We start from the raw sequence: 57,010 nt of genomic DNA on the forward strand, positions 1-57,010 counted from the left end.
CCGTAACTGAGGACGCTGGTGATCCGCCAGGTGCCATCCTGCTTCGCCCAGACCATAACGAACTTGGCGATCCCTTCGCATCGTCCTGTCGCCAGTTCACAGAAGCGGTGTTCGCCTTCCTCGATCGCGCCGTAATCCTTGATCGGATAGACGCGGAACGTCGCCGGGATCAGCTCGCGCTTCACCTTTCCGCAGATGTATTTGCGGACGCCGTCCACCATCGCATCACGCTCGAACGTCGCGCCGCCAGTGTCGTGGTAGAAGGCGACCTTCGGATCGAAATAGCCGGAGAAGGTCGGCAGGTCGCAGCGATTGTAGGCGTCGAACACCTTCGCATCGAGCGCGCCGATCTCCGTCGTCAACGGATCGGCCGGGGGCGGCACGGGTGTCGCCAGCAGCGCTGCGGCAACGGCGATGGCGGTCATCATGGCTTTGGTCCCGTCAGTTCATCTGGCCGCGTAAGAAAGCGATCAGCTTCGGATCGCTGCCGGTGCGTTCGAGGATGGGCAGGATGATCCGCCACCCGTTGTCGCTGTTGGTCAGGATGACGATGCCGTCACCGCTCGCGCGATCGATCGCGGCGAAGGTGAACGCCCCTGCATCCTTGCCGGTGTGGAGCATCGTCGTGCCATCGGGAAAGCCAAGGAGCTGCCAGCCGAGGCCAAAGCCGGTCCAGGGCGGACAGCTGGCCGCCTTCGTTCCGGCACATATTTCAGGCGTCAGGTCGGCCTGCGATTTGCTGCGCTCCGCCGCTAAAGACGTGACCAAGCCCCGGTCGTTGCGGGCATCGATGAGGAAGCGCGCATAATCACGCGCGGTCGCATGCGCCAGATCGGCAGCATTGTATCGCGTCACCTGCTCGACGGGCAGCGGCTTGCCTGCGTCGTCGTATGGCACGGCGATCGGCACCGTCTCGCCTTGCGCCGACACATAGCCCGAGGCGCGCATATTGGCGGGGGCGAACAGCCAGCGATCAGCAAGCGTCTCGAACGATTGCCCGGTGCGGTGCTCGGCGTAGCGCGCCGCGTATTGATATCCCTCGCCCGAATAGCCGATCGTCGTGCCGGGATCATGATCGAACGCCAGCCCCTTCGCATCGCGCCAGTTCGGCAACCCGGTGCGATGGCTCAGCGCCATGCGGACCGTCAGCTTCATCCGCCGGGGATCGCGCGACAGGTCGGGGTCGCTCCAGTAGCGATCCATCGGCTCGTCGAGCGACAGCTTGCCGGCCGACACCAGTCGCAGGATGACCTCCGCCGTGAGCGGCTTCGTCAGCGAGGCGAGATTGTAGGGCGTGGAGGCAGTCGCCGCGCGGTTCGGCCCCGCCATGCCCCAAGCCCCGATCGAGACGATCCCAGGGCCTGCCAGTCGACGTCTTCTCCCGGCTCCACGAACCAGTCGCAGGATGACCTCCGCCGTGAGCGGCTTCGTCAGCGAGGCGAGATTGTAGGGCGTGGAGGCAGTCGCCGCGCGGTTCGGCCCCGCCATGCCCCACGCTCCAGCAGACACAATCCGTCCGTCGCGGATCAGGGCGATCGACGCGCTCTCCACGCGCTGTTCGCGGAGGGTTGTAGTCATATCCGGGAGCGTGAAGTTCGTTCTGGCGTTCGCCACTGAGGCGGAAGCCACCAGCACGCCCAAACCGCCGTAAACTGCCTGCTTCAGCACACTGACTGTATTACTCATATGCAACAGCTAGCGGTGTATGAGCGTGGCCGCAATCTGGATCGTATCACCCATCGAGGTGACGGACATGAGAACCGCGGTAGCATTTTCGAAATGCCACCCTTTTCTAGAAGCTCTCGGGTCGGCGAGCAGGTCGAAGGCTCAGCTCCTCCTCCGCGACCAACATGAACGGATGGCCGAAAGCGGGGAGCTGAAAAGATGCCGCGAACGACCGGATATGATGACGTGGACGGCTCTCCAACCCTCTCGCAGAATGATCTGCGGAGAGCCGGAAGGAGAGTCACTGTGGGGAACGTCACGACTGTAGGTCTCGATATCGCGAAGAACGTGTTTCAGGTGCACGGCGTTAACGCTGAAGGTGCGGCGGTGGTCCGGCAGCGGTTGAGCCGCGGGCGCATGCTAAAGTTCTTCGCCAAGCTGCCGCCATGTCTGGTCGGCATCGAGGCGTGCGCAACCTCGCACTACTGCGCGCGCGAGCTTGTCGCGCTCGGTCATGACGTGAAGCTTATGCCGGCGCAGTACGTGAAGCCGTACGTCAAGCGCGGTAAGAACGATGCAGCCGATGCCGAGGCGATCTGCGAGGCGGTGACACGGCCGACGATGCGCTTCGTCGGCATCAAGTCGCCCGAGCAGCAGAGCGCGATGATGCTGCATCGTGTCCGCCTGATCCTCAACCGCCAGCGGACGCAGCTGTCGAATGCGATGCGAGCGCACTTGGCCGAGTTCGGGATTGCAGCGCCGATCGGGAGGAACGGTATCGAGCAGCTCCTCGACGTAATTGCCGACCCGACCGACAATCGAGTGCCGGCCGATGCACGGTTCTGTCTGGAGATGCTGGCGGCTCAGTTGCGCATCGTAAAAGAACAGATCCTTGAGAACGACCGCCGCATCTTGGCCAGCGCGCGCGAGACCGAGCTTGGCCGTCGGCTGATGGAGATACCCGGCGTGGGCCCACTGCTCGCCAGCGCCATCGTCGCCACCGTGCCTGACCCGGCAATCTTCCGTTCGGGCCGTAACCTGGCTGCCTGGATCGGGCTGGTACCGCGGCAGAACTCGAGCGGTGGCAAAGAGCGGCTCGGCGGCATAACCAAGGCCGGGCACCAGTATCTGCGCCAGATGCTGATCGTCGGCGCCATGGCGGTAGTGCGCTTTGCCGAGCGGAACGGAGCCAAACGGCCGTGGCTTGTCCAGCTACTTGCCCGGCGGAAGACGAAGGTCGCGGCGGTCGCGCTCGCCAACAAGAACGCCCGCATGATCTGGGCGATGATGGCCAGCGGCGAACGGTATCGGGAGCCGCAGGTCGCGTAATTAGGATACGGAGCGGGCAACCGCGCCGCACGAGGTTGGAAAGGGCGAACAGGAGCTAATGCAACAAGCCGGTTGAACCGCCGGATCGGGAAAACCCACAATGACCCAAGCACCTCGAGTGCGCGGATGTGATCGGGACCCGAGACGCGCGAATGGCATTACGGCCAGCGGCTACATGTCGCACCAACAGGTCGGACACATGGCCGCACCAACCAGCAATGCTAGGCGAATGTCGTACTTGCCAACGGAGGGCCGTCCACACATGGGTCAATCGCCACCGCCTGGAAGACGATACGTGTTGACCTCGGTAAACCGTCCCTCTCACCCGCGGGGCAGCGAAATTATCCAATAATTTGAGTGCCCATCTTTGTCGTCTAAAGGGCACCACTAACTAAAACCGCGCAAATGCTCGGTTTCGTGAGACCCCATAGAGGACTGTCTGAGAACTGCGCGCACGGTTGCCGCAGCGAGCACGCCGCCGCTGTGTGAGATCGGCAAAGGCGCTTTCACCGTCTGGGCCTTTGAAATCGCCGCTACGCGCTACCGGGTCTGTGGTTCACTTCGCGAAAGCAGGCATGGTGTTGCCGCTGCAGTGCAGACAATGACGATCCATGCGAACGCCTTCATCGGCGTACCGGGGAGCGCGACGGTCCCCTTGCTGCCTAACGTTGCGCCGGTTTCGCCGGATCGATGTGTCGCGCCTGTAGCGTCTGTTTAAGAATCTCGCGTAAATCGAGGCGATCCGAGAGGCTGATCGTCGCGCAAAAAGGCGCCGAGCGATACTGACGATCCTATTATCTCTTTCAGCCGATAATCGCGACAGAATGCGATAGGCGCTAAGCTATCTCTGGGAGCCCATCGAGGTGCTTCTCCAGCGTTACCGGATAGTCACGAACCCGCACGCCGGTCGCGTTGTAGACGGCGTTGGCAATCGCGGGCGCCACGCCCGACAATCCGAGTTCGCCAACGCCCTTCGCCTTGATCGGCGACATCGTTGCATCGACCTCTTCGATGAAATGCGCGTCCAGGTGCGGGACGTCGGCGTGGACGGGCACTTCGTAGCCGGCGAGGTCGTGATTGACGAAGAAGCCGAAGCGGGTGTCGACCGCCATCTCCTCCATCAGCGCGGCACCGATTCCCATCGTCATGCCGCCGACCACCTGGCTACGCGCGGTCATGGGGTTCAGGATACGTCCGGCGGCGCAGACCGCCAGCATCCGCCGGACACGGACGATGCCGGTATAGGCGTCCACCGCGACCTCGGCAAAATGCGCGCCGACGGTCTGCTGTGCATAGCGACTGGCGAGATCGCCATATTCCATCGCGTCCTCGGCGACGATGTCGCCGTCCCTCGCGGCGTCGGCCAGCGGCACTGACCGGCCCGCCGAGACGACCTGCCCGTCCGCGAACGTCACGTCCGCGGTGTTGAAGCCCAGCCGCTGCGCGACCAGCGCGCGCAGTTTCGCGCAGGCGGCATAGACCCCCGCGGTCGCCGATGCCGCGCCCGCCTGACCGCCCGAACCGGGGGTGACCGGGAACGTGGAATCGCCCAGCCTCGCGGTGACGCGGTCGAGCGGTACGCCCATCATCTCGGCGGCGGTCTGAGCCACGATCGTGTAGCTGCCCTGGCCGATGTCGGTCATGTCGGTTTCGACCGTGACGTGGCCGTCCTTGCCGAGCCGCACGCGTGCGCCCGCCTTCATAATCGGCGCACCGCGGATTGCACTCGCCATGCCCATGCCGATCAGCCACTTGCCGTCGCGCCGACTGCCCGGCTTCACCTGCCGCGCGCCCCAACCAAACTTTTCCGCGCCTTCGGTCAGGCACTGGATGAACGGCCTGGTCGAGAAGCGGCGCTCGGGCTTTTCGGGGTCGACCTGGGTGTCGTTGGCGATGCGCAGCGCGACGGGGTCCATGCCCAGCTTTTCTGCCAGCTCGTCCATCGCCACTTCCAGCGCCATCATCCCCGGCGCCTCGCCCGGCGCGCGCATCGCATTGCCCTCCGCCAGGTCGAGCGTCGCGAGATAACGGCGCAGCAGGCGGTTCTCGCCCGCGTACATCAGCCGGGTGGGAAGCGTGCACGGCTCGGTCCGGCCGCCGGGCAGATTGCCGGACCAGCAGTCGTGGCCGATGGCGAGCAGCCGCCCGTCCTTCGCCGCGCCCAGCCGGACTCGCTGAATCGTCCTGGGGCGATGAATGGTGTTGTTGAACATGATCGTGCGTTGCAGCACCACCTTTACGGGACGGCCCGTCACCCGCGCCGCGATCGCGGCGAGCGCGAGATCGCTCTGCGTCGTGCCTTTGCCGCCGAAGCCGCCACCGATGAAGGCGGAGTGGAGGCGGATCTTGTCCCTCGGCGTCCCGATGATGAGGCCAAGGTCGCGGCATCCCCAGTCCATCGACTGGATCGCGGTCCAGCAGGTCAGCCGGTCGCCGTCCCAGCGCGCGATGGTGGCGTGCGGCTCCATCATCGCATGGGCCTGATCGGGAACGGCGTAGGTTTCGTCCACCCTGACCGGAGCATCCGCGAACGCGGCGGCGAAGGCACCGACCGAAACCTCGGACGCGCCGCCGAACGGCTCCTGCGCCGCGATCGGGGCCGATGGCTTCTGCGCGACGAGATCGAACTGGCCCTTGGCCCGCGCGTAATCGACGCGGACCAATGCGGCGGCGGCGCGTGCCTGTTCGAACGTGTCGGCGACGACGACGGCCACCGCCTGGTGATAATGATCGACCATCGGCCCCGCCAGGACGCGCTGCACGTAGAACTTGCCGACGCCGACGGGGCCGGCATTCTCGTGCGTGACGACCGCACGGACGCCGGGTGCGGCGCGGGCGGCGGCGGTGTCGATCGCGGTGATCCGACCCTTCGCGATCGCCGCGCCCAAGATATAGCCATAGGCCGCATCGGGCGCGGCATCGTGATGCTCGGCGGCGTAGCGCGCGGTGCCGGTTGTCTTGAGCGGCCCTTCCACGCGCGGATGGGCTCGGCCGACCACGTCCAGCCGGTCGATCGGCGTCGTGTCGGCGGGGGTGTCGAACTTCATGGCGTCGTCTCCAGTTCGGCCAGGAAGGCGTCGTGCGTCAGCGGGCGGGAGAACATCGGGAAGGTTTTCGTCACCGACGCCGCCTGTTCCTCCGCGCTCAGCGTGGCGGTGCAATCGGTCAGCGTCACGACGCGGAACCCGCGCTCATAGGCGGAGCGCATCGTCGATTCGACGCAGCAGTTGGTCAGGAAACCGGCGATCGCCAGATCGGTGATGCCGCGCTGGCGCAGGATGAAGTCGATGTTGGTGCTGGCGAAGCAGTCAAGGCCGCGTTTGCCCTCGATCACGATGTCGCCGTCGACGGGGGCCATCGCGGCGGCGATCTCCGCACCCCAGCTGCCCTTGCGGAACGCCTGCGCCTGCACGATCCCGGCGAGGATGCCGTAAGCGTCGGCGGGGATCTCGGGATAGCCATCGGCAAAACCGATCGGCGCGTGCATCACGGTGACGCCGCGATCGCGGGCGGCGGTTGCGACCGCGCGGCTGTGCGCCAGCATGTCGGTGTCGGCCATCACCGCCTTCACCGCATCATGCTGGGCGCCGCCTTCGCTCACGAAGTCGTTCTGATACTCGATCAGCAAGAGGGCGGTCTTTTCGGGTGTCATCTTGCATTCTCCCATTTGGCCCGTTCCGAAGGTGGCTCACGCCACCGCCGGCAACCGGTCGAGATGCTTGTCGAGGGTCAGCGGATAATCGCGCAGGCGCACGCCGGTCGCGTTGTACATGGCATTGGCGACCGCCGCGCCGACGCCGCACAGGCCGAGTTCGCCGATACCCTTGGCCTTCATCGGATTGGCCTTGTCGTCGGCCTCATCGAGGAAGATCACCTCCTGGTGCGGGATGTCGGCATGGACCGGCACCTCGTAGCTGGCGAGATCGTGGTTGACGAAGAAGCCGAAGCGCCTGTCGACCGCCAGTTCCTCCATTAGCGCCGACCCGACGCCCATCGTCATCGCGCCGATCACCTGGCTGCGCGCCGTCTGCGGATTGATGATCCGCCCTGCGGCGCACACCGCCAGCATCCGGCGCAGCCGGGTCGCGCCGGTGTACATGTCCACGCCGACCTCGACGAAATGCGCGCCGAACGTAGACAACTGCCATGTCTTGTCGAGCGTGCCGAACTCGATCTTGTCCTCGGCCACCAGTTCCCCTGCGGCGGCGGCGCGACTCAGGTCTGCGGACCGGTTGCCGCTGGTTACCTTGCCGCCCTCGAACACCGCATCGGCCGAATTATAGCCGAACCGCTGGGCGACGGCCTCGCGCAGCTTGACGCAGGCGGCATAGACGCCCGCGGTCGCATTGGCCGCACCGAACTGGCCGCCCGATCCGGCGGAAACCGGAAAGGCGGAACTGCCGAGTTTCACGACGACCGAGTCGAGCGGCACGCCCATCATCTCCGCGGCGGTCTGCGCGATAATCGTGTAGCTGCCGGTGCCGATGTCGGTCATGTCGGTCTCGACCGTGACGACGCCGTCCCGGCCCAACCGGACGCGCGCGCCCGATGGCATGTTCATGTGATTGCGGAAGGCGGAGGCGACACCCATGCCGATCAGCCACTTACCGTCGCGGACCTGTGCCGGCTTCGCATTGCGACGCGACCAGCCGAACTGCTGCGCGCCTTCGGTCAGACAGCGGACGAGCTGGCGCTGCGAGAAACGCCGCTTGGGGTCCTTGGGGTCTACCTGCGTGTCGTTCTTTACGCGAAAGGCGATCGGATCCATGCGGAGCTTCTCGGCCATCTCGTCCATCGCAACTTCCAGCGCCATCAGGCCCGGGGCCTCACCCGGCGCGCGCATCGCATTGCCCTCGGGCAGGTCGAGCACGGCAAGCCGCATCGACGTCAGCCGATTGGCACCCGCATAGAGCAGCTGCGTCTGCAGCACCGCGGCTTCGGGACCGCCGTTCGGCTGATCCCCCGAACCGCTTTCATGCGCGATCGCGGTGATCGTCCCGTCCCGGGTCGCACCGATGCGGATGCGCTGGCGCGTGGCGGGGCGATGCGTCGTGTTGTTGGCCATGAACGGCCGGCTCATCGCAACCTTCACCGGGCGACCGGCAGCCTTCGCGCCAAGCGCCGCCAGCACCGCATCGCTGCGCAGGAACAGTTTCCCGCCAAAACCGCCACCGACATAGGGCGACAGAAACGTCACCTTGTCCTTCGACATGTTCAACGTGGTGGCGAGATCGGTGCGGCCCCAGTCGATCATCTGGTTCGACGTCCACACCGTCAGCGCGTCGCCGTTCCACGCGGCGATCGATGCGAACGGCTCCATCATCGCATGGCTGTGATCCGGCGTGGTGTATTCGGCATCGAGCTTGACCGGCGCTGATGCGAAGGTCGTCTCGAACGTGCCGACCCGGTCTTCGCCCTTGCCGGGCTTCTCCGCATCGGTCAGCGGGGCCGTCTTCAACGCGGCGTCGAGGTCGAATCGGCCCTTCCCGCGGGCATAATCGACGCGGACGAGGCCGGCCGCTGCGCGCGCCTGTTCGAACGTCTCGGCGACCACGACCGCGACCGCCTGATGATAATGATCGACATCGGGTCCGGCCAGCAACTTGACGGTGTTGTACTTGCCCTTGCCAAGCTTGCCCACGTCGGCCGCCGTCACGATCGCAATCACGCCGGGCGCAGCCTTGGCGGTGGCCGTGTCAATCGCGTTGATGCGTCCCTTGGCGACGGCGGCACCGACGACATAACCGTACGCGGCGTTCTCGATCTCGCCGTGACGTTCATAGGCGTAGGGTGCCAGACCGGTGGTCTTGAGCGGACCGTCGATCCGGGTCTGCGCACGTCCGACGACCCTCATCCGGTCGATCGGGTTGGCGGCGGCGGGTGTTTCGAACTTCATGAGCCTATGCCTTCGCTTCGGCGAGGACCGAGGCAAGCGCGCGGGTGGCAAGCGGCAGCTTGAACGCATTGTCCTTGGTCGGCGTCGCGCCCTGGAACGCGCGCGCGGTCACGGCGGCGGCACCGCGTGGCAGCAACGCATCCGCCGCCTCGACACGCCACGGCTTCGGCGCCACGCCGCCGAACGCGACACGCCCGGTGCCGTCGGCCTGAATCACCGCCGCGACCGATACCAGCGCATAGGCGTAGGACGCGCGGTCGCGTACCTTCTCGTAGAAATGCTTGCCGCCAATCGGTCGGGGCAGGGTCACTGCGGTGATCAGCTCGCCCTGCTTCAGCACGGTATCCTGCTGGGGCGTGTTGCCCCACAGCCGATGGAAGTCGGCGATCGGGATCGAGCGGCGCTGGCCGGTCGCGTCGACCGTCTCGATCACCGCGTCGAGCACGCGCATCGCCACTGCCATGTCGCCCGGGAACGTCGCGATGCAGCTGTCGCTGACGCCGATCACGCCCAACTGGCGCGAATAGCCGCCGATCGCGGCGCATCCCGAACCCGGCTTACGCTTGTTGCACGCCATGTTGGTGTCGTAGAAATAGGGGCAGCGTGTCCGCTGGAGCAAATTGCCCGCGGTCGACGCCTTGTTGCGCAACTGGCCCGAGGCGCCCGCGACGATCGCGCGGGTCAGAACGCCGTAGTCGCGGCGGATGCGCTCGTCGGCGGCGAGATTGGTATTGGTCACCAGTGCGCCGATGCGGAGACCGCCGTCAGCGGTCGCCTCGATCTTGTCGAAGCCGAGATCCTGCACGTCGACCAGATGCGTTGGCGTCTCCACCTCGATCTTCATCAGGTCGAGCAGGTTTGTCCCGCCCGCGATGAACTTGGCGGTCGGATTGCCTGCAACTGCGAGGGCCGCCGCCCCGGCATCCTTGGCGCGTTCGTAGGTGAAGGCCCTCATGCGTCTGCTCCCGCGACTTCGGCCATCGCATCGGCGATGTTGGAATAGGCTCCGCAGCGACAGATGTTACCGCTCATCCGCTCGCGCATCTCGATGTTCGTCGCGGTCGGCTTCGCATTCAGGTCACGCTGTACGTGACTAGGCACGCCGCGCTTGATCTCGTCGAGCATCGCAACGGCGGAGCAGATCTGGCCGGGGGTGCAATAGCCGCACTGGTAGCCGTCGTGCTTGATGAAGGCCGCCTGCATCGGATGCAGCTTGTCCGGTTTGCCCAGGCCCTCGATCGTAGTGATCTCGTTGCCGTCGTGCATGACCGCCAGGCTCAGGCAGGAATTGATGCGCACGCCATCGACCATCACGGTGCAGGCACCGCACTGGCCATGATCGCAGCCCTTCTTGGTGCCCGTCAGCTGCAGATGCTCGCGCAGCGCGTCGAGCAGGGTCGTGCGCGGATCAAGATCCATTTCCCGCTTTTCACCGTTGACCACGAATCGCACGGGCAAGGTCGGAGAGGCCTGCGGCTGGGGCGGTGATGCGGCGAGCGCGCTTCCCGGTGAAGCGACGACCACGGCAGTCGCCGCGCTGCCAGCTAGCAGACCGCGTCGTGAAAGCTCAATTTCTGATGTGTGGGGCATGGATTTTGCGCTCCTTTCGCCCCAACGGGCACCTGCGATAGAATTTCGATCCGCGTCATTGCCGTGGGACCATCTTAACGCGTCAACCGCCGCTGTAGTGCGTGCGCAATATTCAACGAGGTGATGAGTGCTGCTCACCGTCGTATGCGACGACGAAGACGGTCGACCTGACGCTCAACTGCGCTCCTTTATCTGCAACGTGACCGGCCCGGGCGTATCGAACATGCTTACGTCGCCGTTGACCCGGCCGAGGACGACGATCCCGGGCGATGGAACGCGGCCATTCCGGTAATAGATGACGAAATCATTCGTGCCCCAGAGCCCGATCGTTCCAGCCGAGAAGTCGGTCTGCCGCGGCCCCCCGGGCAAAAGGGCGGGCAACGGTCCGGTCTTCTCCTGTCGGAGATGGTCGCGCATCTCGACGGTGAGCGGGAGCCTCGCCAGCAGCGCCCGAGTGGCGGGGCTATCGACGAGGTCGGCAGTGATCCGGCCTCGTTCGGAGGATATCACGATGCCTCCGCCAACGACCGCACGCGTCGCCGGCGAAGTATCGCTGTCGCCGTTCGCCACCGCAACGTCTCCATTACTTGTGCTGGCTGCATCACCGGGGTGGTCCTCGGCGGCGCACCCGGATGCCAGACTGCCCGTCATGATTAGCATTGCCATCTTGATCCCGGTTTTCACTTTCGCCGCCTTCCACAAATGCGTTTGCGGGCATCTTCACTCGGCTGATGGATGCCGGATCGACCTCGGCACCCATCGCTCCTGCGGAGTTCACGGCTTGCCGCTGTCCGTGCCGGGACCGGCGCGATATTGCGCGTCGGTCACCTGCTCCATCCACTTGACCGGCGAGCCGTTCAGCGATTCCTGGATCGCGATATGGGTCATCGCCTGCGTGGGGGTGGCGCCGTGCCAGTGCTTGCGATCGGGCGGACACCACAGCACGTCGCCCGCCTGAAACTCGATCGTCGGACCGCCTTCGACCTGCGTCCACCCGACCCCTTCCGTCACGATCAGCGTCTGACCGAGTGGATGGGTATGCCACGCGGTACGAGCGCCGGGCTCGAAATGGACCGTCGCGCCGCCGACCCGGGAGGGCGAGGGACGCTGGAACTGCCCGCTGATGGTCACCTTGCCGGTGAAATACTCCGGCGAGCCGTCGGTCGTTTTTTGATCGGCCTTGCGCGTGACTTCCATGGTGGATCTCCTGTCCTGGGCCTGAGCAGAGTGCGAAATGGTCATGGTCATGATTGCCAGCATTACGCCGCGGATGGTCGTCGAATCGATGGTCTTCATTGCGTCATCGCCCTTGCGAAAATTGTTGCTGTGGAAGGGTGCTCGGTCGGTGTGCATCAGAACGTTGCCGTGGATGACCGGTCGGTGGTCCTGCTTCCGGCGTGGCCGAGCAAAGCCGAGCCAAGCAGAACCAGCGCCGCGGCAAGGAAGGTGGCGCTTGGTCCGAAAGCATCGAACAGCAAGCCACCCCCGGCGGCCCCCAGCGTGATCGCGAGCTGCACCACGGCCACCATCAGCCCGCCCGCCGCTTCCGCATCCTCGGGCAGCGTGCGGCTCAGCCATGTCCACCAGGCCACCGGCAGCGCGGTGCCGACGAAGCCCCACGCGCCCAGCAGCAGAGCGACGGCGACGGGGATAGAACCAAGCGCGATCAGGGCGAATGCGATCCCCGCCATGATGACCGGAGCCGCGACCAACGTAACCGACAGGTTCCAGGCGACGAAGCGGCCGATCAGCCAGGTGCCCGCAAGGCCTGCCGCGCCCATGCCGAGCAGCATGGCCGAGAGGAGCGAGACGCTGACGCCCGTGACCTGCTCGAGGAACGGACGAAGATAAGTGAACAGCGCGAACTGCCCCATGAACAGCAGGCCGACCGCCCCCATGCCGATCCGCGCTTCGGGCCGACGCAGCACACCGAGCGAACCGGTCGCACCGGATGCGCGATTGGGCGCCATCGACGGCAGCGTCGCCCATTGCCACGCGAACGTCGCGACGGCGAGCGGAACGACGATGAAGAATGCGCTGCGCCAGCCGATATACTGGCCCAGGAAGCTGCCGAGTGGGGCGGCGATCGTCGTAGCCAGCGCATTGCCGCCGTTCAGCAAGGCCAGTCCCTTGGGAACTTGTTCGGTCGGCACTAGGCGCATGACCGTCGCCGTCGACATCGACCAGAACCCGCCGATGGCGATGCCCAGCAGCGCGCGACCCGCGACCAGTACGAGGTAGGTCGGCGCGAATGCCACCGTCAGTCCGGAGACCAGCATCAACAGGGTCAGACCGAGCAGCAGATGGCGCCGGTCGATACCCGCTGCCAGTGACGCGATCGTCAGGCTGGTCACGACCGCGAAGATCCCGGACACTGAAATCGCCTGTCCGGCCGCCCCTTCGGTGACGCGCAGGTCGGCCGCGATCGGCGTCAGGATGCTTACCGGCATGAACTCGGACGCGATCAGCGTCGACACGCATAAGGTGAGCGCCAGGACCGCACCCCAGCGCGCCGTTGATGCCGCCGGCGGGAGATGCCGGGCGTCGGTGTTTGCCATACTGGTCATGCCTGTGTCCCTCTGGTCCTGTCGGGCCTTCGAGACACGATTATGGGGGCGGGAGCGGCACAGGGTTAGCGGGTGTCTGATCCATGCCACGATGAGCAAGGCTCATCATTGCGACCGGTCATGACCCGAGCGGATGGATTTCCCTGATGAGCTCGATGAGCAGGCGAAGCCCCGTCGGCACCTGTCGCCGGCCCGAATAATAGATATGAAAACCCTGACCGGTCGACACCCAGTCCTCAAGGACGGCGTGCAACTCGCCGCTGTTCACGAGTGATGCGACCGTGGGTTCGGGAAGATACGCTAACCCGACGCCGCGCCGGACGAGGCTCAGCCCGAACTGGGTTTCATCGAAAGTGATCGGCCCCGGAACATCCAGCTCGAACGTCTCGCCTTCCTTGTCGAACTCCCAATGATAGATGCTGCCGTCGCCCAGGCGGATCCGTAGGCAGCGATGGTCCTTCAGGTGAAGCGGATGCGTGGGGACACCGTGCCTCGCCAGATAGGCTGGCGAGCCGACGACGACCCAATGGATATCAGGCGACAGTCTTTGAGCGATCATGTCCTCGGGGACGGTGCCGCCATAACGAATGCCGGCATCAGCCCCTTCCGAGATGACATCGACCAGATGGTTGGTGACGGCCACGTCGATCTGGATCTCGGGATACCGCTCCACGAAGATCGGCAGGACCGGACCCAGCAGCAGCGTGGCGGCATGTTCGAGGATGTTCAGGCGGATGCGACCGGAGGGCTCGTCACGGTAGCGGTTGAGGGCCTCCGCGGCGGATCCGATTGCCTCGAACGGCTCGACGATCTTGCCCAGAAGCTCCTCTCCCGCGGCCGTCAGCGTGACGCTTCGGTTGGTCCGGTTCAGCAGCCTGACGCCCAGCCGGGTTTCGAGGCCCTTGAGCGAATGGCTTAGCGCCGACGCGCTGACACCAAGATCAAGCCCGGCACGCCGAAAGCTGCGATGGTTGGCGATCGCGAGGAAATAGCTGAAATCGGCGAGGTCGGTGCGGCTGATCTTCATGGCCGCATTCTGCTCGCTATGCCCATTGGTGGCAATTTCGTCCGGCGATCGGCGGGAATCGTCCTGCGAAAACCGCCGTCGCGTCAGCATATCCTAGCCGCAGCCCCTACATTCGCCCGGCCCGGCGATCCACGAGGCCTTCATCTTCGGCCGTCCCTCGGGACGCAAATTCTCCAATGATCTGAGTGCCCAGTTTTGTCTCCTGTGGGGCACCACTCTCCCCTACATCACGCGGCTTCGCCGCTCCCGCCCAGTTTCCAGTAGGTCGCATAGCGTTCGTGCGCGATGCGGTGGTAGGGGATCAGCCGCACCGGCGCACCGTCGGCGGCGGGGATCGTGAATTCCAGCGCCCCCGGGCCGGGGCGGATCGCCGCGACCAGTGCGTCTGGATCGCCGGCAAGGACCGGGACCGCGACCGGCGTGTCGTTATACTCGCCATATCTGCGTTCGTTGACGATGATGTCCGCGCCGGGCGCAAGACCCTGCCGCCCGAGCGCTCCGGCCAGCACCAGCGGGCCATGAGTGAAGGCGACGATGTCGGGCGCGGTCGGCGCGACATGGACGGCGGAGCGCATGACCAGGCGCAGTTCGACCTCGTCGCCTTTGCGCCACGTCCGCCGCACGTCGATATAGCGGCCGGGCATGGTCGAGCGGACCGCCTCGACACCGTTGACCAGCACGGTGGCGGTGGCGCTCCATTGCGGATGGCGCAGTTTCAGCGTGGCATCGACCGGGCGGGGCGAGGACCAGCGCAGTCGCGTGTCGGCGGTATCGGGAAACTGCGTGACCTGCGTCACCACCGCGTCCTTCGCCTGCCAGCGCACCGTCGAGGGGATGAACAGGTTCACATAGAGTGCGTCGTCACCCTGGAAATAGATCGAGTCGCGATATTTGACATGGTTTTCCATGCCGGTGCCGGTGCAGCACCAGAACGAGTCCTCCGGCGTGTGATAGAGCTTCATGTAGCCCGGCCGCGCGCCCTGGAAATAGGTCGCCATGCCGCTGTCGGGGTCCTGCGAGGCGAGGATGCCGTTGTAGAGCGTGCGTTCGTAATAATCGGCATAGGCGACCTGCGGATCGTGCAGGAACAGCGCGCGGGTGAGGCGCAGCATGTTGTGCTGGCAACAGGTTTCCGATGCCTTGGCCGAAAAGACATGGTCGGCGATGTCGGCGGCGGCGAAGAAATGTTCGTTGTCGCCATGCCCGCCGGTCACGAACGACCGGGTCTGCGCGACGGTGCGCCAGAAGAAGGTCGCGGCGCTGGCATACTCGGCCTTGCCGGTCACTTCCCACAGGCGGTGATAGCCGATGATCTTGGGGATCTGCGTGTTGGCGTGCAGCCCGTCGAGATGATCGCGTTCCTTCGCCAGCGGCGCGAGGATCGCCTTTTGCGCGAAGCGTTCGGCGGTAGTGCGATAGTCGGCGTTGCCGGTCATGACATAGAGGTCGGCGAAGATCTCGCTCATGCCGCCGTGTTCGGTTTCCAGCATCGTTTCGACCTGCGCATCGCCCATCGGCCGGGTGGCGACGACCGCCCAGTCGGCGAAGCGCAACAGCACCGCGCGGGCGCCTGCGCTGTCGGCCAGCAGCGCGGCGTCACGCAGGCCGGCATAGAGTTTGTGCAGCGTGTACCACGGCACGCCGGTGATCGGATCGCCGCGCAGATGGGCGGCGATCAGTGCCGCGCCGCCCGGAAAGGCGCAGACGAGGCCGGAGTTCGCCGCCTGCTGGCACGCCGCCAGCTCGCGCGCGATATGGTCGATCCGGTGGCGATAGTCGGTGTCGCCGGTCGAGCGCCACGCCAGCGCGCAGCCCGACAGATAATGGCCCAGCGTATGGCCATGGCAGTTGATTTCGGCCCACGCCGGTTCGGATTCCCAGCCGCCATAGACCGGTGCCCTGGGGGCGAGGCCCGCGTTCCTGCGGAAATTGTGGAGCATCCGGTCGGGCACGAGCGACCGGAGATAGGCTTCGGTCTTGTGCTGCGCGTGGAGGAACGGGCTGTCGGCCAGCGTCACGTCGGCGAGGTCGAATGGCCGTAGCTTCGCCACCGGACCCTGCATCGTTGCGGGAGGTGGCGCTGCGACGGCCTGTCCGGCGGTGGTCAGAAGCGGACCGGCGGCCAGCGCGCCGCTCCCCGCATGCTTCAGGAACGCGCGACGTGACGCGCCGGTGCAGCAGGAGTCGGCCAATCCACTATCCTTCACCCAAGTATGTTATTTTGTCCGACTAATATCATGCCACGCTTCCCGGCAAAAGATGGCGAACGACCGGTGGCGTCGGAGCCGCCGAACGGTCCCAAGCCGGATCGGCATTCGGCTCTTCCGGTGCAGTCCGTCGTCGAAAACACCACCTTCCTTCGTCACCCCGGACGTGTTCCGGGGTCCACCTGGCCGCGAACGCTGTCGCAAGTGCTTCGAACGGCATCGATCGCTGCACCGTGGACCCCGGAACGAGTCCGGGGTGACGGAAATGGTCTTTGCTGGCGTCACGGCCGGCTGAATGTCGATCGGCCCTAAGCGGTTGAGGGGGCGGGACGCTTCGCCCATAAGGGTCGCCATGCGTATCCTGTTGCCCTTCGCTCCGCTCGTCCTGCTCGCCGCCTGCGTGCCGCCCGCCGCGCCGCCGGCGGCGATGCCCGATCCCGTTCCGCCGGTACGACCAGTGGCGGTCGTCGCGCCGCCGCCTGTCGCCGGCGACTGGCGCGATGATGCGGTGACGCCGGGCGACTGGCAGTATCGTGGTCTGGGCAACGGATCGGTCGCGACCTATGGCGCGCGCGGCGGTGCTACCCTTGCGACGCTGCGCTGCGACGCGGGCGCCGGTCAGGTGACGCTGATGCTGGCGAGCAGCCGTCCCGCCCCCGGCACGATCACGATCCGCACGTCGAGCACCCAGCGCAGCATGGCCGTGCGGCCGGTCGCGGGCGGCGTGGCGCTGACGCTGCCCGCCGGCGACCGGCTGCTCGATGCGATCGGGTTCAGCCGGGGCCGGTTCGTGATCGAAGGGGCGGGCGTCGGCCGGCTGGTGCTGCCGGCATGGGCCGAGATCCTGCGCGTGACCGAGGACTGCCGCCGGTGAAGACCGGCACGGCGTCTGCGCTGGCGCTGCTGCTCGCCGCCTGTTCGGGCGAGCCGACGCCCGCGCCATCGCCGACGCCGACCCCTGTCGCGACGCCGACCGTCATCGCCAGCGCGCGAACGCTGGCTCCCGGCGAATTGCCTACGCCCGAACTCGACGGTGCGGCACCGCTTGCCGGAACATGGCGGTTTCAGGCATCGGCCAGTGGCAGCGCCGCGCGCTACGACAGCGGCGAGGCGCTTCGCTTCGCGGTCCGCTGCGATTCCCAGGCGCGGCGAATCGTCTTCGTGGCGGCGGGGGAGGGCAGCGCGATCCGCCTGTTCACCCCCGATGCCGCCGCGACCTTCCCGGCCAAGCGGATCGACGGCACGCTGGAGGCGGCGGTGACGACCGGACAGACCTTCCTCGACGCGCTGGCCAAGGCACGAACGATCGGAGTCGGCGGTGGCGACGGCCCGATCGGGCGGCTGCCCGGCGACCGGTCGATCGGCGATGTCGTGGCGCGCTGCCGTCCCGGCGGCGGGCGATGATCGGTGCAGCATGCGCGTAATTCAAGGCTTGTAACCATCGCGGCAATGGCACACATTCGGCGCGCGCTACCAGTCGGGGCGTAACGGCTTTAACTAGCGAAAGGAGGTGATCCGATGTCTCATGGTTCAGCAGTGGGTTCGGTTCAGTTCGTTCGGGAGACGCGCCGCTAGGCACAACGGATCGTGCGGGGAGTATCCTCTCCCAGCCAACGCACGGTTCGGCCACAGGCGGTTCGCATGGTCTCCCGGGCTGGAACTTCCGGCCGCTGACCATGCTTGAGGTCGTCGGGTGTCGAGAGACCCCGGCGGCCTCTTTCATGTCGGCGTACCCTGACGCAGCTTGCGATGCCCCGCCGCCAGTACGATCGCGACCACCGATCCGCCGAGGATGTTGCCGAGCGTCGCCAGCGCGACGTTGAACGCCGCCGCGCCGATCGGCACCGCCTGCGGATCGATGCCCCAGGCGATCGGCAGCAGCGACATGTTCGCCACCGAATGTTCGAACCCCGCCGCGACGAACAGCGCGACCGGCCCGATCACGGCCGCGATCTTGCCGCCGATCGACTTGGCACCCGTCGCCATCCATACGCCAAGACACACCAGCATGTTGGCGAGCATGCCCGAGGCGATCAGCTCGACCCAGTCCTTGCCGAGCTTGGTGGTCGCGGTCTTGAGCGCCGCCGCGCCGACCGCGCCGTCGATCGCTTGCGGCCCGCCCGCCGCCACGAACAAGGCGGCGACCGCGATGCTGCCGACCAGATTGGCGATCCACACCACGCTCCAGTCGCGCAGCGTCTCGCCGATGGAAAGCCGGTCCTGCGCGGCGGGCAGGACGAACATGGTATTGCCGGTGAACAACTGTGTCCCCGTCACCATCACCAGCATCAGCCCGACCGAAAAGGCGACGCCCGACAGCAACTGCACCGCGCCACCGGGCGTGCCGCCAGCCTGCGCCACCAGATAGCCGATACTGCCGAAACCGATCTGCGCGCCCGCCGCAATCCCGAGCAGCGCCATCGCGCCGAGCGGCGGCCGGGTCTTGGCCAGCATCGCATCGTCGATCGTATCGGCCAGTTCGGCGGCGGTGGTATCGGCCATGGAACGCTCCCATCGGTTTGGGAACGTAACGATGCCGAGGGGTGTCGGGGTCCGCCACACGAAAAACGGCGCGGTTCGTGTCGAACCGCGCCGTCTGTTTTGCCGGAAATGATCCATCGACCTTGCAACAACCGTCATCCCAGCGAAGGCTGGGATCTCCTGGCCGTGGCGCGCGACAAGAACCGCTTGAGGCCCCAGCCTTCGCTGGGGCGACGTTTCCGTTCAGGTGGATCAGAGTCTAGTGATTGTCGCGCGGCAGGCCCTGCGTCTGGGCGATGCGCTGATACGCTTCGGCCCCTTCCAGAATCGCACCGGTCGACATCTGGCCGACCACCGAACGCTGGATTTCCTGCCATGGCGTCTGCGATGCCGGATAGCGATACCCGCCAGCGGCTTCCAGCTCCTGACGGCGAACCGCCAGTTCCTCGTCCGACAGCAGCACGTCGGCGCTGCCCTTGCCCAGATCGATCCGCACTCGGTCGCCGGTGCGCAGCAGCGCGAGGCCACCGCCCGCCGCCGCTTCGGGGGATGCGTTCAGGATCGATGGGCTGCCCGACGTCCCCGACTGACGCCCGTCGCCGATGCACGGCAGCGCGCTGACGCCCTCGGTGATGAGATACGCCGGCGGCCGCATGTTCACGACCTCGGCCGCGCCGGGATAGCCGATCGGCCCGGCACCGCGCATGAACATCAAGGTTTCGGGGGTGATGCCGAGCGCGGGATCGTCGATCCGGTGGTGATAATCCTCCGGCCCATCGAACACGACCGCCGGCCCCTCGAACGCTTCGGGGTCGTTCGGGTTGGAGAGATAGCGCTGGCGGAATTCGGGGCCGATCACGCTGGTCTTCATCACCGCCGCGTCGAACAGATTGCCCTTGAGGACGATGAACCCGGCCTCTTCCTTGAGCGGCTGGTCGAACGGGCGGATGACCTTTTCATCCTCGATGGTGGCCGAACGGCAATTCTCGCCGATCGTCTTGCCGTTCACCGTCATCGCATCTTCCGCGATCAGGCCCTGACCCATCAACTGGTTGATGACCGCCGGCACGCCGCCCGCGCGGTAATAATCCTCGCCGAGATATTCGCCGGCGGGTTGCAGGTTCACCAGCAGCGGAATCTTGTGCCCCTGCTCCTGCCAATCCTCGATCGGCAGGTCGATGCCGGTGTGCCGGGCGAGCGCCGCCAGATGGATCGGCGCGTTGGTCGATCCGCCGATCGCCGAATTGACCTTGATCGCGTTGTGGAATGCGTCGCGCGTCAGAATGTCCGACGGCTTCAAATCCTCGCGCACCATGTCGACGATGCGTTTGCCGGTGTGGTACGCGATCTCCTGCCGGTCGCGATACGGCGCGGGGATCGCCGCCGATCCGGGGAGCTGCATGCCGAGCGCCTCGGCCAGCGAGTTCATCGTCGTCGCCGTGCCCATTGTGTTGCAATAGCCGGTCGAGGGCGCCGAGGACGAGACGAGGCGGATGAACTCCTTGTTGTCGATCTCGCCCGCCGCCAGCATCTGGCGCGCCTTCCACACGATCGTGCCCGAGCCGGTGCGCTCGCCCTTGTGCCAGCCGTTGAGCATGGGACCGACCGACAACGCGATCGCCGGGATGTTGACCGTGGCGGCGGCCATCAAGCACGCCGGCGTCGTCTTGTCGCAACCGATCGTCAGCACCACGCCGTCGAGCGGATAGCCGTACAGCACCTCGACGAGGCCGAGGTACGCAAGGTTACGGTCGAGGCCGGCGGTCGGCCGCTTGCCGGTTTCCTGAATCGGATGGACCGGGAATTCGAGCACGATCCCGCCCGCCTCGCGGATGCCCTCGCGCAGCCGTTCGGCCAGCACGAGGTGATGGCGGTTGCAGGGCGAAAGGTCGCTGCCGGTCTGGGCGATGCCGATGATCGGCTTGCCCGACTGCAATTCCTCCTGGCTCAGCCCGAAGTTCAGATAGCGCTCGATATACAGCGCGGTCATGTCGATATTGTCGGGGTTGTCGAACCAGGCGCGGCTGCGCAGGGGGGGCATGTCGGTCATCGAGCGGAGCTTTCGGATCAGCGGGTCGTGGAAAGGCGATAGATCATGACGTGGCGGTACGGCTTGCCCGGATCGACCCGGGCCGAGGCGAAGGTCGGCTGGTTGGGCGAATCGGGGAATTTCTGCGGTTCCAGTGCGATGCCGTCACCCATGCGATACAGATGCCCCTGCTTGCCGACATAAGTGCCGTCAAGGAAGTTGCCGGTATAGAACTGGATGCCCGGTTCGGTCGACAATACTTCGAGCACCCGGCCGCTGAGGCCGTCCTCCAGCCGCGCAGCCAGCTCGGGCGTGGGCGTCGGCCCCTTGTCGAGCACGAAATTATGGTCGTAGCCCTGACCCAGCCGGATCTGTTCGTCGCGTCCGTCGCGGATGCCGTCGGCGATCAGCCGGGGTTTGGTGAAATCGAACACCGTGCCGTGGACCGGGCGGATCTGGCCGGTCGGGATCAGCCGCGCGTCGACGGGGGTGTAGCTGCCCGCCGGGACGGTCAGCCGGTGCTGTTCGGTGCCGCCGGGCGCGCCTTCACCGCTCAGGTTGAAGATCGCGTGGTTCGTCATGTTGACGATCGTCGGCTTGGTCGTCGCCGCGTCGAACGCGATGGTCAGGTCGCCGGCATCGTTCAGCGAATAGGTGACGGCGGTGGTCAACTGCCCCGGATAGCCCTGATCGCCATCGGCGCTGACCAGCGTCAGCTTCACCGACGCGGTCGCCCCGGACTTCACGTCGGCCACCTGCCACACGCGCTTGTCGAACCCCTGGGTTCCGCCGTGGAGCGAGTTGGTCTTGTCGTTCTGCGTCAGTTGATAGCTGCGCCCGTCGAGGCTGAACTTGCCGCCGGCGATCCGGTTGGCATAGCGCCCGACGCTCACCCCGAAATAATTGGGGCGCGATTCATAGGTCGCGACATCGTCATAGCCGAGCACCACGTCGGCGCGCTTGCCGGCGCGGTCGGGGGCGACCAGCGATTGCAGCGTCGCGCCATAGGACAGGATGCGCGCCGACACGCCCTTTGCGTTGGTCAGCACGATCGCCTCGATGGCGGTGCCGTCCTTCAACCGCCCGGCGGCTTCGCGTTTCGCATCGGCGGCCTGCGCCGAACTGATCGTCGCCGCGACCGCCACCGTGGCCAGAGCCCACCGTTTCATTGCTTCCATCTCCCCTCCGCCGCGACCGTTGACGCGGTGCCTTCCGCCATATAGTCAGACAAAAACGTTTAGGGCAAGCGGGTGTCGCCTACCGACGCCGGCCATTGTCATATAAATAAGGGGAGTTTGCGACAAGATGCCGGCACCGATCACTTCCGCGCGCGGTGTGACCGCCGCGCCGCCGGGGGGCAACTACACCTCGGCGCTGACGCTGCTCGCCAGCCTGTTCTTCATGTGGGGCTTCATCACGGTCATCAACAACACGCTGCTGCCGCATCTGCGCAGCGTGTTCGACCTGAACTATACCCAGACCACGCTGATCGAAAGCGTGTGGTTCATCGCCTATTTCTTCGCGTCGATCCCGTCGGCCAAGCTGATCGAGCGGATCGGCTATCAGAAATCGCTGGTCATCGGATTGCTGGTGATGGCGGCGGGTGCGGCGGGCATGGTGCTGGCCGCCAGCCTGCCGTCGTACGGTGTCACGCTGGTGATGCTGTTCGTGATCGCCAGCGGCATCACGCTGCTGCAGGTCGCGGCCAACCCCTATGTCGCGGTGATCGGCCCATCGGCCACCGCCTCGTCGCGGCTCAATCTGGTGCAGGCGATGAACTCGGCCGGCACCATGCTCGCCCCGCTGTTCGGTGCGTATCTGATCCTCGGCCGGTCGAAGGGCGGCACGGCGGAGGCGGGCACGGTGCTGACGCAGGCCGAACGGATGGCCGACGCGCAGTCGGTGATCCTGCCCTATGTGCTGGTCACGATCGTGCTGGTCGTGCTGGCGGTCATCATCGCGCGCTTCCCGCTCCCCGCGATGGGATCGTCCACCAGCCGCGTCGCCAAGGAAGAGCGCCGGAAGCATTCGCTGTGGAACCACCGCAACCTCGTGTTCGGCGTGCCCGCGATCTTCATCTACCTGATCGCCGAGATCGGCGTAGCCAACCTGTTCGTGAACTTCGTCAGCCAGCCCGACATCGCCAACGTCACCAACGAACTCGCCGGGCGCTATCTGACGCTGTTGTGGGGCGGGATGATGATCGGTCGTTTCGTCGGCAGCTTCGTGATGCAGAAGGTCGACGCGGCCAAGGTGCTGGCGCTGTTCTCGATCGGCGCGTTCGTCGTGATGCTGGGTGCCACCTTCCTGAACGGTCCGGCCGCGATGTGGTCGCTGATCCTCGTCGGGCTGTTCCATTCGATCATGTTCCCGACGATTTTTACGCTCGGCATCAAGGGGCTGGGGCCGCTGACCGAGGAAGGCTCGGGGCTGCTCATCATGGCGATCGCCGGCGGCGCGCTGGTGGTGGTGCAGGGCTGGCTGGCCGATAAATACGGCCTGCAATGGTCGTTCCTGCTGACCGCCGCGTGCGAACTCTACATCCTGTCCTACGCATTGTGGGGATCGAAGGTGACGAACCCGATCGCCGATGTTCCCGCCGATACCGACGTCTTCAAGTAAGGAACCTTCCGATGACCCTCCGCCTGTTGCAGCGCGTGGCCCCCGCGCGCGCCGTCATCGCCGCGACCGACAGCGGCGCGCATATCGTTCCCGGCGTTGCCAGCGTCCGCGACCTCGCCTTGCGCGCGATCGAGGCGGGCCAGTCGATCGCCGACACCATCGCCGCGCTGGGGCAGGGCGAAGCGGTCGACCTGACCGCCTTGTTCGAAGCCGGCCAGATCGGATCGCCGATCGATCACGCGGACCCGGCGCATGTCGTGATGACCGGCACCGGCCTCACCCACCTCGGCTCCGCCGAGGGGCGCGACAAGATGCACCGCGCGGCGGCCGAAGCGGCGACCCAGACCGATTCGATGCGGATGTTCCTCGAAGGGGTCGAGGGCGGCAAGCCGGCCGAGGGTCAGACTGGCCAGCAGCCCGAATGGTTCTACAAGGGCGACGGCAGCCAGATGGTGGCGCCGGGCGGCGACTTCACCATGCCTGCCTTCGCACAGGACGGCGGCGAGGAGCCCGAACTCGCCGGCATCTACCTGATCGGTCCCGACGGCACGCCGCACCGCATCGGCCTGACCCTTGCCAACGAATTTTCGGACCATGTGACCGAACGCCACAACTATCTGTGGCTCGCGCACAGCAAGCTGCGTCAGGCGTCGCTCGGCCCCGAACTGCTGGTCGGCACCCCGCCCGAACACGTCGAGGGCACCAGCCGCATCGTGCGGAATGGCGAGACGATCTGGGAAAAGCCGTTCCTGTCGGGCGAGGCGAACATGTCGCACAGCCTGTCGAACCTCGAACACCATCACTTCAAATATGCGCTGTTCCGCCGGCCGGGCGACATCCATGTCCATTTCTTTGGCACGGCGACGCTGTCGTTCTCGGACGGGATCGCGACGCAGGAAGGCGACGTGTTCGAAATCGCGGCGGCCCCGTTCATCCTGCCGCTGCGCAACACGCTGACGCGGGCGGAAGCGCAGGACGTCAGCGTCCGCCAGCTCTGACCCTCCCGTCATCCCGGCGCAGGCCGGGATCCATGGATACAAGCCGGCGCGCTTCCATCGATGACGCCCGTATCCATGGATTCCGGCCTTCGCCGGAATGACGTCCTGTAGGTCAGCCCCCCAGCAACGGCACGATCCGGTCGAGCAACGGCAACTGGCTCTTGAGCATCATCGTCCGCGCCTCGGCGACCGGCATCCAGCGCGCGGCGTCGACTTCGGGAAAGGCGCGGCGCCGGCCGCTGCGCGGTGGCCATTCGATCTCGAACGTCATGCTGGTGATCCGCTGCGTGTCGACATCCTGTTCGGCGGCGAACGCCGACACCGACTTGCCGCCCGACTGTTTGACCACGCCCAGCGGCGCGAGCGGCCCGGCGACCGTCACCCCCAGTTCCTCGGCCACCTCGCGCCGTGCCGCATCCTCGACCGCCTCGTCGGGTTCGACATGGCCCTTGGGGATCTGCCACGCGCCGGCCTGCCGCCGCGCCCAGAACGGACCGCCGGGATGCACCAGCAGCACCGCCGGCTGCGGCTTGCGGCGATAGAGCAGAATTCCGGCACTGTGTTGCGGCATGGATCGACGGTCCCTGTTCGGGCAATCGTCTGCGTCGCCCTTGTTGCCCAACAGACGCCGCGCGCCCATTTGCGTTCCATGCCGCAGCGACGGGAGCAGATAGTTTGCGTGAACTGAGTCTGTACGTCGTCGGCGCGGACCATCCGAACCGCACGGGCAAGGGCAATCGCCGGTTCGAGATATTGCTGTGCCGGCCCGGCGAACCGGTGCTGCTGGTGCTCGAACCGCGCAACCCGGTCGATCCCGACGCGGTGATGGTGATGAGCGCGCGCGGCGTGCAGATCGGCTACCTCACCGCCGAGCGTGCGCCATGGATCGCCGGCATGTTGCGCGGCGGGCGCGAGGTGCGGGCGATCTTCCAGCAGGCGACCCGGCCGGGGGCCGCGATCCGCGTCGCGTTCAATGGCGCCACGCCGACGCTGCCCCCGGCGACCGCCCCCACCACCGATCCCGCACCCGATTTCTGGCCCGACGAGATACCGCCCGACGACTGACGATCTTGTCGCCCGCCGCCGCCGGGCGCACAGTGCCGCGCATGGCGCGATCGATCTTCATCACCGGCGGGGCATCGGGCATCGGCCGCGCCACCGCGCAGTTGTTCGCCGCGCGCGGCTGGCGAATCGGCCTTGCCGATATTGATGCGGCGACGCTGACGCGCACCGCCGGGGACCTGCCCGCCGACACGGCGACCTTCGCCTTCGACGTGACGCAGGCGGTAGAATGGGACGCGGCACTCGCCGCTTTTGCCGCCGATGGCGCGATCGATGTCGTGTTCAACAACGCCGGCATTGCCGCCGGCGGCGTGTTCGCCGACATGGCCGTAACCGCGATCGAGCGGACGGTGGCGGTGAACCTGACCGGCGTGTTGCTCGGCGCGCATGCCGCGCACCCGTATCTGAAAGCGAGCGGCGGCTGCCTGCTCAATACCGCCTCGGCCGCCGGCATCTATGGCACCGCCGGGGCGGCGGTCTATTCGGCGACCAAGTTCGCCGTGCGTGGCCTCACCGAAGCGCTCGACGGCGAATGGGCCGCCGACGGCATCGCCGTGCGCGCGCTGATGCCCGGCTTCATCGACACGCCGCTGCTCGACGGCACGCTCACCGGCACCAACCGCACGATCCGCGAGCGCGTGCGCGAGCAGGGGCTGGAGTTCACCCCGCTGGAAACCGTGGCGCAAGCGGCATGGGACGCCGTTCATGGCGGCCCCGTGCTGGTGCCGGTCGGGCCGACCGCACGGCGGATGCGTTTCGCCGCGCGGTGGTTCCCGAACGCGCTGCGCAAACAGATGCGCGCGCGGCGTTAGGCTGATCCAGCCACTGGATCAGCGCGGTACCGCCATCCGCGCGAGCGGATCGAACACCGCGCCCTATTCGACCAGCGCGTCAATCGCCTGCGCCATGTCGATATCGCGCTCCGACAGGCCGCCCGCGTCGTGGGTGGTCAGCAAGATGTCGACGCGGTTATAGATGTTCGACCATTCGGGATGGTGGTCGGCCTTCTCCGCCAGCAGCGCGACCTGCGCCATGAACGCGAACGCCTGGCTGAAATTGTCGAAGGTAAAGCTGCGGACGATCGCGTCGCGCGCCGCATCGTGATCCCAATCGGGCAATCCGTCCAGCGCATCGGCGCGTTCGGCCTGGCTCAGCGGCTCCATGATCCCTCCCTTGTGTCCTCGACCCGGAGCGGCCTATTGCTTGAACCATGGCCGATCAAGCGCGAAGAGCCCCCACCGCCGGGGAGATGGAAGCGTTGGCGCGCGAGGCGCTGGCGCGTATCCCCGAACCCTTCGCCGGGCATCTCGCCAACGCCGTCCTGTTCGTCGAGGAATTCGCCGACGACGCGACCCTCGCCGAAATGGACATGGACCCCTATGAGCTGACCGGCCTGTATCGCGGCCGGCCGATGGGCGAGAAATCGGCGTTCGACGCGATCGACTATCCCGAACAGATCCACCTCTATCGCCAGCCGCTGCTCGCCGAATGGTGCGAGACCGGCGTCGACCTCCACGACCTGATCCGCCACGTCATCGTGCATGAGGTCGGCCATCATTTCGGCCTGTCCGACGACGACATGCACGCGCTGGAGGACGGCGATTGACCCTGCTCGCCTTCGCGGGCGTTACGGCAAGGCGCGGGGGGCGGATGTTGTTCGCCGATCGATCGTTCATGCTGGGGGCGGGCGACGCGCTGCTGGTGCAGGGGCCGAACGGCGTCGGCAAGTCGACGCTGGTACGGATCGCCGCCGGCCTGCTCGCGCCTGTCGCCGGAACGGTGACACGCGGCGGCACGACCGCTTTGCTGACCGAAGGCACCGCGCTCGACGCCGAACAACCGCTGGCGGCGGCGCTCGGCTTCTGGGCGGCGCTCGCCGGCACGCGCGATCGGGTGGCCCACGCAATGGCGACGATGGCGATCGACACGCTCGGCGACGTGCCGGTGCGGATGCTGTCGACCGGGCAGAAACGCCGCGCCGCCATCGCCCGCGTCATCGCCGCCGCCGCACCGCTGTGGCTGCTCGACGAGCCGGCCAACGGCCTCGACGCCGCCTCGCTCGACCGACTGGAAGCAGCGATCGCCACCCACCGCGCGGGCGGCGGTGCAGTGCTGGTCGCCAGCCATGTGGCCGTAGCGCTGCCTGATGCCGAAGTGCTGGCGCTGTGATCGCGCTTACGTTGCGCGAAGTGCGCCGCGCGTGGAGCGGCGGCGGGCTGTTGCTCCCGGTCGCGTTCTTCCTGCTCGTCGCCACGCTGTTTCCCTTCGCGGTCGGGCCGGATGCGGCGCTGCTCGCGCGGATCGGCGGGGGGATCGCGTGGGCGGCGGCGCTGCTCGCCGCGCTGCTGCCGATCGAGCGGCTGATCGCGCCCGACCTCGACAGCGGTGTCGTCGACCAACTGGTCGCGCGCGGGTGGAGCGATACCGCCATCGCGCTCGCCAAGACGATCGGCCACTGGCTCGGCTTCGCGCCCGCCATGCTGCTCGCCGCCGGCCTGTCCGCTGCGTTGCTTGGGCTGGACGGGCGGACGCTGTTGCTGGTGGAGGCCGGATTGCTGATCGGCACGCCGGGCCTTGCCGCGTTGGCGGTGGCGACGGCGGCGCTGGTCGCGGGCCTGCGCGGCGGCGGCGCGGTCGCCGGGCTGGTGATGCTCCCGCTCGCGCTGCCGCTCGTCATCTTCGGCGCGGGCGCGGTCCAAGGCGGGGCAGGGGCGCTGAAACTGCTCGGCGCGACCAGTCTGCTACTGTGCGTCGGCGGCCCGATCGTGGCCGGGGCGGCGCTCAGGATCGGGCGGAGTTAGGGGCTGGTCGATCCATTTCGAAGCAAGCGTCATCCCAGCGAAGGCTGGGATTTCCCGGTGACAGCGCGCGCCAGGAGCCGCTTGAGGCCCCAGCCTTCGCTGGGGCGACGTTTCCATGCGGATCGATCTTTACGGTCGGCTCCACCGCGCAAAGATCGCGGTCGGTAGCACCAGCCCGCGCGTCTCCTCGCGCACGCCCAGTTCGCCGCATTCCACCGTACCGTCCAGATCGCCCAGCGCCTGCCGCAGCAGTTCGCCGATCGCCAGCGCCGACATCCGCACCGCATAGACCGTCAGGAACAGGAAGCGTGATTCGCTGTCAAGCAACTGGTGGCATTCGGCGATGAGGCCAGGGAGATGCTCCTCCAGCTTCCACACCTCGCCGTTGGGGCCGCGGCCCCATTTCGGCGGATCGAGGATGATCCCGTCGTAGCGCCGCCCGCGCCGCACCTCGCGCGCGACGAACTTGCCGGCATCCTCGACCAGCCAGCGCACCGGCTTGTCGCTCATATCCGACAAGGCGGCATTGCCGCGCGCCTGCTCGACCGATTTCTTCGACGCATCGACATGGACGACCCGCGCGCCGGCCGCCGCCAATGCCAGCGACCCGACGCCGGTATAGCCGAACAGGTTGAGGCATTCGGGATCGGTCGCCCCTTCGATCCGCCCGCGCATCCAGTCCCACACCGGGGCCATGTCGGGGAAGAAGCCCAGATGGCGGAACGGCGTGTTGCTCGCCGAGAACCGCACCTCGCGCCACGTCAACGGCCAGTCGCGCGGGGGCTGTTTGAAGAACTGCCAGCGCCCGCCGCCGTCCTCGTCCGATCCAGGGACGAACTCGCCATGCGCGTCCCACTCGGGCAGCGCCGGGGCCCACATCGCCTGCGGTTCGGGACGGATGAAGCGATAGGGGCCATAGCGTTCGAGCTTGCGGCCATGGCCGCAATCGATCAGCCCGTAATCGCCCCATGGCTCGCCGATGAGTGCGATCGGGTCCATCAGCTACGCGGCGTCGCGCGCTCGGCGATCCACGCCGTCACCGCCTCGAACGTCGCGGGCAGGGTGACATAGCGTTCCTCGCGCTCGAACAGGTCGCCGACCCGGCCGGGCAGCGTCGCGCGGCTGCCGATCGCGCGTTCGACCGCGTCGGGGAATTTGGCCGGGTGCGCCGTCGCCAGCGTCACCATCGGCGCATCGATGCCGGCATCCTGCGCGGCGGCAAAGGCGATGGCTGTATGCGGATCAAGGATCTCGGCGGCGTTGTCATAGGCCCAGCGCATCGCCTGTGCCATGCGATCGCCATCGACCCGCGCGCTCTGGAACAGCGTCGCCGCGCCCTGGCTTTGCGCATTGGTCAGCCGCATCGCGCGCGCGCCCTCGAACCCGCGCATCTGTTCGCCCAGCGCCCGCCCGTCGCGCCCGCCCAGATCGTGGAGCAGCCGCTCGAAGTTCGAGCTGACCTGGATGTCCATCGACGGGGTGGCGGTTGGCGTCACCTGCGCGCTCGAATAATCGCCGCTGGTCAGCGCGCGGTGGAGGATGTCGTTGACGTTGGTCGCGACGATCAGCTTCGCGATCGGCAACCCCATCTGCGCCGCGACGTATCCGGCGAACACATCGCCGAAATTGCCGGTCGGCACCGAAAAGGCGATCGCCTTGTCCGGCCCGCCCAGCCGCACGGCGGCATGGAAATAATAGACGACCTGCGCCATCAACCGCGCCCAGTTGATCGAATTGACCGCTGACAGCCGGAACCGCCCCGAAAAGCCGGGGTCGTTGAACATCGCCTTGACCAGCGCCTGCGCGGTGTCGAAGTCACCCTCGATCGCGATGTTGTGGACGTTGGGCGACAGCACCGTCGTCATCTGCCGCCGCTGCACGTCGGACACGCGGCCCGCCGGGTGCAGCATGAAGATGTCGATGTTCTCGCGCCCCGCCACCGCATCGATCGCCGCCGAGCCGGTGTCGCCGCTGGTCGCGCCGACGATCGTCAGCCGCTGCGACGTGCCGGTCAGGAACTTCTCGAACAACAGCCCCAGCAATTGCAGCGCCACGTCCTTGAACGCCAGCGTGGGGCCATGGAACAGCTCGAGCAACCACTGGTCATGGTCCAGTTGCACCAGCGGGGTGACGGCGGCGTGGCTGAAGCGGCCATAGGCCTGTTCGCAAAGCGCGCGCAGCTCGGCTTCGCTCAGCGAATCTCCGACGAACGGCAGCATCACCCGCACCGCCGTCTCGGCGTAGCTGAGGCCGGCCATCGCCGTAATTTCGTCGTACGTCAGCACCGGCCACTCCGCCGGCACATACAGGCCGCCGTCGCTGGCCAATCCGGCGAGCGTCGCGCCCGCGAAATCGAGTTCGGGCGCATCGCCCCTGGTGCTGACATACCGCATGGGGTGGGCGGTTAGCGGCTGCGGCGGCGAAGTGCCAGCAAGTATATGATGACCGCGGCCAAGGCGAAGGCGAACCACTGGATCGCATAGGCCAGATGATGGTCGGGCAGGTTCGCCGGATCGGGCCGCCGGCTGGGGGACAGGCCGGGGGCGGCGGTGTCCGATACGATCAGCGGTTCGGCCGGAGCCGCCCGCCCGATCATCCGGTCGAAGAGGGTAGGGCCGCCCGGCATCTGGCTGAGCGTGCCGGTGATCGCCCCGCCGCGCCAGTCCGGCCGGACCTTCGGATCGGCCGCGACCCCCATGTCGAGCCGGAAGCGCTGGCCTCCAGGGCTGCGACAGGTGACGATGTGGCGATAGCCGGGCTGGTCGTCGACGCTGCGTCCCGCCGCCATCGTCCAGTCGCCCGGCGTCGCGCAGGTCGCGGTGACGCGGGCGAACAGCGATTCGTCGGTGATCCGCGCCGGAAGCGCCATCGGTGGACGATCGAGATTGGCGGTGGCGCGCGCGATCAGCGCTTCCTTCTCCCCGCGCCGCTGCACCTGCCACAGTCCCAGCGCGATCATCGCTGCGACCGCCAGCAGCACGACGATCGTCGGCAGGATCGGGATACGCCGCCTCATCGCCCGCCCCGGCCTTCGCGCGCGTCGCGGCTGTATTCGAGCGCGAGCAAGACCCCTTTGGCGACGCGCAGCGATCCGACGACGCCACCGATCGTCAGCGGCATCCACAGCAGCGCATGGACCCACCACGGCGGGGCGACCGCCAGCTCCAGCCAGATCGCCGCCACGGTGACGATCGTCCCGATGCCGAGCGTCAGGAACGCCGCCGGTCCGTCACCGACGTTGAACGCGGCGAAATCCAGCCCGCACGCGCTACAACGCGGCGCGAAGGCGAGCAGTCCGGCGAACAACGTCGCCTTGCCGCAGCGCGGACACAGGCCGCGAACCCCGCAGGCGACGGGGGTCGCAGGCCCGGTCATGCCGCTCAACCGCCGTGGATCGGCGCGCCCCAGCCGCCCCAGACATAGATGACGACGAACAGGAACAGCCACACCACGTCGACGAAATGCCAATACCATGCCGCCGCCTCGAAGCCGAAATGCTGCTTCGGGGTGAAGTCGCCCTGATACGCCCGCAGCAGGTTCACCGCGAGGAAGATGGTGCCGACCAGAACGTGAAAGCCGTGGAACCCGGTCGCCATGTAGAAGGCGGCGCCATAGTTCAGCCCTTTGAACGGCATCGGCGCATGGATGTACTCATACGCCTGAATGCACGAGAACAGCGCGCCAAGCAGGACGGTGATCCACAGCCCCTTCTTGACGCCGTCGTTCTCGCCGACGCCGATCATGCCCCACACGCCCTTCAACGCGCCACCGCGCTGGTTGTGGATCAGCGCATGATGCGCCCACGTCACCGTCGTGCCCGACAACAGCAGGATGAAGGTGTTGAGCAGCGGCAGTTCGAAGGCGTTGAGCACTTCCAGCCCCGCCGGCGGCCATTGCGCCGCGACCGCCGTGCTGCCCGCCTCGATCAGCGAGACGCCCTCTTCATGGTTGTACTGGACGGCGGCGGGGAACAGCGAAAAGTCGAACCACGACCAGAACCAGCCGACGAAGAACATCACTTCGGAGGCGATGAACAGGATCATGCCGTAGCGCAGGTGCAACTGCACCACCGGCGTATGGTCGCCCGCCTTCGCTTCGCGGATCACGTCGACCCACCAGAACGCCATGCACGACAGCGTCGCGATCAGCCCTGCGCCGAACACCAGCCCGCCGAGCGGCGCTTCGTTCATCCACATGATGCCGCCAGCGGCCAGGATGAACGCCGCCATCGAACTGGCTAACGGCCAGATGCTGGGCGGCAGAATGTGGAAATCGTGGTTCTTCGCGCCTGCCATCATCCGTCCCTTGTTCCGCCGCCCCTGTCGCCGGGCGTATTTGGCGGTGATCCTAACCGCTCGTCTTGCCTGAATCCACCGGGTAAAATGTGTAACTGAGCGTGATGGCGCGAATGTCCTTCGCATCGGGGTCGGCCAGCATCTTGGGGTCGACGAAGAACACCACCGGCATCCGCACCTTTTCGCCCGGTTGCAGCGTCTGCTGGGTGAAGCAGAAACACTGGATCTTGGTAAAATATTTGCCCGCCTGCGCCGGCGTCACGTTGAAGGTCGCGGTGCCGGTGACGGGTCGGCCCGACACGTTCTTCGCGGTGAAGAACGCCATGTCGCGCGCGCCGATGTCGACCGTTTCCGATGCGCGCTCGGGCTTGAACTCCCACCCCAGCGCGGGGTTGATGTTGGCGTCGAAATGCACCGCGATCCGGTCGCCGACCGCGCCGGGTGCCTGCTCCCCGCGCTGCGTCGTGCCGTTGAACCCGGTCGCCTGACAGAACATGCGATACAGCGGTACGCTGGCGAACCCGACCCCGGTCATCCCGACCACGGCGGCGGCGGCGAACAACGCGGTGCGCAGGTTGCGGGTCATGTGCCCATTCCGGCCTGGATCTTCACGATGGTGATCGCGAACAGCAGCACGACAAGGCCGCCGAGGATCCACGCCATTACCTTGGCCCGTTCGCGCTGCCGTGCGCGGATACGATCGTCGTCCTGCATCAGAATGCCCACCGGTCGGCGACCAGCGCGCCGAACATCGCGAAGAGATAGAGGATCGAGAAACCGAACAGCCGCTTCTCGGGCTTCATCGTGTCGGGCGTGCCGGTGGTCCGCGTCGCCACCTGCGCCGCCATCACCGCGAAGACCGCGGTCAGCACCAGCGACACCAGCCCGTAGAACATGCCCGTCAGCCCCAGCGGCCACGGCGCCACCGCCACCGCCGCCATCGGGATGGTATAAAGGCCGATCTGCACCCGCGTCATCCGCTCGCCCGCCACCACCGGCAGCATCGGCACGCCGGCATTGGCGTAATCGGTCTTCACGAACAGCGCGAGCGCCCAGAAATGCGGTGGGGTCCACAGGAACACCAGCGCGAACAGTAGCAGGGGGAGCAGCGCCACCTGTCCGGTCGCCGCCGCCCAGCCGATCAGCGGCGGAAACGCGCCCGCCGCCCCGCCGATGACGATGTTCTGCGGCGTGCGGCGCTTGAGCCACACCGTATAGACCAGCACGTAGAACAGGATCGATACCGCCAGGATCGCGGCGGAGGGCCAGTTCACCGCCAGCCCCATCAGCGCGACCGAAAAGACGGAGAGGCCGACGCCGAAGTGCAGCGCCGACTGCCGGTCCATCCGTCCGGCGGGCAGCGGCCGCCCCTGCGTCCGCTTCATCAGCGCGTCAATGTCGGCCTCGTACCACTGGTTGAGCGCCCCCGCCGCGCCCGCGCCCAGCGCGATGCACAGCACGGCGGTGAAGCCGATCACCGGATGGATCAGCACCGGCGCGGCCAGCATGCCGCACAGTCCGGTAAAGACGACCAGCGTCATCACCCTGGGCTTGGTCAGCGCCAGGAAGTCGCGCCAGTCGGCGGGCAGGAGGATCGTCTGCGCGGTCATCCCTATCCTATAGAGCGTTGCCGGCGCGGGGGAAAGCGCCGTGCATCACCCTCGTCCTTCCGGCACAGGCCGGAATCCATGGAAAGGGTAACGGCAGCGATGAAGTCGCCAACATCTGACACAAGGGATTCCGGGGGCGATCGACATTCAGTCGCGTGTTGTCACCCCGGAACGAGTCCGGGGTGACGAAGGGGCGACTGTATCGGCCGAAAATAACCAAGACTGGCTGGAACTGCTGGGACCGATCGAAATTCGGCCAGATGGCGGCTCAGGCGCCTCCCCTCCCTGACAAGGGAGGGGCTGGGGGTGGGTCGGCCCGAGAAGAAACGTAAGCGCTCCACAATTGGCCAACCCACCCCCAACCCCTCCCTGTCAGGGAGGGGAGAAGATCAGGACGGCATTTCGTTGAATGTCGCGTCCGACCTGAATGTCGATCGACCCCGGCTTTTGTAGGAAGGACGATCAGGGGACGGTTTCGTCACGCCGATACGCAAAACGCCCCGGGATCGCTCCCGGGGCGCTTCGTGTCGCCGATTTTGCCGGAAAGGCTCAGTCCACCTTGGGCAGCGTCTCAAACTGGTGGAACGGCGGTGGCGAGGACAGTGTCCATTCCAGCGTCGTCGCGCCATCGCCCCACGGATTGCCCGCCGCCTTGCGACCGGCCGCCAGCGAGATCACGATGTTGACGAAGAAGAACACCATGCCAATTGCCATGATGACATAGCCCATCGAGGCGATGTGGTTGTAGTAGGCATAGGCGTCCGGATAGTCCGGGTAGCGCCGCGGCATGCCCTGCGCACCGAGGAAGTGCATCGGGAAGAACATCACGTTCACGCCGATGAAGAACACCCAGAAGTGCAGCTTGCCGAGCAGTTCGTTGTACATCTTTCCCGACATCTTCGGGAACCAGTAGTAGAAGCCGGCGAACAGCGCGAACACCGCGCCCAGCGACAGCACGTAATGGAAGTGTGCGACGACATAATAGGTGTCGTGCAGCACGTCGTCGACGCCGCCGTTGGCCAGCACCACGCCGGTCACGCCGCCGACCGTGAACATGAAGATGAACCCGATTGCCCACAGCATCGGCGTGGGGAAGCGCAAGGAACCACCCCACATCGTCGCGATCCACGAGAAGATCTTGATGCCAGTCGGCACCGCGATAATCATCGTGGCGGCGGTGAAATACATCTTGGTGTTCACGCTCAGGCCGGTGGTGAACATGTGGTGCGCCCACACGACGAAGCCGACCGCGCCGATCGCGACCATGGCATAGGCCATGCCGAGATAGCCGAACACCGGCTTCTTGCTGAACGTCGCGACGATGTGGCTGACGATGCCGAAGCCCGGCAGGATCATGATATAGACTTCGGGGTGGCCGAAGAACCAGAACAGATGCTGGTACAGGATCGGATCGCCGCCGCCCGCCGGATCGAAGAAGGTCGTGCCGAACTTGCGATCGGTCAGCAGCATCGTGATCGCCGCCGCGAGGACGGGGAGCGACAGCAGCAGCAGGAACGCCGTCACCAGCACCGACCACACGAACAGCGGCATCTTATGCAGCGTCATGCCCGGCGCGCGCATGTTGAAGATGGTGGTGATGAAGTTGATCGCGCCAAGGATCGACGAGGCGCCCGCGAGATGGAGCGACAGGATCGCCATGTCGACGCTGGGTCCGGGCTCGCCATAGGTCGACAGCGGGGCATAGACCGTCCAGCCGGTGCCTGCCCCGTCGCCGAACATCGTGCTGCCCAGCAGCAGCGCGAAGGCGGGGATGATGAGCCAGAACGAGATGTTGTTCATCCGCGGGAACGCCATGTCCGGCGCGCCGATCATGATCGGCACGAACCAGTTGCCGAACCCGCCGATCATCGCCGGCATCACCATGAAGAACACCATGATGAGCCCGTGCGCGGTGATGAGCACATTCCAGAAATGGAGCGCCTGATCGCCTTCGTGGCCTGACAGCCACGGCAGCCACTGGATACCCGGCTCGGCGAGTTCGAGGCGCATCAGCCCCGAGATCGCCCCGCCGATGATGCCTGCCACGATCGCGAAGATCAGGTAGAGCGTGCCGATGTCCTTGTGGTTCGTCGACATGAACCACCGGGCGAAGAAGCCCGGTTTATGGTCGGCATCGTGATGGTGCGCATGATCGTCGTGCGCGAACGCATGGTGGCCGGGAAGGGCGGTATCGGTCATCTTACTGGTCCACGTTGCCGACGCCGCCGCCGTTGCCGGTGGCGCGCTGGGTGGAGGGAGAGGCGGCCTCGGTCGCGTTGACGACCGGCACGTCCGCCGCATTGCTGGCGTTCGAGGTCGCATCGGCGGTATCGGCGCCCGGCTGCGGGATCACCGCGCTGGTCGGCGCGGCGGCCTGCGCGGCGCTCGGCAGCGTGCCGCCCTTGGCGCGGATCCACTGGTCGAACTGCGCCTGCGACACCGCTTCGACCGCGATCGGCATATAGGCGTGGCGCGCACCGCACAGCTCGCTGCACTGGCCGAAATACAGGCCAGGCTTCTCGATGGTGAAGCTGGTTTCGTTCAGCCGGCCGGGCACCGCGTCGAGCTTCACCCAGAACGCCGGCATCGCCCAGCTATGGATCACGTCGCTGGCGGTGGTGATGAGCCGGATCGGGCGGTTGACGGGCAGCACGATCCGGTTGTCGACCGCGAGCAGACGCGGGCCGTCCGCGGCCGTGCGGAACCGCTGGCCCGGACCCACGTCCTGCTTTTCCTTCAGCATGTTGGCCGTGACCGACACGCCGCCGTAGTCGGGATATTCGTAGGACCAGAACCACTGGTTGCCGATCGCCTTCAGCGTCACCGCATTGTCGGGCGCCGGCTTGAACTGGCGCGCGAGCAGCCCGATCGAGGGCACCGCGATCGCCGCGAGGATCAGCACCGGCGCGGCGGTCCAGATGACCTCGATCACGGTGTTGTGCGACGTCTTGGACGGGACCGGGTTCGCCTTCTCGCGGAACCGGAACGCGACATACCCGAGCAGGAACAGCACCAGCAGCGAGATGGCGACGATCACCGGCATCAGGATGTTGTTGTGAAACGCCTTGGCCTCGCGACCGGTCGGCGTGAACTGTTCCTGCAGGTCGATCTTGCGGTCGACCGGCTGGCCGACCCCCGGAACCGCGACCATGCGCGGCGACCCGTCGTCGTTCTTCATCGGATCGGCGACGGCCGCCGGGGCAGGCGCGTCGGCGGTCGCCGCCGGTGCCGCCTGCGCGGTCGGATTGGCCGCGGCCGATCCGGGTGGCGGCGCGCCCGCCTGTGGCGCGGTCGCGGTCGCGCCGCTGCCCGGCGTCACCGCCGCCGGTTGCTGGGCATGGGCACCGCCCGCCAGCGCGGCGGCCGCCGCCAAGATCAACATCCTCGTCCCAAAGCTTCGCATCGTGTCGTGTCACCCCGTTGTGTGGCACGCGGCACGCTTCTTGATCGGCATGGTCGCGTGCGGCGGGCGTTTGGAATCCCTACGCCACAGGGCTATACGCGGCATGTCGTCCGGCCTCAAGCGATGGTTGCAGAGCATGTGCCGCCGGGCGTAGAGGCGCGGCGACTGGCAGACACGGGACGAAGGCAGCCATGAACGACGACGCGATCCTCGACGAATTCCGCGCGGCGCAGGCGCTGCTCGAAGGGCATTTCATCCTGTCGTCGGGGCTGCGCTCCTCGCGCTACCTGCAATGCGCCCGCGTGCTGATGGACCCGAAGCGTGCCGCGCGGCTGACCGACGAACTGGTCCGCCGCCTGCCCACCGACGTGCGCGAGTCGATCGATGTCGTGATCGCGCCGGCGATGGGCGGGGTGATCGTCGGGCACGAGATGGGCCGGTCGCTCGGCACGCCTGCGATGTTTCTGGAGCGGCCGACCGGCACCTTTGAACTCCGCCGCGGCTTCGCGATCGATCCCGGCACCCGCGTGCTGATGATGGAGGATGTCGTGACGACCGGCCTGTCGTCGCGCGAGGCGATCGCCGCGATCCGCGCGGCGGGCGGCGAGGTCGTCGCCGCCGCGTCGCTGGTCGACCGCTCGAACGGATCGGCCGATCTCGGCGTGCCGTTCTTCCCGCTCATCCGCCTCGACGTGCCGAGCTATCATCCCGACGCGCTCCCCGCCGATCTCGCCGCGATTCCCGCGATCAAGCCCGGCAGTCGCGCGGCATGACCGGACCTTTGCGCCTCGGCGTCAACATCGATCATGTCGCGACCGTGCGCAATGCGCGCGGCTCGGGTTATCCCGATCCGGTGCGTGCCGCGCTGGCCGCTGCCAACCACGGTGCCGACGGCATCACTGCGCATCTGCGCGAGGATCGCCGCCACATCACCGACGATGACATCGCCCGGCTGTCGAGCGAACTCACCGTCCCACTTAACCTCGAAATGGCCGCGACGGACGAGATGCTCGGCATCGCGCTGCGCCACCGTCCCCACGCCGCCTGCATCGTCCCCGAAAAGCGCGAGGAGCGCACCACCGAAGGCGGCCTCGACGCCGCCGGGCAGCACGACCTGCTGGCGCCGATGGTGCGCGATTTGGGCGCGGCGAGTATCCGCGTGTCGCTGTTCATCGAACCCGATGCGCAGCAGATCGCCGCCGCCATCGCGCTCGGCGCGCCGGTGATCGAACTGCACACCGGCCGCTATGCCGAACTGTCGGGCGAGGCGCAGGCCGCCGAACTGCGCCGCATCGCCGATGCCGCAGCACTGGCCGCCAAGAACGGGATCGAGGTCCACGCCGGCCATGGCCTGACCTTCGACAACGTCGTGCCGATCGCCGCCATTCCGCAGTTGCGCGAACTCAACATCGGCCATTTTCTGATCGGCGAGGCGATTTTCGACGGCCTGGGGCTGGTGGTGCGGCGGATGAAGGGGTTGATGGAGGACGCGCGATGAGGGCCGGGGCAGGGAGGCGCGGCGCATGATCGTCGGCCTCGGCTCCGACCTTTGCAACATCGACCGGATCCAGGCGTCGCTCGACCGGTTCGGCGACCGTTTCGTCCAGCGGGTCTTTACCGACATCGAACAGGCAAAGGCCGCGCGCCGCCCGTTCACCCGCGCCGGCACGTTCGCCAAACGCTTCGCCGCCAAAGAAGCCTTTTCCAAGGCGGTCGGCACCGGTTTTGCACAGGGCGTGTTCATGCGCGACATCAGCGTGGTCAACGCCGCGTCGGGCGCACCGACACTGGCGCTCACCGGTGGTGCTAAAGCACGACTTGACGCGATGATCCCTGCGGGCCACGTCGCGCGGGTACATCTGACGATGACCGACGATCATCCCTGGGCGCAGGCGTTCGTCATCATCGAAGCCATCCCCCAGTAGAAGGACGTTCGATGGCCGACCCCATGGCGCTGGACAGCGGAGCCGATCGTCCCGTTACCGTCCCGCCCACCGCTGCACCCGCCGCCATCCCGTCCAAACGACTGGACTGGAAGGGCGAACTGCGCGGACTGTTCTGGCTGCTGCTGGTGGTGCTGGGCTTCCACAGCTTCGTCGCCAAGCCGTTCTACATCCCGTCGGAATCGATGCTGCCGGGGCTGCGCGTCGGCGACCGGCTGGTCGTCAGCAAATATGCCTATGGCTGGTCCTATGTCTCGCCGACGATCCCCAATCCGGTGGCGATGGTCCGCGACGTGCTCCTCCACGAACCGCAGGCGACGTGGAGCGTGCAGTTGCCCGCATGGCACGGCCGCCTCTGGGGATCGCTGCCGACGCGCGGTGACGTGGTGATCGTGAAGCCGCCGGGCAGCAACACCGACCTCATCAAGCGCGTCATCGGCCTGCCGGGCGACCGGATCGAGGTGGCGGGCGGCGTCGTCTACATCAACGACATCGCGATTCCCCGGAAAGCAATGGGCGACGCGATGATCCCGGTCGACGCCAACACCCGCTGCGATCCCGCGCAATATCCCGGCGCGCTGGTGCGGACCGACAAGGGCGAATTCTGCCGCCTGCCGCTGTACCGCGAGACGCTGTCGAACGGGCGGCAGTACGACACGATCGACTATCGCTATTCGCAAGGCGACAATTATCCCGCGACCGTCATCCCGGCGAACCATGTGTTCCTGATGGGCGACAACCGCGACAACAGCGCCGACAGCCGCTTTCCCGAATCCGAAAACGGGTTGGGCGGGCCGGTGCCGTGGGAGAATATCGGCGGGCGCGCCGAATTCCTCACCTTCTCGCTCGACGGGTCGACCAGCCTCGATCCGCGGACGTGGTTCTCCTCGTTCCGCCCGGGCCGCGCCGGCACCTCGCTGGTGCCCGCCACGGGCAAGGCGGAGTGAGCGGCACCACGCTCCACGATTATTTCCGCTCGTCGGCGGGATACCGCGTCCGCATCGCGCTGAATCTGAAGAACGTGGCATATGAGCGGGTCGAGGTGTCGCTGCTGAACGGCGAACAGCGCTCGCCCGGCTATCTGGCGCGCAACCCCCAGGGGCTGGTGCCCGCGCTCGACATCGGCGGGGGCACGGTGCTGACCCAGTCGCTGGCGATCCTCGACTGGCTCGACCATGCCCATCCCGAACCGCGCCTGTTCCCCACCGATCCGATCGCGCGGGCGCGGGCGATGGCGCAGGCGCTGGTGATCGTCGCCGACACCCACCCGATCGACAATCTGCGCGTCCTTCGCCGGCTGGAGACGCAGTTCGGCGCGGACGCCGCCGCCAAGGCCGACTGGTATCGCCACTGGATCGCGCAAGGGTTCGACGCGCTGGAGGTGCAGGCCCCGGCCGATGGCCTGTTCGGCGGCGACACCCCGAACGTCGTCGACTGCTGCCTCGTGCCGCAATGCTACAACGCCCGGCGATTCGACCTCGACGTCGCGCGCTGGCCGCGCCTTGCCGCCATCGACGCGCGCGTCGCCGGACTGCCGGCGATCGCCGCCGCCCACCCGGACGCGGTGGCGTCGCGCGCTTGATGCTATGCAGTCGTGAACAGGCAGGATAGGTCAACGGGCGCGATGGCGCTCGATCCTTCCCCCCCGCCGGCCGGCCCGGAACCCGATCTGGCCGGGCTGGTCCCGCTCGAACGCATCCGTCGGCGCTGGCCGCGCATGCTCGGCGCGCTGCTGTCGGGGTTGATGATCCTCGGGCTGGCGTGGGAATTGTTCGACCATGGCTGGGCCGGGGTCGAACTCGCCGCGCCCGATTCGCCGTGGTTCTACCTGTTCTTCGCCGCCGCCTATCTTTCACCGCCGCTGTTCGATTTCATCATCTTCCGCCGCTTGTGGAAGCTGCCGTTCGACGGCTTCGGCGCGCTGGTGCGCAAGCGGATCGCGAACGACGTCGTCATCGGTTATTCGGGCGATGTGTTCTTCTATGCGTGGGCGCGTGCCCGGTTGAAGATGGTGACGGCCCCGTTCGGCGCGGTGAAGGACGTGACGATCCTGTCGGGCATCGCCGGCAATATCGTGACCGTCGCGATGCTGCTCCTTGCGCTGCCGTTCGCGTTCGAGCTGTTCACGGCCGCGCAACTGCGCATGCTGGCATGGTCGGCGGGGGTGGCGATCGGCATTTCGGGCTTGCTGCTGCTGTTTTCTAACCGGGTGTTCTCGCTGCCCGCGCGGGTGCTCGGCTGGATCTTCGGCGTGCATTGCGCGCGCCTCGTGCTCGGCTCGCTCGCCTTTGGCATCGCCAGCTATTTCGCGATGCCGGGGGTGTCGATCAAATGGTGGTTGTTTCTGGCGGCCGGGCGGCTGGTGGTCGCCCGCCTGCCACTGTTGCCGAACAAGGACCTTCTTTTCGCCAACTTCGCGATTATTTTCATAGGCCATGGCGAAGCCCTCTCCGATCTCGTCGCGTTCGTCGCGACGCTCACCCTTGCCACCCATGTGGTATTGATGGCGGCATTCGGGCTTCCGGCACTGGCGAGGAAAGAATGATGCGATTGCCCCTGATGGCGGCGGGCTTGGCGCTGGCCGTCGTGTCGCCTGCCGCCGCCCAGTCGATCGGCAGCGATGCCGCCGCGTGTAACGGTGGCCAGGGCCCGGCGATCCGGGTGAACGTCACCGGCCTGAAAGACCGTACCGGACGGTTGAAGCTCGAACTCTATCCGGCGAACGAGGCGGATTTTCTGAAGGACGACCGCGACCTGCGCGCCGAGGGCAAGTTCTTTCGCCGCGTGTGGGGCGACATGCCGGCATCGGGCGCGGTGCAGCTCTGCATCAAGGCACCGTCACCCGGCCGTTACGCGCTGCTGTTCACCCATGACCGCGACGGTCGCAACAAGTTCAATTTCATGCGCGACGGTGCCGGCTTCGTCGGATCGGGCAAGCTCGGCCGCGCCCGGCCGAAACTGGCGCAGGCGATCGTCACCGTGTCCGCAGGCGTCGTGACGGTGAACGTCCGCGCGCAATATCTGCGCGGCCTCGGCGGCTTCGCGCCGCTCGACTGATCGATCCCGGACATGCGCGTCGTCGACGTCAACGAATTCTATTCGCCGACCGGCGGCGGGGTTCGCACCTATATCGATCACAAGATGACGATCATGGCCGAACTCGGCCACGAACTGATCGTCATCGCGCCGGCCAAGGCCAATTCAGTCGAGGAACGCCCCGGCGGCGGCCGCATTCACTGGGTCAAGGCGCCGACGCTGGTGCTCGATCCCAACTACGGCATCTTCTTGCGCGGGCATGCGATCCACGCGCTGCTCGACGAACTGCACCCCGACGTGGTCGAGGCGTCGAGCCCGTGGCGTCCGGCCACCATCGTCGCCGACTGGCCGGGCGATGCGGTAAAAGTCTATTTCGCGCACAACGACAATGTCGGCGCCTATCCCTTGCGCTGGTTCGAGAAGTTGGCCAGCCGCGAGCGGATCGAGGACGCCTTCATGTGGTGGACGCGCTACATGGCCAAATATCTGGCGAAGATGGACGCCTTCGTCACCAACGGCCCTGCGCTCGAAAAACGCCACGCCGCGCGCGGCCTGACGGTCCATGCCTCGATGCCGCTCGGCATCCAGCGTGGCTTCTTCTCGCCCGAACATCGTGACGAAGCGCTGCGCGCCTCGCTGCTCGACCAGCTCGGCCTGCCCGAACACGGCCATCTCCTGCTCGGCCTTGGCCGGCATCATGCCGAGAAGCGCTGGCCGATGATCTTCGACGCGGTCGAGATGGCGGGCGATCACATGCCCGTCGGCATGATCCAGATCGGCAGCGGCGTGCATACCCGCCGCCTCGAACACCGGCTGAAGGACAGCCCGCATATCCAGCTCTTCCGCCCGGTGTACGACCGCGTCCGCCTCGCGCGGATCATGGCGAGCTGCGACGCGCTGATCCATGGATCGGACGCCGAACCCTTCGGCCTCGTCGCGCTGGAGGGGCTGGCGTCGGGCCTGCCGCTGATCGTGCCCGACGAGGGTGGCTGTGCCGAGATCGCCGAGCCGGCGTTCGCCGAAACCTATGCCGCGCGCGATCCGCGATCGGCGGCGGACGCGATCGCGCGGATGTTCGCGCGCGATTATCCGACGGTAAAGGCCGCCGCCGATGCCGCCGCCGCCCGCGTCCGCACCGACCGCGACCATGCGATCGACCTGATGCGCTATTACGAGGGGCTGGTCGCGGACAAGGCGCGGCGCTTCCCGAAATGGTTCGCGCGCCCCTGACGACCGCGGGTCAGAGCCTGTCCGAAAATTCGCGGTAAAGCGAATTTCAAGGCGGTACCGGCCCGCTCCCCCTCCCGTCCACCCACAGCGTATCCTGAATGGGTGGTCGGGAGGGTGAGCGGGCCGGCACCGCAAAATGCGTTTCGACGCATTTTCGGACATCCTGTCAGGCGGCGAAGGGCACGCCCGACCGCCGCGCCTGTTTCGCCGCATACAGCGCGTCGTCGGCCGCCTGCATCGCGCCCTGCAACGTCGCCGATCCGGCGGGGCAGTGGGCGATGCCGATGCTCGCCGACCATGGCGGCACGTTTGCCGGACCATGCGGCGCGGTGCCCAGGTGGCGGCGCAGCGTGGCGGCCAGCACTTCGTCGTCGGGCATGAACAGGATCAGGAACTCGTCACCGCCCAGCCGGACCACCTCGGCGGCATGGGCATCGGCCCAGTGCCGCAGATGCGCGGCGAAATCGACCAGCAACCGGTCGCCCGCCGCATGGCCGCACCGGTCGTTGACCCCCTTGAACCCGTCGAGGTCGATCATCGCCACGCCGGCCCCCGCCGCCGCCCGCGCCGCTTCGCCATCGCCCAGCCAGCGACGGTTGTAGAGGCCGGTCAGCCCGTCGCGCCACGCCGCCTCGCGCAGCCGCTCCATCGCCACCATGCCCGGCATCGCCAGCAGCACCAGGTCGATCGCGACCATCAGCACCGGCTGCGTCATGCGCAGATAGGACGCTATCGCGTCGTTGCCCTCGCGCCCGATATAGACCGAGGCGAGGACCGTCGCATAGCTCGGCAGATGCGCCAGCAGCGCCACCCCGACCGCGCGCGACCATCCACCGACGCGCCGCGCCACGGTGCCCGCGAACAGCGACGCGCCGCATCCTCCCAGCACGACCGTCAGCATCGTGCCGCCGACCATGCGCTGCAACGGCGATCCGCCGGGGGTCGTGCCACCCGACGACAGGAACGCGGCCGCCAGATACCCGGTCGGCGGCAACGCCAGCAGGACGACGATCCACCACCGCCACGCCGGCATGCCGGCAAAGGCGCGCATGCCCACCAGCGTCAGCACCGTCGCCCCGCCGAGCAGGCCGAACAGGACGCCGCCGATCGTCGGCACGATCGGCTTCGCCAATTCGCTCAGCCCGACGACGCCGACGATGTAACAGATGCCGCTCGCCGCCCAATATCCCCAGTAACGCTCGGCCGGCTGGCGCAGGCGCAAGGCGAGGAACGTCGCGGTGAAACACAGGCTGACGACGACCGCGCACAGGCTCAGCGTGGTTTCATCGGGCACCCGGAACACCGGCACGGTCCTTTTCGCATCGCATTGATTCGAAAAAGACTAACCGGGATTGATTGACGAGGGGTGAAACCGCTTACCCCAGCGACTTGCCCACCTGCTCCAGCATATCCTTGGACAGTCCCGGCACCGACAGGATGCGCTCCAGCTCAGCGCGCATTCGCTGGCCGCGCGCCGCGTCGAATCGCCGCCACCGCGCGAGCGGGGGCAGCATCTTGGCGGCGGTCTGCGGGTTGATCCGGTCGAGCGCGATCAACCGGTCGGCGAGGAAGCGGTATCCCGCGCCGTCGATCCGGTGGAACGCCTTCTGGTTCATCGCGAACGCGCCGATCAGCGCGCGGGCGCGGTTGGGGTTGGTCAGCGTGAAGTCGCGGTGCCCGGCCAGTTCCTCCACCTGCTCGAACGCATCGGTGCGGGTCGATAGCGCCTGCGTCGTGAACCATTTGTCGAGCACCAGTGCGTTGTCGCGATACCGGTTGTAGAAGATGTCGAGCGCGGCGATGCGCGCGTCGGCATCCGAATTGACCAGCGTCATCAGCGCGCCCTGTCGGTCGGTCATGTTGTCGGCGGCATCGAATTGGGCAAAGGCGATGGCGGCGGCATCGGCCGCGCCCGACGCGGCGATATAGCCCAGCGCCACGGTGCGCAGTCGCCGCTTGCCCTTGGCATCGGGGGTATAGGCGAAACCGTCGGGCGCGGCGGTGGCGGCATAGACCTCGCGCCAGTCGGCGATCAGCGCCCGGCCGATGTCGGCCCGCAGCGCCTCCCGCGCGGCGAAGATCGCATCGGGATCGACGATACCCATCTGGTCGCCGACGAAACTGTCGGACGGCAGCAGCACCGCCTCGGCCACGAACGCGCGGTCGAGCCGGTCGTCGGCCAAGGTGTTCGCCACCGCCTGCACCACCGCGTCATGCTCGCCGCGCCCGCCCGCGACCGACGCGACCAGCGTGTCGAGCATCAGTTGCTGCATCGCCTCGTACCGCGCGAACGGATCGTCGTCATGCGCGCTCAGGAAGGCGAGGTCGGCCGAACTGCGATCGGTTTCGACGATGACGGGTGCCGAAAAGCCGCGATTGATCGACAGGATCGGCCGCTCGGCCACCACTTCGAAGGTGACGCTGGCGGTTTCCTCCTCCAGCAGCACCAGATGCTCCTCGCTTGCCGGCTCGCCCGTCTCGCCGCCGAACAGCTTGACCCTGAGCGGCAGGACCATCGGCCGTTTCACCTCCTGTCCCGGCGTCGGCGGCACCATCTGCCGGAGCGTCAGCGTGGCGCGCCCGCCGCCGGCGGTATGCTTCAGCATCGCCGAGACGCGCGGCGTCCCCGCCTGTTCGTACCAGCGGCGAAAGCGCGACAGGTCGACGCCCGAGGCTTCCTCCATCGCGACCACGAAATCCTCGCAGGTGGCCGCCGTCCCGTCGTGCCGCGCGAAATACAGGTCGGTGCCGGCGCGGAATGCCTGCGGCCCCAGGATCGTCGCGATCATCCGCACGACCTCCGCCCCCTTGTTATAGATGGTGGCGGTGTAGAAGTTGCTGATCTCCTGATACGCATCGGGCCGGATCGGGTGGGCCAGCGGCCCGGCATCCTCGGGGAACTGCGACGCGCGCAGCGACCGGACATCCTCGATCCGCTTGACCGCCGCCGATCCCTGATCCGCCGAGAACCCCTGATCGCGGAACACGGTGAAGCCCTCTTTCAGCGAGAGCTGGAACCAGTCGCGGCAGGTGATGCGGTTGCCCGACCAGTTGTGGAAATATTCGTGCGCGACCACGGCAGCGATGCCGTCATAGTCGTAATCGGTCGCGGTATCCGGGTCGGCGAGGATGTAGCGGCTGTTGAAGATGTTCAGCCCCTTGTTCTCCATCGCCCCGAAATTGAAATCATCGACCGCGACGATGTTGAACACGTCGAGGTCATATTCGCGCCCATACACCCGTTCGTCCCACGCCATCGACGTTTTCAGCGCGTGCATCGCATGGTCGGTCTTGGCCAGGTCGGCGGCGCGGACCCAGATGCCGAGGTCCACCTCGCGCCCCGACGCGGTGACGAAATGCGACCGGTTGGCCACCAGATCGCCCGCCACCAATGCGAACAGATACGATGGCTTGGGGAAGGGGTCGTGCCACTCCGCCCAGTGCCGCCCGTCGTCCAGATCGCCTGCGCCCACCGGATCGCCGTTCGACAGCAGCACCGGGAAGCGCGCCTTGTCGGCGGTCATGCGTACGCGGTAGCGTGCCAGCACATCGGGCCGGTCGGGGAAGAAGGTGATACGACGGAACCCCTCCGCCTCGCACTGGGTACACAGGTTCCCGCCCGAGGCGTACAGCCCCATCAACTGGGTATTGGCCTGCGGTTCGATCACGACTTCGGTCGTCACCTCATGCGCGTCGCCGGTGAGCGGCACGACCAGCACCGGGCCGTCCATATGCCAGCCATCGAACGCCACGCCGTCGACCTTCACCGCGCGTGGGGTCAGCCCGTCGCCGTCCAGCCGCAACGGCTCGTCGCCGTGCCGCACCACCGACAGCGTCGCGGTGACATGCGTGCCGCGCGGATCGAGGTCGAAATCCAGCGCCACGTCGCGCACCTGCCATGGGGGCGCGCGATACGCATCGCGCCGGATGACGGGCGGGGCGATCGGGGTGCGCGTCGCATCGAGCATAAGCATAGGGACTTCCGTTGGTGCCGGTCGCAGCCGGCGCGTTGCACGCCGCCCCGACTGGCGGTACGCCTGTATCTATGATCGCTTGTCGAAGGATTCCAATGTTCCGTCCAGCCTTGTCGCTTGGTCTTTTGTTCAGCACCGCCGCGCTCGCCCAGACGCCGCCTGCGCCCGCACCCGCCACGCCCGCCGCGCCGACCGCCGCTGAGGTTCAGGCGAGCAATGCCCAGATCAACGCCGTCCTGCCGCCGGCGCAGGCGGCGATGAAGGCGCATGTCATGTTCCTCGCCAGCGACGCGATGCGCGGCCGCGACGCGGGGTCGAGCGAATTCGACATCGCGGCGCAATATGTCGCCTCGCAATTCTATGCAGCGGGGCTGCGTCCGGCGGGCGACGACGGCAGCTATCTCCAGCGCGTGCCGCTCATCAAGGTCGGCCCGGCCGACATGGGCAAGCTCGCCCTGAACGGTCAGCCGCTGACCTTCGGGCAGGAGTATCTGCCCGGCGTCAATCCGGCGTCGGCGCAGACCACGCTGGCGGCACCGGTCGTCTATGTCGGCTATGGCGTGTCGTCGCCGTCGCGCGACGATTATGCCGGGCTTGATGTGCGCGGCAAGATCGTCGCGGTGGTGCGTGGCGCGCCCGATGGCCTCGACAGCGAGGAAGCGGCGCACTTCAGCGGCCTGCCGACCAAGGCGGCGATCGCCAAGGCCAAGGGCGCGGTCGGCGTGATCGCGCTCCAGACACCCGAAGCGGCGGCGCGCATGCCGATGTCGAAGGCCGTCGCCACCGCGCAGCCGACCAGCGTCACCTGGGCGGAAGCGGACGGCAAGGGCCACATCATGGGCGACGGCGTGCCGACGCTCGCGACGCTGTCGGCGGCCGGCGCCGAAAAGCTCTTCGCCGGATCAGGCACCACCTGGGCCAGGGCGGCGACCGCGCTGGAGGGCAAGGGCAAGTTCCGTGGGATCGCGCTGAAACCCCGCCTCGACGTGGCGATCAGGACCACCACGACCCCGTTGCCCAGCTACAACGTCGCCGGCATCCTGCCCGGCAGCGATCCCACCGTGGCGCCCGAAACGGTCGTGCTGTCCGCCCACCTCGACCATGTCGGCGTCGGCAGCCCGAATGCGAAGGGCGACACGATCTACAACGGCGCGATGGACAATGCGGTCGGCATCGCCTCGCTGATTGAGGAGGCCAAGCGCTTCAAGGCGGCGGGCAAGGCGCCGCGCCGCTCGATCCTGTTCCTCGCGGTCACGGCCGAGGAAAAGGGCCTCGTCGGCTCGGACTATTTCGCGCACAATCCCACGATCGCCGGGGTGATCCCCGGCGGCAGGATGGTCGCCGACGTCAACCTCGACATGCCGATCATCACCTACAAGTTCACCGACGTCATCGCCTTCGGCGCGGCGCGATCGACCTTGGGCGACATCGTCAAGCGCGCGGCGGCACAGGCGGGGGCCAGCTTCTCGCCCGATCCGATGCCGGAAATGGCGCTGTTCGTCCGCTCGGACCACTACCGCTTCGTGCAGCAGGGCGTGCCCTCGGTCTTCCTGTGGCCGGGCACCTCGGGGCCGGGCAAGGCGGCGGTCGATGCGTTCTTCGCCAACAATTACCACAAGCCCTCGGACGAGGTCGTGCAGGGGCCGCCGATCGACTGGGAATCGGGCGAACGCTTCATCAACGTGAACTACCAGATCGCCCGCGACATCGCCGACGCCCCCCAGCGCCCGGCGTGGAACAAGGGCGATTTCTTCGGCACGCTGTATAACGGGTACGGCGCGAAGTGAGCTGACCGCCCACACCCCCTCGTCACCCCGGAACGAGTCCGGGGTGACGAAGGGGGATGCGGAACCGGCTTCATGCCATCCTCCGCCGACCTTTTGATCGGGACACCCCCATGCGCTTCCTGCCCCTCACGCTGCTGCTCGCATCCACCACCGCGCTGGCGCAGACCGCGCCGCCGCTCACCCCGCAGGAAGCCGCGATGCGCGCGCATGTCGCGTTCCTCGCCAGCGACGCGATGCAGGGGCGCGAACCCGGCACCCCCGAATATGACCGCGCCGCCGCCTATGTCGCCGATCAGATGCGCGCGGCCGGCCTGCAACCCGCCGGCGACGACGGCGGTTATCTGCAGAAGGTGCCGCTCGCCGCGCTGGTGCCGAACGGCGAGGGGCGGCTGACCGCGCCCGGTCGCCCGGCGCTGACCTTCGGCACCGATTACGTCACCCCGACCAGCTTCCGCGACGCCGACTTCCGGCGCGGTGGCGAGGTGGTATTCGTCGGGCGCGGCGTCGTCGATGCGACGCATGGGATCGACGACTATGCGGGCCTTGATGTGCGGGGCAAGATCGTCGCCTATCTCTACGGCGCGCCCGCCGGCCTGCCGAGCGAGATCCGCGCGCATCTGGCCAGCGGCGATTCGAAACGTGCCACTGCGGCGGCGAAGGGCGCTACGGCCGTGATCGCGATCGAGAATGCCGAACAGGCCAAACGCTACCCCTTCAGCTACATTGCCGGTGTCTGGCGCGCGAAGCGGATGACGTGGGTGGGCAAGGACGGCGTGCCGCACGTCGTCGCCCCCGCCGCGCAGGCGGTCGCTGCGCTGAGCGCCACCGGTGCGGCCAAGCTGTTCACCGGCACGAAGATCGACTGGGCGGCGGTGGTAAAGGCCGATGCGGCGGGCCAGCCGACCCCGCGCGGGGCCACCGGCGTGCGCGTGTCGACGCAGCAGCGCGGGATCGTCACCCGGTTCGACAGCAGCAATATCGTCGGCAAGCTGCCCGGCAGCGACCCAGCCTTGCGCGACCAATATGTCGCGCTGTCGGCGCATCTCGACCATATCGGCGTCTCGACCGATCCCGACCTGCCGGCCGGCGCGGACCGGATCAACAATGGCGCGATGGACAATGCCGCCGGCACCGCCGCGATGATCGAGGCGGCCAAGCTGTTCGCCACCGACGTGAAGAAGCCGCGCCGCAGCCTGTTGTTCGTGAGCGTCACCGCCGAGGAAAAGGGCCTGATCGGCAGCGACTATTTCGCGCAGAATCCGACGGTGCCTGTCGGATCGATCGTCGCCGACGTGAACCTCGACATGCCGATCCTGACCTATCGCTTCGAAGACCTCGTCGCGATCGGCGCGGACCATTCGACCGTGGCGCAGGCGGTCGGCCGCGCCGCCGCCGTGCGCGGGCTGAAACTCACCCCCGATCCTGAACCCGAGGAAGCGATCTTCGTCCGGTCGGACCATTACAGCTTCGTCAAGGCGGGCATCCCGGCGGTATCGCTCGACACCGGTCCCGCCGGCCCGGGCAAGGCGGCGATCGCCGACTTCCTCGAACACCGCTACCACCAGCCCGGCGACGACATGACCCAGGCGTTCGACTGGGCGGCGGGGCGCGCGTTCGTGGGGCTCAACCACGACATCGCGCTCGACCTTGCCAATGCCGACGAACGGCCGCGCTGGAACAAGGGCGATTATTTCGGCCTGCTCTATGGCGGCTACGGCGCGAAGTGATGGCATGACGGGTCCTCGCCCCCCATCGTCACCCCGGACTTGTTCCGGGGTCCACCGTGCCGCGAACGCCGCAATCGTTGCTTGCGCGGAACCGTGGACCCCGGAACAAGTCCGGGGTGATGGCGGGATCGGAACGAACGAAAGCGAACGACCATGCGCCTGCTGATCTTCGGCACGGGCTACACCGCCCGCGCCATCGCCGACCGGCTGGAGCCGCACGGCTGGCGCGTCGCCGGCACCACCCGCGACGGTCGCGCTGGCACCATCGCCTTCGCCGACCATGATCGGGTGGCGTTCGAGGCGCGCGCCGCCACCGCGATCCTGTCGAGCATCCCGCCCGATGCCGATGGCGATCCGGTGCTGAATGCCTACCGCGATCTGCTGGGCGGTCCGGTCCTCGCCTATCTCTCCTCGACCGGGGTGTATGGCGATGCCGGCGGCGGCTGGGTCGACGAGGCATCGCCCATCGCCGGCCGCCGCGCCGGCCGCAACGCCGCCGACGCCGACTGGCTGGCGATGGGCGCGCGCGTGTTCCGCCTCCCCGGCATCTACGGCCCCGGCCGCTCGCCGCTCGACCGGGTAGCGGAGGGCAAGGCGCACCGCGTCGACCTGCCCGATCAGGTGTTCAGTCGCATCCATGTCGCCGACATCGCCGACGGCGTCGCGCGCGGCCTTGCCGCGCCCGCCGGGGCCTATAACCTCGCCGACGACCTGCCGTGTTCGCAGAACGAAGTCGTCGCTTATGCCGCCGCGCTGCTCGGCCTGCCCCCGCCGCCGTTCGTGGCCTTGGAGACGCTCAGCCCGATGGCCCGCGCCTTCTATGCCGAGAACCGCCGCGTCGCCAACGGCAAGGCCAGGCGCGTGCTCGGCTGGACCCCGGCCTATCCCGACTACCGGTTCGGCCTGCGTGCCTTGAGCGCCACCACCAGCCCGACCAGCGCCAGCGCCGCGCCTGCGCCTGCCAGCAGCGACCAGCGATAACCCTCGAACAAGGTCGACAACAGCATCGCGATCACCGGCACGATCACGCCGTTATACGCCGCCTTCGCCGGGCCGATCACCCGGATCAGCCCGAAATACAGCGTGAACGCCACCGCCGAGGCGACGATGCCGAGGTAGAACAGCCCGGCGACATAGCCCCACCGCCAGTCGAACACCGGCGCCCCCACCGTCGCCCCGGCATAGGTCGCGTCGATCGTAGCACCGATCAGCATCGCGATCCCCAGCACCGGCACCATCGGATAGGCCCGCGCGGTTGGCGTCGCCTGCATCACATTGGCCGCCGATGCCGCGAATACGCCCGCCAGCGCGATGCCCAGCCCCAGCAGCACCTCGCCCCCGCTTTCGGGATGCACCCGTGCTTCATGCAGGAACAGCAGCGCGACGCCGCACAGCGCGATGCCCGATCCGACCAGCAACTGCCTGCCCATCCGCTGGCCAAGGAAGATACGCGCCAGCACCGCATTGGGCACGATCAGCAACGCATACATCAACGCCACCAGCCCGGAGGTGATATGCAGTTCGGCGCGATAGACGAAATTGAAGTTCAGGCAGAATTGCGCGACGCCGAGGCCCGCGGCGAACAGCCACCCGCGCCGGTCGAGCGCGAACCGGTCGCCGCGCATCGCCGCCCATGCCAGCATCGTCACCCCCGCGATCACGAAGCGATACGTGACCGACCAGGATGCCGGCACCACGCCCAACTGGTCACGGATGACGATCCACGTCGATCCCCAGATCAGCGTGACGATGCCGAATGGCACCAGCACGGCGGCGGTCGCCGAGCGGGGTGGGGCGGCGTCGCTCACAGCGCGGCGATCGCGCGGGCCAGTGGTGCCACGACCTCGGCCCCCTGATCCCACGCCACCACCAGCCGCGCCTGCCCCTCGCCCCAGTCGTAGAAATCGAACCCTTGCGCGCGCAGGCCCACCGCCTCGTCTGCGCTGAGCGCCACGAACACCTCGTTGGCCTGCACCGGATGCACCAGCCGCGCGCCCGCGGCTTCCGCCAGCATCGCTGCCCCGGCATTGGCGGTGCGCGCATTGGTCAGCCACACGTCGTCGTCCAGCATCGCCAGCAACTGCGCTGCGAGGAACCGGCCCTTCGACGCCAGCAACCCGGCGCGCTTGCGGCGATATTTCGCGACCTTCGCCAGTTCGGGGCGGAAGAACACCAGCGCCTCGGCCGACATGCCGCCGTTCTTGATGAAGCCGAAGCTCAGCGCATCGACCCCGGCCTTCCACGTTACCTCGGCGGGTGTGCAGCCGAGATGCGCCACCGCATTGGCGAAGCGCGCCCCGTCCATATGCAGCCCCAATCCCCGCTCACGCGCGACCGCACCGATCGCCGCCACTTCGTTGGACGTATAGACGCATCCCGCCTCGGTCGCCTGGGTGATCGATACGACCTGCGGCTGCACCTGATGGACATCGTCGCGCACCGTGGACAGGAACGCGGTGATCGCATCCGGGGTCAGCTTGGCATGTTCGCCGTCGAGCAGCATCAGCTTGGCGCCATGGGTGTAGAATTCGGGCGCGCCGCCCTCGTCATTCTGTATATGGGCCTCGCGGTGGCACACGATGCCGCCATGCGGCGGACACATCGCGGTCAGCGCGAGGCAGTTCGCGGCGGTGCCCGACGGCACCCACAACACCGCGACCTCGCACCCGAACAGCTCGCCGAACCGCGCGTCGAGCCGCCGGCTCAGCGCATCACCGTCATAAGCGGTATCTTGCCCGTTTGCCCCGAGAATCGCCTCCAGCACGGCGGGATGGGCGGGGGCGGCATTGTCCGAAAAGAAACGCATGACCAGCGCCTTGGAACGCGGGCGGGCGGGGGTCAACCGTTGCCCGAACCCGTCCGTGGGTCCCGGTACGAAGTGGGATGGCTATGGGTCGAGGATGGGTGGCGATGGGTGGCGGGCGATGGAGAGAGGTGCTGGCCGACAAATCCAAACCGTCACCCCGGACTTGTTCCGGGGTCCACGTCGCCGCTTACGGTGAGTCTCGCTCTCCGGCGACAGCGCCTGCGGATCGGTGGACCCTGGAACAAGTCCGGGGTGACGAATATGGAGCGTCCCCGTTCTTCATTCCCGCGAAGGCGGGAATCCATAGCCGCAACCGTTGCGGCCCAAGACCCCACGTCAGCGTCTATGGATTCCCGCCTGCGTGGGAAGGACGAAAGATACCTCGACGAGCCCCTACTGCTCGCCCTCATCCTCCGGCGCGCGCCGATCGTCCACCGGTGGCGGGCCGTCATTCTCGCGCCGCCGTTCCCCGCGCGGATTGAACCGCACCTGCCCGTCGCGGTCGAGCGACACGTCGAAGCCCGGTCCCTCCACCGTCACCGGCCCCTCGTCGGGGATGCCCAGCGCTTCCTGTACCGCGTCGATCGCATTGTCGATCGGTTCGGGTTCGGCCACCACCGGTTCGGGCGCGCGCAGGTCGAGCGCCTGGCGCATGAAGTCGCGCCAGATGCGTGCGGGCAATCCGCCCCCGGCCAGCCCCGGATTGGGCGTATTGTCGTCGTTGCCCAGCCACACCCCGGCGACAATCCCGCCGGCATAGCCGATGAACAGCGCGTCGCGGCTGTCCTGCGTCGTCCCGGTCTTGCCGAACGCCTCTACGGGCAGGTTCGCGGCGCTGCCCGTGCCCTGCCGGATCGATGCCGCCAGCAGCGTCCGCATCCCCTCCAGCTCGTGCTTGCCCAGCGATTTGCGCGACGAGCGCAGCTTGTCGAGCCAGCTCGGCTCCTGTTCCTCCACCAGCCCGCGCGGCACGATCGGCGCCTCGCCGGCGGCGATCGCGGCATAGGCGCTAGTGAGTTCGAGCAGCGACACGGTCGAGGTGCCAAGCGCGATCGACGCCTCGTTGGCGATCGGCGTGGAGATGCCCAGATCGCGCGCGGCGCGGATCACGTTCTTGACGCCGACCTCCTTGGTCAGCCGGGCGGCGGCGACGTTGCTGGAACGCTGGAACGCGCGGGTCAGGCTGATCGTCCCCTGATAGCGGCCGTCGCTGTTTTTCGGACTCCACTCGCCGATCGTCACCGGTTCGTCGAGCACGTCGCTGTCGGGATCGAGGCCCGATCGCAGCGCGGCGAGATAGACGAACAGCTTGAAGGTCGACCCCGGCTGCCGCCGCGCCTGCACCGCGCGGTTGAAGGGGCTGGCGCGGTAATCCTTGCCGCCGACCATCGCGATCACCCGCCCGTCGGGTCGCATCGCGACGATCGCGACCTGCGTCTGTTTCAGCCCGGCGTTGCGCACCGCGCGCTCGGCGGCGCGCTGCATCTTCACTTCCAGCGTGGTCGTGACCTTGCGATCCGCGCCGATCCCGCCGGCGCGGTCGCGCGCCTGCGGCAAGACCCAGTCGGCGAAATAGGTGCCCGACGGCAACGTCCGGGTGCCGCCGACGCGCAGCACGGCCGGCTGGACGCGGTCGGCCTCGGCCGGCGTCAGATAGCCCGCCGCCTCCATCGCGCCGACGACGACCTTCTGCCGCGCGCGCGCGCCCTTCAGATTGTCGGTCGGGGCAAGGCGCGAGGGGGCCTTGACCAGTCCCGCCAGCATCGCCGCCTGTCCGACGGTCAGGTCCTTGGGCGCGCGGCTGAAATAATGGCGCGCGGCGGCATCAAGGCCGTACGCATTGTCGCCGAAATAGGCATTGGACAGATAGCGCGACAGGATTTCATCCTTGGTCAGCCACGCTTCCAGCCAGAAGGCGATCATCACCTCGCGCAGCTTGCGCGCCGCCGTCCGGTCCGAATCGAGGAACGCATTCTTGGCGAGCTGCTGGGTGATCGTGCTCGCCCCCTGCCGCACGCCGCCCGCCGCGGTATTGGTCCACAGCGCGCGGGCGATGCCGCGCGGGTCGACCCCCCAATGGGTGCGGAACCGTCGGTCCTCGATCGCCATGAACGCTTCCGTCACGTGCGCGGGGAGCTTGGCGGCGTCGACCGGCTTGCCGATGTTCGCGCCGCGCTCGGCGATCGGTTTTCCTTCGGCCGACAGCAAGGTGATCGACGGCGGGGCAGGCGGTTCGAGCGACTTGGACAGCGGCGCGGTCAGCGCCAGCCACGCGATCGCGATGACCAGCAGGACGATGAGCACGCCCAACCCCCGCATCGCCCAGCGCAGATACCAGCGCAGCGGCCGCTTGCGCCGGGGCGGCTCCGCGCCGCCGCCATCGCCTTGACCACCGCCGCCACCAGCACCGGGAAACGACCGGTCGAATGCCGCCAGCGCGCCATCGAACGAATCGATCCGCTGCCGCCGTGTCCCCGGATCGTCGCGCAGCGTGCGCGGCGGTTCGGCCGGCGCGCCGTCCAGCGTCCGCCTGCGCGCCAGCGCCTCGCCCGACAAGGGGCGGGATAGCCGCCCGATGTCGCCCGGCGCGATCCTCGGGTCGGGCGACTCCCCGGACGGAGCGTGGTCGGGACGGGAAACGCGGCGCCGGAACATCACACTGTCCTATTGGGATAGGACAGCGCGCGCAAGCGGCGTTGCGGCGGGCCGAACCGTCCGCCGCGCACCCTTGCCGGAACCGCCGGGTGCTGCCGCGCGCTGGACCCTCCACAATCACTGGAGACAAGCGACCATGGACGACGATCGCATCTGGAGCTTCGAGGAAAGCCTGTGGACTGCTGATGCGGCGCACTATGAGGAGTCGGTCGACGACGAATGCCTCATGGTGCTGCCGACCCCGCCGTTCGTCTTCACCGGCCGGCAGGC

General features: G+C 67.3%; 54 protein-coding genes (1 of these 54 cut by a window edge). 22 read left to right on the plus strand and 32 right to left on the minus strand.

The window, feature by feature from the left end; genetic code table 11:
- Both ASG37_RS09355 and ASG37_RS09360 read right to left on the minus strand, forming a co-directional pair.
- Positions 1-428, minus strand: a 428-nt coding sequence (locus tag ASG37_RS09355; RefSeq protein ID WP_055760396.1) for a nuclear transport factor 2 family protein, incomplete at its 3' end; no start/stop codon positions are given.
- Between the two features lie 13 nt (positions 429-441).
- Positions 442-1,578, minus strand: coding sequence for a serine hydrolase domain-containing protein (locus ASG37_RS09360; RefSeq protein ID WP_235532990.1), 1,137 nt, complete (start codon positions 1,576-1,578; stop codon positions 442-444).
- 393 nt (positions 1,579-1,971) lie between these two features.
- Here ASG37_RS09360 and ASG37_RS09365 point away from each other — a divergent pair, with 393 nt between their 5' ends.
- Entirely contained in the window at positions 1,972-2,994 is a 1,023-nt protein-coding gene (locus tag ASG37_RS09365) for an IS110 family transposase (RefSeq protein WP_055758857.1), read from the plus strand.
- An 836-nt stretch (positions 2,995-3,830) separates the two neighbouring features.
- On the opposite strand, the gene paoC (ASG37_RS09370) is transcribed toward ASG37_RS09365, so the two are convergent.
- The 10 genes from paoC (ASG37_RS09370) to ASG37_RS09415 all read right to left on the minus strand — a co-directional run bounded on the left by paoC (ASG37_RS09370) (position 3,831) and on the right by ASG37_RS09415 (position 16,266).
- Entirely contained in the window at positions 3,831-6,041 is a 2,211-nt protein-coding gene (gene paoC, locus ASG37_RS09370) for an aldehyde oxidoreductase molybdenum-binding subunit PaoC (RefSeq protein WP_055758862.1), read from the minus strand.
- The gene (locus ASG37_RS09375; RefSeq protein WP_055758864.1) at positions 6,038-6,646 is read right to left on the minus strand and encodes a cysteine hydrolase family protein; all 609 of its coding nucleotides are present in this window, start codon (positions 6,644-6,646) and stop codon (positions 6,038-6,040) included. The genes paoC (ASG37_RS09370) and ASG37_RS09375 overlap by 4 nt, the downstream gene beginning before the upstream one ends.
- Positions 6,647-6,682: 36 nt before the next feature.
- Positions 6,683-8,890, minus strand: a complete 2,208-nt coding sequence (gene paoC / locus ASG37_RS09380; protein WP_055758867.1) for an aldehyde oxidoreductase molybdenum-binding subunit PaoC — start codon at positions 8,888-8,890, stop codon at positions 6,683-6,685.
- A 4-nt stretch (positions 8,891-8,894) separates the two neighbouring features.
- Positions 8,895-9,845 (minus strand): FAD binding domain-containing protein, encoded by a 951-nt coding sequence (locus ASG37_RS09385; protein WP_055758870.1) that lies wholly within the window; start codon positions 9,843-9,845, stop codon positions 8,895-8,897.
- Entirely contained in the window at positions 9,842-10,480 is a 639-nt protein-coding gene (gene paoA, locus ASG37_RS09390) for an aldehyde dehydrogenase iron-sulfur subunit PaoA (RefSeq protein ID WP_055758873.1), read from the minus strand. Before paoA ends, ASG37_RS09385 begins: the two co-directional genes overlap by 4 nt.
- Before the next feature lie 174 nt (positions 10,481-10,654).
- Positions 10,655-11,164 (minus strand): cyclophilin-like fold protein, encoded by a 510-nt coding sequence (locus ASG37_RS09395; RefSeq protein WP_200909733.1) that lies wholly within the window; start codon positions 11,162-11,164, stop codon positions 10,655-10,657.
- 90 nt (positions 11,165-11,254) lie between these two features.
- Positions 11,255-11,776 carry a cupin domain-containing protein gene (locus tag ASG37_RS09400; RefSeq protein WP_321163615.1) on the minus strand — a complete coding sequence of 174 codons (522 nt, stop codon included), beginning with the start codon at positions 11,774-11,776 and terminating at the stop codon, positions 11,255-11,257.
- Positions 11,777-11,832: 56 nt separating this feature from the next.
- On the minus strand, positions 11,833-13,047 hold the full coding sequence (locus ASG37_RS09405) for an MFS transporter (protein ID WP_055758876.1): 1,215 nt from the start codon (positions 13,045-13,047) through the stop codon (positions 11,833-11,835).
- 118 nt (positions 13,048-13,165) lie between these two features.
- Positions 13,166-14,074, minus strand: a complete 909-nt coding sequence (locus tag ASG37_RS09410; RefSeq protein WP_055760409.1) for a LysR family transcriptional regulator — start codon at positions 14,072-14,074, stop codon at positions 13,166-13,168.
- A 227-nt stretch (positions 14,075-14,301) separates the two neighbouring features.
- Positions 14,302-16,266, minus strand: coding sequence for a glycoside hydrolase family 127 protein (locus ASG37_RS09415; RefSeq protein ID WP_055758879.1), 1,965 nt, complete (start codon positions 16,264-16,266; stop codon positions 14,302-14,304).
- A 367-nt stretch (positions 16,267-16,633) separates the two neighbouring features.
- On the opposite strand from ASG37_RS09415, the gene ASG37_RS09420 reads away from it, so the two are divergent.
- Positions 16,634-17,155: a hypothetical protein gene (locus ASG37_RS09420; protein WP_055758881.1), complete on the plus strand. Its 522-nt coding sequence runs from the start codon at positions 16,634-16,636 to the stop codon at positions 17,153-17,155.
- Complete coding sequence (locus tag ASG37_RS09425; RefSeq protein WP_055758883.1) at positions 17,152-17,685, plus strand: hypothetical protein; 534 nt, start codon at positions 17,152-17,154, stop codon at positions 17,683-17,685. Before ASG37_RS09420 ends, ASG37_RS09425 begins: the two co-directional genes overlap by 4 nt.
- A gap of 315 nt (positions 17,686-18,000) precedes the next feature.
- Here ASG37_RS09425 and ASG37_RS09430 read toward each other — a convergent pair whose 3' ends face one another.
- The 3 genes from ASG37_RS09430 to ASG37_RS09440 all read right to left on the minus strand — a co-directional run bounded on the left by ASG37_RS09430 (position 18,001) and on the right by ASG37_RS09440 (position 21,960).
- Positions 18,001-18,783, minus strand: a complete 783-nt coding sequence (locus ASG37_RS09430; RefSeq protein ID WP_055758885.1) for a formate/nitrite transporter family protein — start codon at positions 18,781-18,783, stop codon at positions 18,001-18,003.
- 238 nt (positions 18,784-19,021) lie between these two features.
- Positions 19,022-20,812 carry an IlvD/Edd family dehydratase gene (locus tag ASG37_RS09435; protein WP_055758888.1) on the minus strand — a complete coding sequence of 597 codons (1,791 nt, stop codon included), beginning with the start codon at positions 20,810-20,812 and terminating at the stop codon, positions 19,022-19,024.
- A 17-nt stretch (positions 20,813-20,829) separates the two neighbouring features.
- Entirely contained in the window at positions 20,830-21,960 is a 1,131-nt protein-coding gene (locus tag ASG37_RS09440; RefSeq protein WP_055758892.1) for an aldose epimerase family protein, read from the minus strand.
- Positions 21,961-22,096: 136 nt separating this feature from the next.
- On the opposite strand from ASG37_RS09440, the gene ASG37_RS09445 reads away from it, so the two are divergent.
- Both ASG37_RS09445 and araD1 read left to right on the plus strand, forming a co-directional pair.
- On the plus strand, positions 22,097-23,413 hold the full coding sequence (locus ASG37_RS09445; RefSeq protein WP_055758895.1) for a sugar MFS transporter: 1,317 nt from the start codon (positions 22,097-22,099) through the stop codon (positions 23,411-23,413).
- Between the two features lie 11 nt (positions 23,414-23,424).
- Positions 23,425-24,411: an AraD1 family protein gene (araD1, locus tag ASG37_RS09450; RefSeq protein ID WP_055758898.1), complete on the plus strand. Its 987-nt coding sequence runs from the start codon at positions 23,425-23,427 to the stop codon at positions 24,409-24,411.
- Between the two features lie 112 nt (positions 24,412-24,523).
- Here araD1 and ASG37_RS09455 read toward each other — a convergent pair whose 3' ends face one another.
- Positions 24,524-24,982 (minus strand): NUDIX domain-containing protein, encoded by a 459-nt coding sequence (locus ASG37_RS09455; protein WP_055758901.1) that lies wholly within the window; start codon positions 24,980-24,982, stop codon positions 24,524-24,526.
- Positions 24,983-25,086: 104 nt separating this feature from the next.
- Between ASG37_RS09455 and ASG37_RS09460 the strand changes: the two genes are divergently transcribed.
- The gene (locus tag ASG37_RS09460; RefSeq protein ID WP_055758905.1) at positions 25,087-25,476 is read left to right on the plus strand and encodes an HIRAN domain-containing protein; all 390 of its coding nucleotides are present in this window, start codon (positions 25,087-25,089) and stop codon (positions 25,474-25,476) included.
- A 41-nt stretch (positions 25,477-25,517) separates the two neighbouring features.
- Complete coding sequence (locus tag ASG37_RS09465) at positions 25,518-26,285, plus strand: SDR family oxidoreductase (protein WP_055758908.1); 768 nt, start codon at positions 25,518-25,520, stop codon at positions 26,283-26,285.
- Between the two features lie 63 nt (positions 26,286-26,348).
- Here ASG37_RS09465 and ASG37_RS09470 read toward each other — a convergent pair whose 3' ends face one another.
- Positions 26,349-26,636, minus strand: coding sequence for a 4a-hydroxytetrahydrobiopterin dehydratase (locus ASG37_RS09470; protein ID WP_082448209.1), 288 nt, complete (start codon positions 26,634-26,636; stop codon positions 26,349-26,351).
- 47 nt (positions 26,637-26,683) lie between these two features.
- Between ASG37_RS09470 and ASG37_RS09475 the strand changes: the two genes are divergently transcribed.
- Genes ASG37_RS09475 through ASG37_RS09485 form a run of 3 tightly spaced genes read left to right on the plus strand, consistent with a single transcriptional unit; the run spans position 26,684 to position 28,274 of the window.
- Positions 26,684-27,079, plus strand: coding sequence for a metallopeptidase family protein (locus ASG37_RS09475; protein WP_055758914.1), 396 nt, complete (start codon positions 26,684-26,686; stop codon positions 27,077-27,079).
- Positions 27,076-27,642 (plus strand): heme ABC exporter ATP-binding protein CcmA, encoded by a 567-nt coding sequence (gene ccmA, locus ASG37_RS09480; RefSeq protein ID WP_055758918.1) that lies wholly within the window; start codon positions 27,076-27,078, stop codon positions 27,640-27,642. Before ASG37_RS09475 ends, ccmA begins: the two co-directional genes overlap by 4 nt.
- A complete protein-coding gene (locus tag ASG37_RS09485; RefSeq protein WP_055758920.1) occupies positions 27,639-28,274 on the plus strand; it encodes a heme exporter protein CcmB in 636 nt (211 codons plus the stop codon). Before ccmA ends, ASG37_RS09485 begins: the two co-directional genes overlap by 4 nt.
- Before the next feature lie 129 nt (positions 28,275-28,403).
- Here the strand turns inward: ASG37_RS09485 and ASG37_RS09490 are convergent, their stop codons facing one another.
- The 10 genes from ASG37_RS09490 to coxB form a co-directional block, all read right to left on the minus strand.
- Positions 28,404-29,273 carry a class I SAM-dependent methyltransferase gene (locus ASG37_RS09490; RefSeq protein ID WP_055758923.1) on the minus strand — a complete coding sequence of 290 codons (870 nt, stop codon included), beginning with the start codon at positions 29,271-29,273 and terminating at the stop codon, positions 28,404-28,406.
- Positions 29,273-30,667 carry a threonine synthase gene (gene thrC, locus ASG37_RS09495; protein ID WP_055758926.1) on the minus strand — a complete coding sequence of 465 codons (1,395 nt, stop codon included), beginning with the start codon at positions 30,665-30,667 and terminating at the stop codon, positions 29,273-29,275. Before thrC ends, ASG37_RS09490 begins: the two co-directional genes overlap by 1 nt.
- 11 nt (positions 30,668-30,678) lie before the next feature.
- On the minus strand, positions 30,679-31,290 hold the full coding sequence (locus tag ASG37_RS09500) for an SURF1 family protein (RefSeq protein ID WP_055758929.1): 612 nt from the start codon (positions 31,288-31,290) through the stop codon (positions 30,679-30,681).
- Complete coding sequence (locus tag ASG37_RS09505; RefSeq protein WP_055758932.1) at positions 31,287-31,649, minus strand: DUF983 domain-containing protein; 363 nt, start codon at positions 31,647-31,649, stop codon at positions 31,287-31,289. The genes ASG37_RS09500 and ASG37_RS09505 overlap by 4 nt, the downstream gene beginning before the upstream one ends.
- Before the next feature lie 5 nt (positions 31,650-31,654).
- A complete protein-coding gene (locus tag ASG37_RS09510; RefSeq protein ID WP_055760412.1) occupies positions 31,655-32,569 on the minus strand; it encodes a cytochrome c oxidase subunit 3 in 915 nt (304 codons plus the stop codon).
- A gap of 52 nt (positions 32,570-32,621) precedes the next feature.
- Positions 32,622-33,155, minus strand: coding sequence for a cytochrome c oxidase assembly protein (locus ASG37_RS09515; protein ID WP_055758935.1), 534 nt, complete (start codon positions 33,153-33,155; stop codon positions 32,622-32,624).
- Positions 33,152-33,283 (minus strand): hypothetical protein, encoded by a 132-nt coding sequence (locus ASG37_RS18135; protein WP_268795721.1) that lies wholly within the window; start codon positions 33,281-33,283, stop codon positions 33,152-33,154. The genes ASG37_RS09515 and ASG37_RS18135 overlap by 4 nt, the downstream gene beginning before the upstream one ends.
- Positions 33,283-34,179 carry a heme o synthase gene (locus ASG37_RS09520; protein WP_055758938.1) on the minus strand — a complete coding sequence of 299 codons (897 nt, stop codon included), beginning with the start codon at positions 34,177-34,179 and terminating at the stop codon, positions 33,283-33,285. Before ASG37_RS09520 ends, ASG37_RS18135 begins: the two co-directional genes overlap by 1 nt.
- Positions 34,180-34,728: 549 nt before the next feature.
- A complete protein-coding gene (gene ctaD, locus ASG37_RS09525; RefSeq protein ID WP_055758941.1) occupies positions 34,729-36,378 on the minus strand; it encodes a cytochrome c oxidase subunit I in 1,650 nt (549 codons plus the stop codon).
- 1 nt (position 36,379) lies between these two features.
- The gene (gene coxB / locus ASG37_RS09530) at positions 36,380-37,561 is read right to left on the minus strand and encodes a cytochrome c oxidase subunit II (RefSeq protein WP_235525172.1); all 1,182 of its coding nucleotides are present in this window, start codon (positions 37,559-37,561) and stop codon (positions 36,380-36,382) included.
- A 212-nt stretch (positions 37,562-37,773) separates the two neighbouring features.
- Here coxB and pyrE point away from each other — a divergent pair, with 212 nt between their 5' ends.
- From pyrE to ASG37_RS09570, 8 genes are read left to right on the plus strand one after another with little or no spacing between them, the layout of a single operon-like run.
- A complete protein-coding gene (gene pyrE, locus ASG37_RS09535; protein WP_055758947.1) occupies positions 37,774-38,355 on the plus strand; it encodes an orotate phosphoribosyltransferase in 582 nt (193 codons plus the stop codon).
- Positions 38,352-39,080 carry a pyridoxine 5'-phosphate synthase gene (locus ASG37_RS09540; RefSeq protein ID WP_055758949.1) on the plus strand — a complete coding sequence of 243 codons (729 nt, stop codon included), beginning with the start codon at positions 38,352-38,354 and terminating at the stop codon, positions 39,078-39,080. The genes pyrE and ASG37_RS09540 overlap by 4 nt, the downstream gene beginning before the upstream one ends.
- A 25-nt stretch (positions 39,081-39,105) precedes the next feature.
- On the plus strand, positions 39,106-39,507 hold the full coding sequence (gene acpS, locus ASG37_RS09545; RefSeq protein ID WP_055758952.1) for a holo-ACP synthase: 402 nt from the start codon (positions 39,106-39,108) through the stop codon (positions 39,505-39,507).
- A gap of 11 nt (positions 39,508-39,518) precedes the next feature.
- Positions 39,519-40,472 (plus strand): signal peptidase I, encoded by a 954-nt coding sequence (gene lepB, locus ASG37_RS09550; RefSeq protein WP_055758955.1) that lies wholly within the window; start codon positions 39,519-39,521, stop codon positions 40,470-40,472.
- Positions 40,469-41,107, plus strand: a complete 639-nt coding sequence (maiA, locus tag ASG37_RS09555; protein ID WP_055758958.1) for a maleylacetoacetate isomerase — start codon at positions 40,469-40,471, stop codon at positions 41,105-41,107. Before lepB ends, maiA begins: the two co-directional genes overlap by 4 nt.
- 42 nt (positions 41,108-41,149) lie before the next feature.
- Entirely contained in the window at positions 41,150-42,070 is a 921-nt protein-coding gene (locus tag ASG37_RS09560; RefSeq protein WP_055758962.1) for a hypothetical protein, read from the plus strand.
- Complete coding sequence (locus ASG37_RS09565) at positions 42,067-42,582, plus strand: DUF2141 domain-containing protein (protein ID WP_156349103.1); 516 nt, start codon at positions 42,067-42,069, stop codon at positions 42,580-42,582. Before ASG37_RS09560 ends, ASG37_RS09565 begins: the two co-directional genes overlap by 4 nt.
- A gap of 12 nt (positions 42,583-42,594) precedes the next feature.
- Entirely contained in the window at positions 42,595-43,791 is a 1,197-nt protein-coding gene (locus ASG37_RS09570; protein ID WP_055758963.1) for a glycosyltransferase, read from the plus strand.
- 166 nt (positions 43,792-43,957) lie between these two features.
- Here the strand turns inward: ASG37_RS09570 and ASG37_RS09575 are convergent, their stop codons facing one another.
- Both ASG37_RS09575 and pepN read right to left on the minus strand, forming a co-directional pair.
- Entirely contained in the window at positions 43,958-45,094 is a 1,137-nt protein-coding gene (locus ASG37_RS09575) for a sensor domain-containing diguanylate cyclase (RefSeq protein WP_156349104.1), read from the minus strand.
- Positions 45,095-45,167: 73 nt separating this feature from the next.
- Positions 45,168-47,759: an aminopeptidase N gene (pepN, locus tag ASG37_RS09580; RefSeq protein ID WP_055758968.1), complete on the minus strand. Its 2,592-nt coding sequence runs from the start codon at positions 47,757-47,759 to the stop codon at positions 45,168-45,170.
- 101 nt (positions 47,760-47,860) lie between these two features.
- Here pepN and ASG37_RS09585 point away from each other — a divergent pair, with 101 nt between their 5' ends.
- The 3 genes from ASG37_RS09585 to ASG37_RS09595 all read left to right on the plus strand — a co-directional run bounded on the left by ASG37_RS09585 (position 47,861) and on the right by ASG37_RS09595 (position 52,260).
- Positions 47,861-49,552: a M20/M25/M40 family metallo-hydrolase gene (locus ASG37_RS09585; RefSeq protein WP_055758972.1), complete on the plus strand. Its 1,692-nt coding sequence runs from the start codon at positions 47,861-47,863 to the stop codon at positions 49,550-49,552.
- A gap of 110 nt (positions 49,553-49,662) precedes the next feature.
- Complete coding sequence (locus ASG37_RS09590; RefSeq protein ID WP_055758975.1) at positions 49,663-51,279, plus strand: M28 family peptidase; 1,617 nt, start codon at positions 49,663-49,665, stop codon at positions 51,277-51,279.
- 153 nt (positions 51,280-51,432) lie between these two features.
- A complete protein-coding gene (locus ASG37_RS09595) occupies positions 51,433-52,260 on the plus strand; it encodes a hypothetical protein (RefSeq protein WP_055758978.1) in 828 nt (275 codons plus the stop codon).
- Here ASG37_RS09595 and ASG37_RS09600 read toward each other — a convergent pair.
- The 3 genes from ASG37_RS09600 to ASG37_RS09610 form a co-directional block, all read right to left on the minus strand.
- Positions 52,170-53,087 carry a DMT family transporter gene (locus ASG37_RS09600; protein WP_055758981.1) on the minus strand — a complete coding sequence of 306 codons (918 nt, stop codon included), beginning with the start codon at positions 53,085-53,087 and terminating at the stop codon, positions 52,170-52,172. The genes ASG37_RS09595 and ASG37_RS09600 overlap by 91 nt on opposite strands.
- Positions 53,084-54,085: a threonine aldolase family protein gene (locus tag ASG37_RS09605; RefSeq protein WP_055758984.1), complete on the minus strand. Its 1,002-nt coding sequence runs from the start codon at positions 54,083-54,085 to the stop codon at positions 53,084-53,086. The genes ASG37_RS09600 and ASG37_RS09605 overlap by 4 nt, the downstream gene beginning before the upstream one ends.
- A gap of 393 nt (positions 54,086-54,478) precedes the next feature.
- The gene (locus tag ASG37_RS09610; protein ID WP_082448211.1) at positions 54,479-56,740 is read right to left on the minus strand and encodes a transglycosylase domain-containing protein; all 2,262 of its coding nucleotides are present in this window, start codon (positions 56,738-56,740) and stop codon (positions 54,479-54,481) included.
- 136 nt (positions 56,741-56,876) lie between these two features.
- Between ASG37_RS09610 and ASG37_RS09615 the strand changes: the two genes are divergently transcribed.
- Positions 56,877-57,010, plus strand: the 5' portion of a protein-coding gene (locus ASG37_RS09615; protein ID WP_055758989.1) for a hypothetical protein. 229 nt of this gene lie beyond the right edge of the window; 134 of the gene's 363 nt are visible here — the first part of the coding sequence; the start codon lies at positions 56,877-56,879; its stop codon lies off the right edge, out of view.

This window comes from Sphingomonas sp. Leaf407 (assembly GCF_001425385.1).
GTDB lineage: Bacteria > Pseudomonadota > Alphaproteobacteria > Sphingomonadales > Sphingomonadaceae > Sphingomonas.

What these genes read in the sequence shown, in the direction of transcription:
- ASG37_RS18135 (WP_268795721.1), bottom strand. Translation starts at nt 33,283, where the DNA reads ATGCAGGACGACGATCGTATCCGCGCACGGCAGCGCGAACGGGCCAAG.
- ASG37_RS09515 (WP_055758935.1), bottom strand. Translation starts at nt 33,155, where the DNA reads ATGACCCGCAACCTGCGCACCGCGTTGTTCGCCGCCGCCGCCGTGGTC.
- thrC (WP_055758926.1), bottom strand. Translation starts at nt 30,667, where the DNA reads ATGCGGTATGTCAGCACCAGGGGCGATGCGCCCGAACTCGATTTCGCG.
- ASG37_RS09610 (WP_082448211.1), bottom strand. Translation starts at nt 56,740, where the DNA reads ATGTTCCGGCGCCGCGTTTCCCGTCCCGACCACGCTCCGTCCGGGGAG.
- ASG37_RS09360 (WP_235532990.1), bottom strand. Translation starts at nt 1,578, where the DNA reads ATGACTACAACCCTCCGCGAACAGCGCGTGGAGAGCGCGTCGATCGCC.
- paoC (WP_055758867.1), bottom strand. Translation starts at nt 8,890, where the DNA reads ATGAAGTTCGAAACACCCGCCGCCGCCAACCCGATCGACCGGATGAGG.
- ctaD (WP_055758941.1), bottom strand. Translation starts at nt 36,378, where the DNA reads ATGACCGATACCGCCCTTCCCGGCCACCATGCGTTCGCGCACGACGAT.
- ASG37_RS09570 (WP_055758963.1), top strand. Translation starts at nt 42,595, where the DNA reads ATGCGCGTCGTCGACGTCAACGAATTCTATTCGCCGACCGGCGGCGGG.
- ASG37_RS09595 (WP_055758978.1), top strand. Translation starts at nt 51,433, where the DNA reads ATGCGCCTGCTGATCTTCGGCACGGGCTACACCGCCCGCGCCATCGCC.
- ASG37_RS09385 (WP_055758870.1), bottom strand. Translation starts at nt 9,845, where the DNA reads ATGAGGGCCTTCACCTACGAACGCGCCAAGGATGCCGGGGCGGCGGCC.
- ASG37_RS09400 (WP_321163615.1), bottom strand. Translation starts at nt 11,776, where the DNA reads ATGAAGACCATCGATTCGACGACCATCCGCGGCGTAATGCTGGCAATC.
- ASG37_RS09560 (WP_055758962.1), top strand. Translation starts at nt 41,150, where the DNA reads ATGGCGCTCGATCCTTCCCCCCCGCCGGCCGGCCCGGAACCCGATCTG.
- ASG37_RS09540 (WP_055758949.1), top strand. Translation starts at nt 38,352, where the DNA reads ATGACCGGACCTTTGCGCCTCGGCGTCAACATCGATCATGTCGCGACC.
- ASG37_RS09440 (WP_055758892.1), bottom strand. Translation starts at nt 21,960, where the DNA reads ATGAAACGGTGGGCTCTGGCCACGGTGGCGGTCGCGGCGACGATCAGT.
- pyrE (WP_055758947.1), top strand. Translation starts at nt 37,774, where the DNA reads ATGAACGACGACGCGATCCTCGACGAATTCCGCGCGGCGCAGGCGCTG.
- pepN (WP_055758968.1), bottom strand. Translation starts at nt 47,759, where the DNA reads ATGCTCGATGCGACGCGCACCCCGATCGCCCCGCCCGTCATCCGGCGC.
- acpS (WP_055758952.1), top strand. Translation starts at nt 39,106, where the DNA reads ATGATCGTCGGCCTCGGCTCCGACCTTTGCAACATCGACCGGATCCAG.
- ASG37_RS09505 (WP_055758932.1), bottom strand. Translation starts at nt 31,649, where the DNA reads ATGACCGGGCCTGCGACCCCCGTCGCCTGCGGGGTTCGCGGCCTGTGT.
- ASG37_RS09565 (WP_156349103.1), top strand. Translation starts at nt 42,067, where the DNA reads ATGATGCGATTGCCCCTGATGGCGGCGGGCTTGGCGCTGGCCGTCGTG.
- ASG37_RS09455 (WP_055758901.1), bottom strand. Translation starts at nt 24,982, where the DNA reads ATGCCGCAACACAGTGCCGGAATTCTGCTCTATCGCCGCAAGCCGCAG.
- paoA (WP_055758873.1), bottom strand. Translation starts at nt 10,480, where the DNA reads ATGCCCCACACATCAGAAATTGAGCTTTCACGACGCGGTCTGCTAGCT.
- ASG37_RS09510 (WP_055760412.1), bottom strand. Translation starts at nt 32,569, where the DNA reads ATGGCAGGCGCGAAGAACCACGATTTCCACATTCTGCCGCCCAGCATC.
- coxB (WP_235525172.1), bottom strand. Translation starts at nt 37,561, where the DNA reads ATGTTGATCTTGGCGGCGGCCGCCGCGCTGGCGGGCGGTGCCCATGCC.
- ASG37_RS09470 (WP_082448209.1), bottom strand. Translation starts at nt 26,636, where the DNA reads ATGGAGCCGCTGAGCCAGGCCGAACGCGCCGATGCGCTGGACGGATTG.
- ASG37_RS09405 (WP_055758876.1), bottom strand. Translation starts at nt 13,047, where the DNA reads ATGACCAGTATGGCAAACACCGACGCCCGGCATCTCCCGCCGGCGGCA.
- ASG37_RS09490 (WP_055758923.1), bottom strand. Translation starts at nt 29,273, where the DNA reads ATGGACCCGATCGCACTCATCGGCGAGCCATGGGGCGATTACGGGCTG.
- ASG37_RS09445 (WP_055758895.1), top strand. Translation starts at nt 22,097, where the DNA reads ATGCCGGCACCGATCACTTCCGCGCGCGGTGTGACCGCCGCGCCGCCG.
- paoC (WP_055758862.1), bottom strand. Translation starts at nt 6,041, where the DNA reads ATGAAGTTCGACACCCCCGCCGACACGACGCCGATCGACCGGCTGGAC.
- ASG37_RS09590 (WP_055758975.1), top strand. Translation starts at nt 49,663, where the DNA reads ATGCGCTTCCTGCCCCTCACGCTGCTGCTCGCATCCACCACCGCGCTG.
- ASG37_RS09605 (WP_055758984.1), bottom strand. Translation starts at nt 54,085, where the DNA reads ATGCGTTTCTTTTCGGACAATGCCGCCCCCGCCCATCCCGCCGTGCTG.
- ASG37_RS09420 (WP_055758881.1), top strand. Translation starts at nt 16,634, where the DNA reads ATGCGTATCCTGTTGCCCTTCGCTCCGCTCGTCCTGCTCGCCGCCTGC.
- ASG37_RS09430 (WP_055758885.1), bottom strand. Translation starts at nt 18,783, where the DNA reads ATGGCCGATACCACCGCCGCCGAACTGGCCGATACGATCGACGATGCG.
- ASG37_RS09465 (WP_055758908.1), top strand. Translation starts at nt 25,518, where the DNA reads ATGGCGCGATCGATCTTCATCACCGGCGGGGCATCGGGCATCGGCCGC.
- araD1 (WP_055758898.1), top strand. Translation starts at nt 23,425, where the DNA reads ATGACCCTCCGCCTGTTGCAGCGCGTGGCCCCCGCGCGCGCCGTCATC.
- ASG37_RS09375 (WP_055758864.1), bottom strand. Translation starts at nt 6,646, where the DNA reads ATGACACCCGAAAAGACCGCCCTCTTGCTGATCGAGTATCAGAACGAC.
- lepB (WP_055758955.1), top strand. Translation starts at nt 39,519, where the DNA reads ATGGCCGACCCCATGGCGCTGGACAGCGGAGCCGATCGTCCCGTTACC.
- ASG37_RS09500 (WP_055758929.1), bottom strand. Translation starts at nt 31,290, where the DNA reads ATGAGGCGGCGTATCCCGATCCTGCCGACGATCGTCGTGCTGCTGGCG.
- ASG37_RS09585 (WP_055758972.1), top strand. Translation starts at nt 47,861, where the DNA reads ATGTTCCGTCCAGCCTTGTCGCTTGGTCTTTTGTTCAGCACCGCCGCG.
- ASG37_RS09410 (WP_055760409.1), bottom strand. Translation starts at nt 14,074, where the DNA reads ATGAAGATCAGCCGCACCGACCTCGCCGATTTCAGCTATTTCCTCGCG.
- ASG37_RS09520 (WP_055758938.1), bottom strand. Translation starts at nt 34,179, where the DNA reads ATGACCGCGCAGACGATCCTCCTGCCCGCCGACTGGCGCGACTTCCTG.
- ASG37_RS09435 (WP_055758888.1), bottom strand. Translation starts at nt 20,812, where the DNA reads ATGACCGACATGCCCCCCCTGCGCAGCCGCGCCTGGTTCGACAACCCC.
- ASG37_RS09475 (WP_055758914.1), top strand. Translation starts at nt 26,684, where the DNA reads ATGGCCGATCAAGCGCGAAGAGCCCCCACCGCCGGGGAGATGGAAGCG.